The sequence below is a fragment of the Lysinibacillus sp. FJAT-14745 genome, from assembly GCF_001275675.1.
GTDB lineage: Bacteria > Bacillota > Bacilli > Bacillales_A > Planococcaceae > Lysinibacillus.
Genome location: NZ_LITM01000008.1, coordinates 154,064 through 201,997 on the forward strand (window position 1 = coordinate 154,064; position 47,934 = coordinate 201,997).

Below are 47,934 nucleotides of genomic sequence, written 5' to 3' on the forward strand. Positions count from 1 at the left end.
TTGCTGCTCAAGCACATCATTTCTTTCTTGTGTAAATATTTCCGTATGCGTGCCTGGTTTATTGGCCGCAAAGGATACAGCATTATCTGCAAAGCGAATCGCATCAGCAATTTTTATTTCATTGTTATATAAAGCAATTCCAGTTTTCAGTGTAATATAAATTTGCTTTCCACCCACAATAAAGGGCTGACGAATAATCTCTTTTATACGCCTTTTATAATAGAAGAAATCTTCATCGGATGTCGCATTTGCCATGATTAAACTAGAGCTTGTAAATCTAGCAATATATTCGTTATGATCATTCTTCTTTTCATTTAGACGTTTAGCAATTTGTCTTAAAAGCTCATCTCCCGCTTCACGACCATATAACTCGACAATCTGCTGGAATTCGCTTGGCTTTAAGATTTTGATATTGCCATTTTGACCGTATTCTTTTTCTACCTCGTTTAAAAAACCATGTCGATTAGGCAGCCCCGTTGTAATATCGATATAGGCTAAATCCCATATCTTTTTTTGTATTTTTGCATACGAATATGCCAATGCAACAAGAGCACCGATTTTTCGAAACAAACTTTCAAAAAACTTCTGATCACTACTATATTGCTCTAAAAATATCGCAAATAATCCAATTGCTCGCTGTTGTTGATTGTATATTGGCATAAACCATCCAAATAGCTTTTTACTAGAATTAGCAAACGTTTTATATTCTATTGGAATATAAATTTCATCCAAGCTCCTAACTAGAATGGATGTCTTTCCTTGCATAACTCTCTTAAAAAATTCATTGTTTTCACAACGCTCCGGTAAACCTTTTGTTTTTTCGTTCCCATTAAAAATCCGTAATTGATCTGCCTCCGTTTTGACAAGTACCATACTTGATATATTCGGCATAAAAAATTCATCAAGACTACTGCAAATAATGCTCATCTTTTTATCAAAGGAATTGTCCTTTTCAATCGCTTCGTACATAGCTTTTTCAAGGTGCATTAAAAATTCCTCGGTGTGGTAGTACGTAACATCCTTCACAAGTACTAGTACAAATATTGTTTCATTTTTATTATTTTGAAATGGGAGTGCTTGTATCTCTGCCCAAAAAGGAGGTTTATCGAAACAATTATGGTGCCATTTTGCTTGTACTATGACTCCGCTATGTATTTTTTGTTTAATCTTTTCAATAGTTGTCTGTTCTTCGTTTCCCATCAATGAAAAATAATCGTTATTTATTATTTTTGAACGTGTAGTATTTGTAAGCGTACAAAAAGAATCATTACATTCTACTACGCAATGATTATTTGTTGCATCAAAAATAACGTAGCTTTCTTTAGAGTTATCACCTAACCTACGAATTGTATTTAATAGCATTTCATTTTCTATGAACATTGTTTTAGTAACCATCCAACCCCTCCTCCCTTTATCGCTATCAAAACACTTGTAACTGCCATTTCACTTACGTTACATAAAACATTTAAGCTCTCTTACATTGTATATAAAATTTCAATAAATTGTCACTTTTATAAAAATAACAGGACATTATCTGTCTCTCTCTTATAATATATTCTTTTCTACTAATTTTATGTAAATAAATTCAAAAATAAGAGTATTTTATTTCTATATAAACAAAAAAATATCTTATCTTCAAAACTTGTAATTGATATTCGTTCCAACTGAGCGCTTTCCTGTTCAAATCCCCAAGTCGCCCATAGTTGATAAAAACTGAAATTGTTCCGATAAATCTTCAAAGTATTCATATAAAAATGCATTTACCACAATAACGCAGGTTGATTTTCATTCCTCTTTGGATAACAAGTATTTATGTGTGAAAGCGTAGCGAGAAAAATAAGTGGTTGATCCCAAAGGCTTCATTTCAGGATGTGATGCTTTTATTCTCGTTTCTCTACTACCAACGCTTCATGATCTCATCAGTGACGCTGATGCCCAGCCTTCACTGCGATCGCTTTTAACTAGTAAAAAAAGCTGTGGTTAAAGTGCAATCTATCACTTTAACCACAGCTTTACCTATTAAATTATGCGTATAATGGATGTTTGTCAGTTAAAGCTTTGACACGAGCTTTTGCTTCCGATTTAACTGCTTCATCTTCTGGGTTTTTAAGAACCGCAGCAATAATTGAACCAACTTCTTTCATGTCCTCTTCTTTGAAGCCACGAGATGTCACAGCTGGTGTACCAATGCGGATACCAGAAGTTACGAATGGAGATTCTGTATCATAAGGGATTGTATTTTTATTTGTTGTAATGCCTACTTTATCAAGTGCGTGCTCTGCTACTTTTCCTGTTAAGCCAAGAGATTTCACATTAAGAAGTAACAAGTGGTTATCCGTACCACCAGATACAATTTCAACACCTTCTGCAATTAATACTTCTGCTAAAGCTTTAGCATTAGCTTTAATTTGTTTTGCATACTCTTTGAATTCTGGCTGTAATGCTTCACCGAATGCTACAGCTTTTGCAGCGATTACGTGCATTAAAGGTCCACCTTGGATACCCGGGAATACAGATTTGTTAAGCTTTTGCTCCCATTCTTTCGAAGCTAGGATTAAACCACCACGTGGGCCACGTAATGTTTTATGTGTTGTAGATGTTACAAAATCAGCGTATGGCACTGGTGATTGGTGCTCACCAGTAGCTACAAGACCAGCGATATGTGCCATATCCACCATGAAATATGCTCCTACTTCATCAGCGATTTCACGGAATTTAGCAAAATCGATTTCACGTGGGTATGCAGATGCTCCTGCAACAATTAGTTTTGGCTTATGCTCTAACGCTTTTTGGCGCACATCTTCATAATCGATTACTTGAGTATCTTTTGTTACGCCATATTCAACGAAGTTATATAGAATACCTGAGAAGTTTACAGGAGATCCATGTGTTAAGTGACCGCCATGAGATAAATTCATCCCAAGTACTGTATCACCTGGTTCTAAAATTGTGTGGTATACAGCCATGTTTGCTTGTGCACCTGAGTGTGGTTGTACGTTTGCATATTCTGCCCCAAAGATTTCTTTCACACGATCACGTGCGATATCTTCCACAACATCTACGTGTTCACAACCGCCATAGTAGCGTTTACCTGGATAACCTTCAGCATATTTATTTGTTAGAACAGAACCTTGCGCTTCCATTACCGCTTCAGATACAAAGTTTTCTGATGCGATTAACTCAATATTTGCTTGTTGGCGTTTTTTTTCCGCAAGAATTCCGTCTAATACTGCTTTGTCTTGTACTGCTAATTTTTCGTATGCCATGTTTGAAAAAGCCTCCTAAGTATAATCGTTATTTGTATACCACTGATTTCAGAGGTAATTTTATTTATATACTGCACGCTCTCCGCCAATCAGCTTCGGACGTGTTGTTGCAATTGTTACAACTGCTTCTCCTACCATTCGCACAGAAGTACGAACTGGTACAGCTACTGCCTTTAAATGCATACCTATGAGTGTTTGACCAATGTCAATACCTGCATTTGCTTGCACAGCTTCCACAACAACTGGATTTGTAAATTGCGTAAACGCATAAGCGGACATCGAGCCACCTGCTGTACGAACTGGTACAACTGTTACGGGTTCATAACCAAATTGTTCTGCCGTTGTTGCTTCCATTGTAATAGCACGATTAATATGCTCGCATCCTTGGAACGCTAGATGTAGTTGATGTTTCTTTGCAAATGCCTGCAATGGCTCAAAAATCGCCTCTCCAATTTCAAGCGCGCCTGCTGTGCCAATTTTCTGACCAATCACTTCAGATGTCGAGCAGCCTACAACAAAAATCGTATTTGGTCGTAGGATTACCTGCTCTTCAAATTCACTGAGTAACTGAGTCAAATGTGTTCGTATTTGTTGTACAACCACTATGCTCAGCCCCTTTATTTCTAAATTATTTATGTCACACTAAACCATATGTCAGCAAACTTAATTGCTGTTCTTATTGCTCAAGCTCAGCGATTTTTTCAACGCGGCGCGTATGACGACCACCTTCAAAATCTGTTTCAAGCCATACTTTAGCAATTTCACGTGCAAGGCCTGGCCCAATAACACGCTCACCCATCGCTAAAACATTTGAATCGTTGTGGCAACGCGTTGCTTTCGCGCTGAATAAATCATGCACTAACGCACAACGAATCCCCTTAACTTTATTTGCAGCAATGGACATCCCAATGCCTGTACCACAAATTAAAATACCTTTATCAAATTCCCCGCTAGCAACACCTTCAGTAACTGGTTTTGCATAATCAGGATAGTCTACTGAATCCGCAGATTGTGGACCAAAATCTTCGTAGCTAATATGTAGCTCATCTAACAGTTGCATAATCTCACGACGTAAGTTATTGCCTCCGTGATCAGAAGAAATTGCTATTCTCACTGGGTTCCCTCTTTTCGAAATTATAGTCAACACTAGTGTACCACTTCTATCTCAAGAATAACATGATTTTTCTTGCATTTTTATGCTGATTTCTCCTAAAAGACGAACGATTCTTGTAAATTCATATAAAATCATTCACTTTTAAATTCTTTTTTCTGTGGATATTGTGAATATCATGTTGATAAATTCGGATAATGGTTATTTGTTGTAATATTCTATCTTCTGAAGTTTTTTTACCTTTTCAATTACAGTGGACATACTATATCAATATTTTTTATGTATTACCAATAGTTGGAACTATAGAGGGATTCTATGCAAAATGCGAATGTGGCGTAATGGAAGGAAGCCTTTTTAGTTTGAATGTTCTTTCCGTCGATATAGCTCTTCCTTCCGTCGTTGCTGCGGGCTATCCGTCACTCCAGCTCCTCTATCCGTCGCTTTGCCTGTTCTTTCCGTCGTTGCCGCTCTTCCTTCCGTCGCTTCGAATTCTATCCGTCACTCTGATCGTTCTTTCCGTCGCTTTGCCTATTCTTTCCGTCGTTGCCGCTTTTCTTTCAGTCGCTCTGCGGACTATCCGTCACTTTGACTCTTCTTTCCGTCACTCTGATCGCTCTTTCCATCGCTTTGCCCGTACCATCCATCGCTATCATCTCTGCAGACACGATAAACAAACATTCATACAACATATAAAAAAACTGTAGGAAACTCGAACCTCACCCGAGTTTATCTACAGTTTAAAATCATATTTATGCTTGTCTATCGAATTGTTGAATCATTTTATGCAGTTCTTCTGATTGTATCTTTAAGCCTTCTGCTAGTTTCTCTACTTGCTCAATGGCGTATGCTTGTTCTTCTGTTGCGCTGCGAACTTCCTGTGCACCTGCTGACGTTTCTTGAGCAATGGCTGCAACTTCTTGAGATTGACGAGCAGTTGTTTCAATATTATGCATTTGCTGTTCAATTAGTGAAGAAATTTCCACAATCGATGTTGCCATTTCGTGTACACTTGAAGACATTCCTTCTACCGCTGTCGTAGTTTCTGATACACGTGCAGCTTCTTTTGTCGCAAATGTCACCTGATGATTCATTTGTTTTACAACAATCTCAACGTTTTGTTGCATGGATTGAACAAGGGAAGTAATGCCTTGTACCGCTTTCGCACTTTCATCAGCTAAACTACGAACCTCTTCAGCTACGACAGCAAAACCTTTTCCATGTTCTCCAGCACGCGCTGCCTCAATCGAAGCATTTAAAGCTAGTAAATTTGTTTGTGCTGCAATATCACCAACTAAGCTAATGATACGCTCTACCTGTCCAGCGTTTTCCTCTAATAGACGAATGCTTTCTAATGCCTCATTATTGCCTGCCGCAATTTGTTGAATACTATTCACTAACGTTTCGATCGCATTTGTTGTTGTCGTTAAATTATGTAGAATCTCTTTGGATTGTGATGCAGATGCCTCTGCTCTACTATTGACTTCTGTTGCAAGAGCTCGTACATCTTCAATAGCTTCAGCTGTATCTTGTACTGCTGTAGCAGACGCCTCTGCTCCTGTAGAAATATGTTTTACGGTAGAGGCAATATTCTCTGCTTTTTTTGTTGCAACTGCAGCTTCATCAGATAGTTGAATGATCGATTGATTTGTTTGTTGAAAGTTAAGATCTATACTTTCAACCATTTGTCTTAAATTTAATACCATTTGTTGAAATGCCTCTGCTACAGAACGAATCTCATCACTTGTTTTCGGCATTTCTACATCCTGTCCAATTTTCCCTTGTGCTACACGGGAAGCTGAATTTTCGAGCTGCTGTAAAGGTTTAATTAAGATTACACTGAAAACTGCAGCCAAAATACCTGACCACACAATCCCTGACACATAAGTGAAAATTTCAAACAGTTTACGATTAGTCTCTGGGAAGAAGGTAGGTTGTAAATATTCGATGAAAATAAAACTGATACTGTACGTGATTAGTGCAAGTATACTGACAAATAATACTAGTTTAAGTCGTAAGCCAAACTGTTTTTTCATAGCGACCCTCAATTCTCTTCAAGTTTTTTTACTAGTCGTTCTATCAATTCCGTTAATTCTGCAAATGTTACTTCATAGATTTCTTTACTACCTCCGTAAGGATCTACAACATTTCCTACGCTACCTTCACTTGTATATTCTTTTAAAGTAAAAACTTTTTGTTCTGCATTTGGATAATGAGCGATAATTGTATCTTTATGAGCTGCTGTCATTGTTAAAATTAAATCAGCCCACTCCAATTCAATTATTGATAATTGTGTTGCTAAATGCTGATGCGTCATATTTGCTTCATATAATACTTGTTGTGCATGTGCAGACATTTCCGCATTCGGCATGGCATAAATGCCTGCTGAACGGACCTCTACATTGTCAATTTGTTTATGTTTTAAAATAACCTCTGCCATTGGACTGCGACAAGTATTTCCGGTGCAAACAAATAGTATTTTCATACTTATCACCCTCCTCTGTTTTCTTTATTGCCGGATAGCTAGTACACTCATAATGATAAAAAAAATCCCTGTAATTATTTGAAATTTATTGCCAAGTAAGACCTGACTTCTTCGTGCAATGACTAATGACCCATAAGAGCAAATAAGCGCACTTACACCTGCACTTATAATAAATACTGTTTTCTCTAAGTGTAGCATACCAAAAGAAACACTTACTGAAAAGGTATCTAGGCTTGCAGTCACAGCTAAAAGTATTGGTGAAATTGTAACCTTTTCATCTTTTCGCGAAAATAATAGTAAATGTAAGCCCATGCAAAATAATAAAATACTTGAAATCCATTGTCCCCACTCTAAGAAGAAATGCACTAAAAAGTGTCCTAATTCGAAACCTAATAACGGGAAAAGCATATGCAAAGCAGCTGTCCAAAGTGACAAAAAAAATCGATATCTAACATTTGGTATCAATACATATAAACCAATCACATCTATAGACGTTATTATACCTGCAAGAATTCCCTGCAAGAAAGCACTCCTTCACTCTCTAATATTTTATCATTTTATGCTCGAAATTACAGTATTATCATAATACAATTTCCTTACAAAGAGGTGTTAAAAGTCACTCTAACAATGAACAATCACCTTCTGTTATGGTAAAAACTCGCTACGCTTTCCGCAACAATAGCTCAAGTACAAAAATCTAAGTGGATTTTTTATCCCTGAATACAAAAATAGCATGCCAGAAGTTACTTCTAACATACTATTTTTATAGGTATTTTATTAACGAGTATACCATTTTCCTCCGGCCGCTTTCTCAAGTCGATTCATAATGGCAGCTCCTACCCCTTCAGTCGATGTAGTAGTCGCTAGGATAATAGTAGCTGATGTTTTATCGCAAGCTCTTAGGGCATGGTACAAAGTCGCACCCATTTCTTCTTTACTACCAGCTTCACCTACTGAGAAATAAAAGTCAGCCTTACTGTCCACAAAGCTAGCTGGTGCAAGTAACGCTACTTTATGCCCTTGCTTTTGTAATTGATGTACAGCCTCATGAACTTTCTCCACATCACAATCAATTAATAACACAGGGGCGTTAGGAGCATAGTGTGTATATTTCATACCAGGCGCTTTTGGAGTAGTCTCTAATTTCTGCTCTGTTTTTGAAGGTTGCAGTACTGGACCAATCTTAGCCTCTAACATTTCCTTTGTAATGCCACCTGGACGCAAAATTACTGGAGGTTCGTGTGTTACATCTAACACAGTGGATTCTAGTCCAATCCCAGTAGAACCTCCATCTAAAATATAAGGTATGTACCCTCCCAAATCATCATGAACATGTATGGCTTCTGTTGGACTTGGCTTCCCACTACGATTAGCACTCGGCGCAGCAAGTGGCTTTTTTAATTGTTGTAGTAAGGCGAGCGCAACTGGATGATCTGGCATACGAATGCCGACAGTCGTTAGACCAGCTGTCACACTATTTGCCAGCACATTCGGTTTTACAGGCATGACAAGTGTCAGTGGACCTGGCCAAAATAAATCCATGCATTTTTTGGCTACTTCTGAAATATGTTCTATATAGAGTTCAGCTTCCTCTTTCGTGCCAATGTGAACAATTAGCGGATTGTCTGAAGGACGACCTTTTGCTTCAAATATCTTTTTAACAGCGGTATCATTTGTTGCAACAGCTCCTAGGCCATAAACCGTTTCTGTTGGAAATGCCACGACTTCACCTGCATTTAAGATATCCACAGCCTGTGTATAATTTATCTGACTATTCACATTACTGTCCACAATCTTGCAAACGGTTTCCATAATTAAAACCTTCCTTCAATTTTTCGTTTTCACTGAATTATCCACATAATGTTTATAACTTATTAAAAATTGTGCATAAGTTATCTGAATTTGTGAACAATTCATTCAAAAAAACCTTTAATCCATTCCCATATAAAAAATGTAACGTGTTCCTTCTCTTCTTTCGGTTCTACATTTTGTTCTTCTTTATCGGGCTCACAAATTGATGGGAATACGCTACACCACCAGTTATCACCACGTGCATCACCGATTTTCACGACAATCGAATGATATAAATTTTGTGGATAAAGTACAGCATTCTGTCTCTTTGGTGGAAATAAGTTATCCCCAAGTACAACTTGTGTATGAAGTTGTGGATAATTTTCTTTTATTTCTGCTTCAATTTCTTGTTTTAATGAAAGTATTTTCTCGTTATCCACAGTTTTAGCTCCAGCACTAGCGACTACTTGCTTGAAATACGGCTTTAAATTTTGGACAAGCTGCTCCTTTTCAAGTTGATCCTTTGTCGTGTTGCTATTGGCAATAACGCGTATACGAAAATCATTTTCTTGTTCATGATTGCTAGCTTCTTTCGCAAAACCTACTAATAATGGAATATATAAAATACATAATTGTAAAGCAACCGCAATTAATACTAATCTTGCAAAAGCTAGTAAAATATTTCGTTTAGGTAATCTAATAATCTTGTATTCGTTTAACATAAAAATCCCTCCTTGCTCAACATTGTTGGCAAGAAGTAGATAGTTTATACATGAATTTCACAAAAAATCATTCGAGGCTTACCATTTATATCTTTTTCTATTGAAATTGTAGCCTGTGGAAAACTATTTTTAAAGAATTGAGCCACCTTCTCCCCTTGTGTATAACCGATTTCAAGACCAATGAGGGCTGGTTTATTCATAAGGGGTGGAAGTTGCTCAGCTAATTTTCTATATAAAATAAGCCCGTCTTCTTCTGCAAAAAGAGCACTATGTGGTTCATGTTCCAGCACAGTACTTGACATCTCTTTCGCTTCATCAAAAGCAATATACGGTGGATTCGATAAAACAATATCAAATTTCTCACCTGCCAGAGGCTTCGCTAAATCCCCGAGTCGAAAATCAATATCCGCCGCCAATCTTTGTGCATTTTTATGTGCTGTAGTTAAAGCAGCTTCGGATAAATCAGTGGCTACGACCGTTAGCTCTGGACATTCTAGCTTCATAGAAATAGCAATTGCACCACTACCAGTTCCGATATCTGCAAGCTTCAATTCTTGATGATTAAATATTTGGTTCATGCGATTGATTGTTCCAAGCACTAATTCCTCGGTCTCAGGTCTAGGAATTAGTACTGACTCATCGACAATAAATGAACGACCATAAAATTCTTCACTACCGACGCAATACTGTACAGGTCGTCCACTTGCATGCTCTTCGATGAGTTCTTTGAATTTTTCTTTTTGTTCAGCTGTTAATACGTCTTGAAGGCGTAACATAACTTCTGAATAGCTAGTACCAAGTATATGTTGCATGACAATACGTGCCGCCGTTTCCTCACGACCATTATCCACTAAAAAAGAAGAAGCCCATTGAAGGGCCTCCATTACATTATTATAGGTCATCATTTAATCGCTCTAACTTTGATGCTTGCTCCTCTAAAATGAGCGTATCAATGATTTCGTCTAGTCTACCTTCGACGATTTGATCTAGTTTTTGAATCGTTAAACCAATTCGGTGGTCTGTTACACGGTTTTGTGGATAATTGTATGTGCGAATACGCTCAGAGCGATCGCCTGAACCTACAGCTGATTTACGTGTGGCATCGATTTCCTTTTGTGCTTCTTGCAGATACATATCAGCAACACGAGCACGTAGAATTTTCATTGCCTTTTCACGGTTCTTAATTTGTGATCGTTCATCCTGCATCGATACAACAACACCTGTCGGTAAGTGAGTCATACGCACAGCTGACATCGTTGTATTTACCGATTGACCACCGGCACCAGAAGATGCAAATGTATCAACTCGGATATCTTTTTCATGGATTTCAACATCTACTTCTTCAACTTCAGGTAAGCAAGCTACTGTCGCTGTTGATGTATGAATACGCCCTTGAGATTCTGTTGCAGGTACACGTTGTACACGGTGCGCACCATTTTCAAATTTGAATTTTGAATATGCACCTTGACCGTTAATCATAAAAATAACTTCTTTATAGCCGCCCATTGCGTTTGGCGTCGCTTCCATTACGTCAATTTTCCAGCCTTGTGTCTCAGCATAGCGAGAGTACATACGGAACAAATCTCCTGCGAAAATATTCGCCTCGTCTCCACCAGCTGCTCCACGAATCTCCATAATAACGTTTTTATTATCATTAGGATCTTTCGGAATTAATAGAATGCGTAAACGTTCTTCCAACTCTTCTTGCTGATCTTTTAGTAAGTTGAATTCTTCTTTCACCATCTCGTGCATATCAGGATCTTTTTCACTATCTAGCATTTCACGTGTATCCGCTAATTGCTCTTTTACACTTTTATATTCACGATAAGCCTCTACAGTCTCTTGGATATCTGATTGCTCTTTAGAATATTCACGTAATTTTTTACTATCATTCACAATATCGGGATCACTTAAAAGCTCTGTTAATCTTTCGTAACGATCCTCCACTGCTTGTAATCGATCGAACATGGATTTCACCTCTATTTAGTTTTTTATAGATCATCACCAAAACGTGTGGTTGATTTCCGTTCCGGCTGGGCGCTTTCCTGGGGGCGTCCGATGAGCCGCTTGGGCCTACACGATGTAGGTCACGAAGGCGTTATCACAGGACGTGATGCCCTTAGCCTTCGTTCCTCTACTTGCTCGCTGCAGGGTCTCGGGCCAACACGATGTTGGTCACGAAGGCGTTATCACAGGATGTGATGGTTTTAGCCTTCGTTCCTCTATCGCTAATCCCCGAGGAGTCGCCCAGCCTCCACTCCAATCAACTTATTTACATAGTGGACGTTTTAACAAAAGTCATCCATAACTTTTGGTGATAAACCTTTTTTATGAAGTTTGCTCTTACTGAAAAAGAGAAACTCTAAATTAGAATTACGCTAAGCGCGTAAAGATTTTTTATGAACATTTTTTATTTCCACTACTTAGTATAAGGAAATTTTCGCATGTATGCTACTTTTTCTTAGCTCTATCAACTGAATCGATTAGCATTATAGCGGCGGATGTGCGTGACACTTTCGACAAACCGGATAGTAGGAATCATTCCCGCCAATTTGAATTTGATCACCTGTATAAACAGGCTTTCCACTTTCATCAACACGTAAATTCATTGTCGCTTTTTTTTGACAGAACCAGCAAATCGTTTTCATTTCCTCAATTTTATCTGCATATGTAAGCATGTACTGACTGCCTTCAAATAGCTCATTTTGGAAATCGTTTTTCAGACCGAAGCCCATGACCGGAATATCTAACTCATCTACGATATATGCTAACTGCAAAACATGCTCTTTTTTTAGAAATTGTACTTCATCAACAAGTACACAATATGGTTTTACAGCATTGTTTTTTACTAGCTCAAAAATATTTGTATCATCATTAACAGGAATGGCTTGTTGACGTAAGCCTACTCGACTTGAGATAAAGCCTACTTCATCTCGCGTATCTATGCCTGGTGTAAACATCATTACAGGTTTTTGTTGTTCTTCATAGTTATGCGCAACTTTTAGAATTTCTATGGATTTACCACTATTCATTGCACCGTGTTTAAAATATAGCTGTGCCATTTTGTCTTCTCCCTTTCTTCTTGTCGATCTGGATACCGAAAAGACTCGCATCAACGTATTTAACTTCTTTCAGCTACAGCAGTCTCCCACCTTTATAGATGGTGACGCAATTATGCCGAGGCATAATTGATTATACTGAAAAAAATACCTGCCAAGCACATGCTTGGCAGGTATTAAACTAACATTAGTTTTTAAGACCGTATTTTTTGTTGAAACGATCCACGCGACCATCAGTAGACGCGAATTTTTGACGGCCAGTATAGAATGGGTGACATTCGTTGCAGAACTCGACAACGATGTTTTCTTTTACTGAACCAGTTTTGAAAGAGTTACCGCAAGAGCAAGTTACTGTTGCTTCTTTGTAATCTGGATGAATTCCTTGTTTCATATTCGTTTTCTCCTCTCGCCCTGAACCATCTGGAACAGAGTATTATCGAACTGTACCTTACATAGCCCGAATATGTCGGCTACATATGTACACGTTGCATACTTTGCAATAATATCATATCAAATATACATTTGACAATAGTTTTTAGTGTATCGATTAACTATTTTTATTTAATTTTAAGGCGCATCACTATAACGAAAGATTCTACCAGTATTTAAAAATCACCATCAACTTTTTATAGTCAATGGTGATTCATGTTTATAGTAAGCCCTTACCTTTAGTAGCTTTTTTCATATCTTCGTTTAATTTTTCAAAGAATTCTTCATTTGATTTTGTTGTACGTAATTTTTTCATGAAGCGCTCCGCAAAATCAGGCGCGTCCGAGAATGTTTTACGAATTGCCCATAGCTTTTCAAGTTGCTCAGGCTCAAGCAGAAGCTCTTCCTTACGTGTACCTGAACGACGGATATCAAGCGCAGGGAAAATACGACGCTCTGCTAATTGGCGATCAAGATGAAGCTCTAAATTACCTGTTCCTTTAAATTCCTCATAAATGACCTCATCCATACGAGATCCTGTATCCACTAAAGCTGTCGCTAAAATTGTTAAGCTACCGCCTTCTTCAATATTACGTGCAGAACCGAAGAATCGTTTTGGTCTATGGAAGGCAGCAGGATCAATACCACCTGAAAGCGTACGACCGCTCGGAGGAATAACTAAGTTATACGCACGTGCTAAACGTGTAATAGAGTCCATTAAAATAATAACATCACGCTTATGCTCAACTAAGCGGCGTGCACGTTCTAATACAATTTCTGCAACTTTCACATGATTTTCTGGAACCTCATCGAAAGTCGAGCTCACTACATCTGCATTCACAGAACGTTCAATATCAGTTACTTCCTCAGGGCGTTCGTCAATAAGTAAGACAATTAACTCTGCATCTGGATAATTTGTTGTAATAGCATTCGCGATTTCTTTTAATAATGAAGTTTTCCCTGCCTTTGGTGGTGCAACGATTAATCCACGTTGTCCAAAGCCTACAGGTGCCACTAAATCCATAATACGAGTCGATAAATTACGTTGAGTTGTTTCAAGCTTAATTTGTCGGTCAGGATATAAAGGCGTTAATGCAGGAAAATGCACACGTTCCTTTGCTACCTCTGGGTCTTCGCCGTTAACAGCATCCACCTGTAGTAGTCCATAATAGCGTTCGTTTTCTTTAGGTGGACGTACTTTACCAGATACCTTGTCCCCATTTCGTAGGTCAAAGCGACGAATCTGAGAAGCAGAAATATAAATATCTTCTTTACTTGGAGAATAGTTAATTGGTCGAAGGAAACCAAAGCCCTCTTGCGATACAATTTCCAGTACTCCTTCCATAAAGAAGTAGCCCTCTTGCTCCGAACGTGTTTTCAAAATAGCAAATATTAATTCTTTTTTCGTTAGCTTGCTATAATATGAAATTTTATATTGGCGTGCAAGGGCGTAAAGCTCTTTTAACGTCATGTTTTCTAATTGAGCGATTGTCAATGCAGACATATGCACAACTCCAGTCTTTTTCAAAATATAATTGCCATTTTTAGGGATATCAAAGAAGTTTTTCACGATAGGCTCTGTAATCTTTTCGTACCTGTCGGCGTTTTCATTTGTAAGTCAGAAATGAAGCAGTTTGAAGCAAAGCGATAGGTACTTTAATTAACTATGCAAAACATAGCCTTATAAAACTATGGGATGGTTGAAAATTTAGAAGAAGGTACCTAGCGCAAAAAGATGCACTAGGTATATTTTAGAAGAAATTTTTATTAATAGCTAGGTTTTTTATCAAGAGCGTGACGACCTTCTACAAAACGCACAGTTCCAGATTTAGCTCGCATAACAACTGAATGCGTTAATGCATAGGCTCCTTTATATTGAACGCCTTTTAAAAGCTCACAATCTGTTACTGCAGTCGCTGCAAAAATAGCATCGTCACCTTTAACTAGGTCATCTAAATGAAGAACTTTATCTACGTCTACACCCATTTTTTTGCAACGTTCTAACTGTTCCTCGTCTTCTGGCACTAGCTTCGCTTGGAAGTCTCCACCTAGACATTTTAATGCAACAGCTGAAATAACACCCTCTGGAGCACCACCTGTACCAAACATAATATCAATGCCAGTTTCATCAAAAGCAGTATTGATAGCTGCTCCAACGTCGCCGTCTTGAATAAATTTAATACGTGCCCCAGCTTCTCGGATTTCATCAACAATTGCTTGGTGACGTGGTCGATCTAAAAGTGTAGCTACTACGTCTGAAATATCTTTATTTTTAGCTTTTGCTACCTGTAATAAATTATACGTAACAGAAGCGTTAATATCTACCTTACCTGCTGCTTCTGGACCTACTGCAATTTTCTCCATGTACATATCAGGTGCGTTTAACAGATTACCTTTATCTGCAATAGCAAGTACTGTCATTGCACCATTTGTACCCTTCGCTACAATATTTGTACCTTCTAATGGGTCAACTGCGATATCTACTTGAGGACCTCCATTACGCAGGCCAAGCTCTTCACCAATATAAAGCATTGGTGCTTCATCCATTTCGCCTTCACCAATCACTACTGTAGCATGCATTGGAATTGTATCGAACATCACACGCATCGCTGTCGTCGCTGCATCATCTGCCTCAATTTTTAAACCGCGACCCATCCATTTCCCGGATGCGATTGCTGCTGCCTCAGTTACTCGTACTACTTCCATCGATAAACTACGTTCCATTGTTTTATTTGCCTCCCGTTATCGGCATATTTCTTCGCCGAAACATTCAAATTACCTCTATTGTAACATAGTTAGTTCAAAATATTTAGCTCTCATTATTCCTTTGTCTCTGCTACGCGAGCCATTATTGTTTCACGTCGAATATCAGCGCCTAAATCACGTAATTTCTCAATAAGTGAGCTATAACCACGCTCAATATGATAGATATCATGAATTTCTGTTTCACCTTCAGCTAAAAGGCCTGCTAATACTAATGCGGCACCAGCACGAAGATCTGTAGCTGTTACAGTTGAACCATGTAATCTACTAGGACCTGTAATCATAGCTGTATTTCCTTCAACGCGTGCATTGGCATTCATACGACGAAGTTCATCAATATGCTTAAATCGAGCTGTATAGATTGTATCTGTTACCTTTGAGGAACCAAACGCTTGAGACATTAACACAGAAAGTGGTTGTTGAATATCCGTTGGGAACCCAGGATACACTAATGTTTTAACATCAACGGCTTGCAATGTGGAGAGGTCCGTTTTTGGCACAAAAATACTTTCTTCACCGATTTCAATTTTTACGCCCATTTCACGAAGCTTTGCAGTAATCGCCTCTAAATGCAATGGAATAACATTATCGATTGTAATGCCTTCACCTAAAGCGGCAGCCATAATCATAAACGTAGCAGCTTCAATGCGATCTGGAATAATCGTATGCTCCGTACCATGAAGCTCCTCTACGCCTTCAATACGGATAACACTTGTACCCGCACCTTTAATATTAGCTCCCATGTTAGTGAGTAGAGTCGCTACATCAATAATTTCCGGTTCTTTTGCTGCATTTTCAATAACCGTACGTCCCTTCGCGAGGACAGCAGCTAACATAATATTAATTGTTGCGCCAACACTGGCAACGTCTAAATATATTTTTGCGCCAATTAATTCATCAGCACGTAAATAAATTGCTCCATGCTCATTAGTGATTTTCGCACCTAATGCCTCAAAGCCTTTTATATGTTGGTCAATAGGACGTGGCCCTAAGAAGCAGCCTCCTGGTAAACCAATCACAGCTTTTTTAAAGCGACCTAGCATTGCTCCCATTAAGTAATAAGAGGCACGAAGCTTTTTCACGTTGCCGTTTGGTAATGGCAATGCAATCATATCTGTTGGATCAATTGTCATTACGCCATCCTCAAATGAAACTTCTCCACCGATTTCCTCTAATAAAGCCTTTAACGTCCAAGCATCAGAAATTTCTGGTATCCCTCCAATTATCACTGGAGAGTTCGCCAAAATTGATGCTGGAATTAAGGCAACTGCACTATTTTTTGCACCACTAACTTTTATTGTACCCTGTAGACGATTTTCGCCTGTAATTTTATAAACATCCATTTTGCGTTCTCCCTCATGATTGGAAAGTAATTTTTTCTACAATTGGCTCACTATATAATCTTATTATTCGCCTTTTCTCTTATTCCAATCCGCTAAAAATCCTTCAATTCCTTTTTCCGTTAATGGATGATGGAAAAGTTGCTTTAATACTTTAAAGGGAGTAGTTGCAATATGTGCACCAGCAAGTGCTGCAGCTGTTACATGCTGTGGATGACGAATAGATGCAGCGATAATTTGCGTATCGATATTATGAATTGTAAAAATATCTGCAATCGTTTCAATTAGTTCTACACCGTTTTGACCCATATCATCTAGACGACCGATAAATGGTGATACATATGTAGCACCCGCACGAGCAGCCATTAACGCTTGGTTTGCACTGAAGATTAATGTTACGTTCGTTTTAATACCTTTGTCTGCAAAGAAGCGACATGCCTCTAAGCCAGCTGGCGTCATAGGTAGTTTAACTGTAATATTTGGAGCAATTGCAGCCAATTCTAAACCTTCTTTAATCATACCTTCCGCATCTAGAGCGATTACTTCCCCACTCACCGAGCCATCTACAAGCTCTGTGATTTCACGAAGTCGATCGTGGAAAGAAACATTCTCTTCTTTAGCAACTAACGATGGGTTTGTTGTAACACCTGATAAAATACCCCATGCGTGTGCTTCTTTAATCTCTTCGAAATTTGCTGTATCAATGAAAAATTTCATAATATACCCTCCTGATCACTGTTTTGATTCATCACTATAACGTGGGTTGATTTCCGTGGAATACGTTGTAACAAATGTCATCCCCCAACCCCAACATTTGATGATGAGTCTTATAATTGAATATTTGCCAAAATTTTTTTATTTCAAAAACAAGAGAAGGTCGATAAAAGCATCAACACTTCTCTTATTATGTGTATTCATCTGTACTTTTGTAACATATAGATACAAAAAATTATGCTTTTTGTGCACTACCAAATTCACGGATTTTCCCAATAACTGTTGTTTTAATCGCTTCACGTGCTGGAGCAAGGAATTTACGAGGATCATAAACAACTTTATCATTATCAAGAACTTCACGGATTACTTTTGTAGCAGCAATTTGATTTTCAGTATTAACATTAATTTTTGCTGTGCCTAATGAAATTGAACGTTGAATATCTTTTGTTGGAATACCTGTACCACCATGTAATACTAATGGAAGATCTGCTAATTTTGAGATTTCTTCCATTTCTTTAAAGCCTAAGTTTGGTTCTCCTTTGTAAGGACCATGTACAGAGCCAAGTGCTGGTGCTAAGCAGTCGATATCTGTTAGTTCAACCATTTTACGGCATTCCTCTGGATCAGCGTACATAATACCACCGATTACGCCATCCTCGTCGCCGCCTACTGTTCCAAGCTCAGCTTCAACAGAAACACCTTTCGAATGAGCGTACTCAACTACTTTTGAAGTAGTCGCAACATTTTCCTCGAATGGATGATGAGATGCATCAATCATAACGGAAGTAAAGCCTGCATCAATTGCTTCTTTACATTTCTCAAAGCTTGAACCATGGTCAAGATGAATAGCTACAGGTACTGTAGTGCCATAAGACTCCATTAAACCTTTTACCATGTGTACAACGGAGATGAATCCGCCCATATATTTACCTGCACCTTCAGAAACGCCTAGAATAACTGGAGATTTTTCTTCTTCTGCTGCTTGTAAAATTGCCTGAGTCCACTCAAGATTGTTGATGTTGAACTGACCAACCGCATAACCTTCTGCTTTTGCTTTAATTAACATCTCTTTCATAGATACTAATGCCATACTAAAAATCCTCCTCTTAGGACTATTCTTTTTACATAGATATGCTATTTAATCATAGCAAAAATAACAGCCCCTGAAAAGCAGGGGCTGTTATTTTCTACGCGAAAGCGAAGTGCAACGTAGCGACAGCGTTTTTTCTTTTCTGCACGAAAGCGGAGTGCAACGGAGCGGCAGTGCCAACCGTAGTGTAGTGCAACGCAACGAAGGTTACAGCCCCTGAAAAGCAGGGGCTGTTATTTTCTACGCGAAAGCGGAGTGTAACGAAGCGACAGCGTCTTGTTTTCTGCACGAAAGCGCAGTGCAACGGAGCGGCAGTGCCAACCGTAGTGTAGTGCAACGCAACGAAGGTTTCAGCCCCTGAAAAGCAGGGGCTGTTATTTTCTACGCGAAAGCAAAGTGCAACGTAGCGACAGCGTTTTTTCTTTTCTGCACGAAAGCGGAGTGCAACGGAGCGGCAGTGCCAACCGTAGTGTAGTGCAACGCAACGAAGGTTTCAGTGGTTGGGACAAAACTGGTCAAAACCTTAAAAAGCGCGAGAAATCAATTTAGAAACGTTGATTTCTTGCGCTTTTTCGATGTTAAATTTTTTAAATTTTTTAATTTTACGTAAAAAAATATGTTTATGTCATAAGTGACGTAAATTATCAGTGCGGTCAGATAGTGTTGTATGAAGGTAGATGTCGATATTTTTCGAAAGTTGGGTGATAAATTAAAAAAGTTGGTAGATAAATCGATAAAGTTGGTAGATAAATCAATAAAGTTGGTCGATAAACAATCAAAAGTTCTCGATAAATCTCAAAACTGCGCCCAGTCGGAACAGAAATCAACCCCACGTTATAGTGATGAGCCATTTATCGTGGAAGCAAAATGATAGTGAAACGATAGACAACTTCTACAAATCGTCTAACAACCATGAAAAACAGGCGGTGTTGACCACTGCCTGTTCATCTAAACTTTTAATGTTTTATTAACTTCATCACGTACTTCAAAAATATCAAAAGGCTTAGTAAAATATCGAATTGCTCCTAAATCTAATGCCTCCTGTACAACATCCAACTCCCCATATGCAGTCATCATGAATACCGGCAGTTGTGGCCACTTCTCTTTTAAGCGCTTTAAAATTTCTATGCCATCCATCCCTGGAATTTTCATGTCTAATAGGACACAATCCATTCCCTCCTCAGCATACTTCAGTGCTTCCATACCATTTGCAGCTAAATATGTACCATAACCTTCTTTTTTCAACACTTCATTTAAAAGCAAACGAATTCCTGGTTGATCATCGACAATTAGTAATCGTTTCACATTTCATTCCGCCCTTTTCGAGTTATTATTCTTGCACAAAACTTCCTATATTATGTATTATTCTCCTTTAACCTCTTAATACCTTCTAGTATTATAAAAATTATCTGCTTTTGCTTTATGCTCTTTTCAAATCTATAATATTGATTGAGGTGGGACCATGTCAAAAATTCTAACAACACAATTGAGTGGATTATTACAAAGAATAACACAAAATGAAGAAGAAGCTATTGAGGAAACAGCGCGATTACTTGCACAAGCGGGTATTGGTGAAGGTAATGTCTATTTCGCATGCTTTGGTGAAATGCAAGTTATCGAATTAAATGCATGTCAAGCAGCGGAACGTTTTACTAAGTTAGTCCCTTGGACAAAAGATACAGTTATCACGGAAGCGGATCGTGTATGCATTTTTACACGTAGTGCACATGATGAGGATGCATTATCCTTAGCACAGCAATTAAACAATCAGTTTATTCCATTTGCAGCGGTTGCTAGTGAAGTTGCTAATTCCGAAAACCCACTAGCAGATTTAGCGTATACGTATATTTCAACACGTATACGAGGTGGTTTATTACCGAACGATTTAGGAAAGCGCATAGTTGTGCCACATGCTATTGCTGCCCTTTTTGTTTATGAAGCAGTAAAAATTGCGTATGATGAAATGCTTGGCCTTGATGACGAAGAGTTATAAAAATTCCATCAATTTCACCTTGGCGTCATTGATGCTGTCGCGCAAATAAATGCGTTCGGAGGCTTTATCTTCATTCATTAGGCATACATTCGCTACTAAAACAATTGCTGAATGAAGATAAAAAAGAGTTGTCTCAACACTTGAGACAACTCTTTTTTTTCATTATTTGAACGTTGCTCCGATAAAATCACGGAACAATGGCTGTGGACGATTTGGACGTGATACAAGCTCAGGGTGGAATTGGCATGCTACGAAGAAATTCTTTTCTGGCAACTCGATAATTTCCACTAATTTACCGTCAGGACTTGTACCTGAGAAGACAAGACCTGCAGCTTCCATCGCTTCACGATATTCATTGTTAAATTCATAACGATGGCGGTGGCGCTCATAAACAAGCTCTTGACCATAGGCTTTGCTTGCCTTTGAACCATCTTTTAACTTACATGGATATAAACCTAAACGTAATGTACCACCGATGTCTACACTGTCGTTTTGATCTGGTAGGAAGTCGATAATCGGATATTCCGTTTGTGGATCAAGCTCTGTAGAATGCGCTCCTTGTAAACCAAGTACGTTACGAGCAAATTCTACTGTTGCAAGTTGCATACCTAAGCAAATACCTAAGAATGGTACATCATTTTCACGAGCGTATTGTGTCGCTAGAATTTTACCTTCAACTCCACGATCACCGAAGCCACCTGGAACTAAAATTGCGTCAGCACCTTTTAATAGCGTAGCAACATTGTCAGCATCTACATGTTCTGCATTAATCCAGTCAATCTCAATATCAGAATTAAATGCATAGCCTGCATGCTTTAATGCCTCTACAACAGAAATGTAAGCATCTTGTAGTTCTACATATTTACCTACTAATGCTACTTTTCGTTTATTTGGTAAGCTTTTCACTTTCGCTACAAGCTCACGCCATTCTTCCATATCCGCCTCTGGTGCTTCAATGCCAAAATGGTCAAGCACGATATCATCAATATCTTGTGCATGAAGGTTTAGAGGCACTTCATATAAATGTTCTGCATCGCGAGATTCAATAATTTCGTGTGGTTGAACATCACAGAATAAAGCTAATTTTTCTTTCATATCCTGAGGCACTTCTTGCTCTGTACGTACAACGATAATATTTGGTTGAATACCTAAAGAACGTAATTCTTTTACAGAATGTTGAGTTGGTTTTGTTTTCAGCTCACCCGCAGCTTTAATATAAGGAATAAGCGTACAATGCACATACATCACATTATTATGACCTAAATTCGTTTTCATTTGGCGAATTGCTTCAAGGAATGGCAATGACTCAATATCCCCAACTGTTCCGCCTACTTCTGTAATAACTACATCTGCATTTGTTTCGCGACCAGCTCGTTGAATACGTTCTTTGATCTCATTTGTAATGTGAGGAATTACTTGCACTGTTCCACCATTGTAATCACCACGGCGTTCTTTTTGTAATACAGACTGATAAACACGACCTGATGTTACTGTGGAATGTTTTCCTAGGTTAATATCAATGAAACGTTCGTAGTGACCTAAGTCTAAGTCAGCTTCTGCGCCATCATCTGTTACGAAAACCTCACCATGTTGATAAGGACTCATTGTACCTGGGTCAATATTGATATATGGGTCAAATTTTTGAATCGTTACTTCTAATCCACGATTTTTTAATAAACGACCTAGAGATGCTGCTACAATCCCTTTTCCAAGTGATGACACAACCCCACCTGTTACAAAAATATACTTCGTCATGAAAAAATTCCTCCTTATGTTGTTCTAGAAATTGCTAGTAAGAAAAGTGCATTCACGCCACATGTTGATTCTAAGCATTGGTGCAAATGTCTCTACAGGATAAGAAAATTAATATTTCTTATCCCTAAAATAAGAAAAGCCGAGAATGCCTACAAAATTGTAGTCGATTCGAAGCTGTAATCGTTTCTATCTCTTTTCTACTTTCCTTTTAAAAGCTCTAACATATACGCAGTCACCGATTATTATACATCATGAATAATTTAGAGCATTACTATTCATTCTGTAGCTATAAACATGGGAGAACTTGACTGAATAAAGTTAAAAAATAAAAAAACGCCCCTCCTGCATAGGTTTGCAGGGGGAGCGTATTATATACACGGTCTTTCTCCTTTAATTAAGGAGCCCAAGTAAAAGATTAAACGTAACCGCGATAGAAGTCAAGATTTTTTACTACAAGGATAAAAGAAAGAAAATTTCAAAGAGTAATTATCTTAAATTTCTTCCTCTTCTTCTTCAAGTTCTTCATCATCATCGATAAAGTCTTCGTCGATTTCCTCATCGATGTCTTCTATATCATCATCTTCAAAGTCGATATCTTCTTTATCATCTTCTTCTTCTTCATCTAGATCATCTTCTTCAACGAATTCTTCATAATCTTCATCAAAGTCAATGTCTTCCTCTTCTATATCTTCCTCTAAATCATCTTCATCCTCAACGGCTGCTTTAGATTTTTTCTTATGAGTTTTAACAGAAGGAGCTGTTTCTTCTTCAATCTGTTCAACTTTATACCATTCACGTAAGCCCCAGCCAGTTTCCTGATTAAATAAGAAGCGGCCATCTACATTTATATCTGTGTAAAATTGTAGTAGGCGAGCTTTCATTTCTTCATCACTATAGCCCACAAACTCTTGAATAATTGTTAATAAGTCATTAAAAGACACTGAGGCACGTTTTTCATTTAAAATTGCATAAGCTAAGTTAATTAACGATTCTTCCGTTAATTGTTCTTTTGTCATTTCACGAAAATTCATTCGTGCACTTCCTTTCCTTCATCACAATGGACGTTTTAAAATTCATATAGCTTTATTTTCGGAGCGCAGCAAAAAAGGCCGCACAAAAGTAACTTTCCATATCATAAGCATAATACCCATTATATACAAAGTTTTATCCTCTTTGCTAGCTTCAATTACTGTTTTTTATATCACGCATTTTTTTTATCCCTAAGTAAAACAAATAGACAGATAATAAGAGTAAAGGAACAGCGCCAAATTGCTTATCATACAGGAAAATAACGCCTACCACCAAAGCTAAAATAATGATGTAGTTAATAGCTGATTTCATCATTCTACTGCGCCTCCCCTTTTTTTACTTTTCTATTATAACGGAAATAAAAAGAAGTGCCTAATCCTAAGACTAGACACTTAAAACTTCACAAACATTTTGCATAAAATAGAATAAATGTTATAAAATAAGAAAATTTACATGTTTACGAATTACATATTACGACGATATTGTCCGCCAACCTCATATAAAGCATTTGTGATCTGCCCTAAGCTAGCGACTTTTACGGTTTCCATAAGCTCCGCGAAAATATTACCGTTGTTTACAGCTACTTGTTGTAAACGAGCAAGGGCCGCTTCGTTCTCACCTTCATGTTGCTTCCAGAAGGCATGTAAATTATGAATTTGCGTCTCTTTTTCTTCCGTCGATGCACGCGCAATTTCCATATTGTTAATGTCATCTTCTGAAGGTGGATTCGGATTTAAGTATGTGTTCACACCAATGATTGGTAACTCACCTGAATGCTTTAGCATCTCGTAGTGCATGGATTCCTCTTGAATCTTACCACGTTGATATTGTGTTTCCATTGCACCTAGCACGCCACCACGATCATTGATACGATCAAACTCTTCTAGTACCGCTTCTTCGACAAGGTCTGTTAACTCTTCTACGATAAACGCCCCTTGTAATGGGTTTTCGTTTTTCGCTAAGCCATGTTCCTTCGTAATAATCATTTGAATGGCCATTGCACGACGTACAGATTCTTCCGTAGGCGTTGTAATTGCCTCATCATATGCATTTGTATGCAATGAATTACAGTTATCCTGTAATGCCATTAACGCCTGTAACGTTGTGCGGATGTCATTAAAATCAATCTCCTGTGCATGCAAACTGCGTCCAGATGTTTGGATATGATATTTTAATTTTTGTGCTCGTTCATTGGCGCCGTACTTATCACGCATGACAACTGCCCAAATACGACGGGCTACACGTCCAATAACTGTGTATTCTGGATCTAGTCCGTTAGAGAAGAAGAATGATAGATTTGGCGCAAAGTCATCAATATTCATTCCTCGGCTTAAATAATATTCCACATACGTAAAGCCATTTGCTAATGTGAAGGCCAATTGTGATATTGGGTTCGCACCAGCTTCAGCGATATGGTAACCAGAAATAGATACTGAGTAATAATTACGAACTTTTTGATCGATAAAGTATTGTTGAATATCTCCCATCATTCGCAACGCAAACTCTGTTGAGAAAATACATGTATTTTGCCCTTGGTCTTCTTTTAAAATATCTGCTTGCACGGTTCCACGTACAACCTGTAAAGTTTTCTCTCGTGTCTCCGTGAATTCTTCAACTGTCAAAGGTCGACCAAGTTCTTCCTCACGTAGTTTCACTTGCTGATCAATAGCCGTATTCATGAACATCGCCAAAATAACCGGTGCTGGACCGTTAATTGTCATTGATACTGAAGTTGATGGTGCACATAAATCAAAGCCTGCATAAAGCTTTTTCATATCCTCTAGTGTACAAATAGATACACCTGACTCTCCAACTTTCCCATAAATATCTGGTCGGTAATCTGGATCCTCACCGTATAACGTTACCGAATCAAATGCTGTTGATAAACGTTTTGCATCATCATCTTTCGATAAATAATGGAATCGTTTATTTGTACGCTCAGGCGTTCCCTCGCCAGCAAATTGTCGCTTCGGATCTTCACCTTCACGCTTAAATTGGAATACCCCTGCTGTATACGGGAATTCACCAGGTACATTTTCTTTATAAACCCAGCGTAAAATTTCACCATAATCTACGAATTTCGGCAAAGCCACTTTAGGGATTTTTGTACCAGAAAGGCTTGTTGTCTTTAAAATTGTTCGAATTTCTTTATCACGAACTTTCGTGACAAATTCGTCTCCAGCATACGCTTCTTTTAATGCCTGCCAATTATCTAATATTCGTTTAGATTCAGCCGTTAATTCATCTCTAACACCTTCCGCTAAAGAAGTAAGAGATGCGACGAGTGCATCATTTGGCGCTTTTTCATTAATCGTTGCAATAGCTCCCTCTAATTGGAATAGACGGCGAGCAAATTCCACCTGTTGCTCTGATTTTTTATGATAGCCACGCACAGTATCAGTAAGTTCTCGTAAATAATAACGGCGATCGTTCGGAATGATCACATCTTGTTTTTGAGTTTTCGCAAATTGCTCATAGCCGGTTTCCCAATTATTCCCTGTCTTCATATTAATGATATTTACTAATGCAGCAAATAAAGCATTCGTTCCTTTATCATTAAATTGACTGGCAATCGTACCATACACAGGCATATTATCAAGTGATTCATCCCAAAGCTCTCGTGAACGTTGATATTGCTTTTGTACTTGACGTAGCGCATCCTCAGAGCCTTTACGTTCAAATTTATTGATGGCGATAACATCCGCAAAATCAATCATGTCAATTTTTTCAAGCTGTGTTGGAGCACCAAACTCACTTGTCATCACGTACATGGATAGATCAGTGTATTTTGTAATTTCCGCATCACCCTGACCAATACCACTTGTTTCTACAATAATTAAATCATAGCCCGCTACACGCACTACATCTAGTACGTCTCCAATTGAAGCAGTAAGCTCTGTACGAGATCCACGGGTTGCTAAACTACGCATATATACTCGATTATTGAAAATCGCATTCATACGAATTCGGTCACCAAGTAAAGCCCCACCTGTTTTTTGCTTTGTCGGATCGACAGAAAGAATAGCTACGCGTTTATCCGGAAACTCCTTCAGGAAACGACGAATTAATTCATCCGTTAAGGAAGATTTACCAGCACCACCTGTCCCTGTAATACCTAATACAGGTGTCACCTTTGAGCGTTTACGAGCTTCCTCTAGCATCTTTTTCGTTTCTTCATCATCATTCGACTCAGCAGCAGTTATTAAATTCGCTAAAATTTCTGGTGTTTCTGTCGTTAGTGCTTCAAGCTTTTCTTGATAGCTACCTATAGCTGTTGGGAAATCAGTTCCTTTAATTTTCTCATTAATCATCCCTTGTAATCCTAAGACACGACCATCCTCTGGCGAGAAAATCCCTGCAATCCCGTAAGCATGTAGCTCTTTAATTTCACGCGGTAAAATAACACCACCGCCACCACCATAAATTTTAATATGTGGTGCCCCTTTTTCACGCAGCAAATCATACATATATTTAAAGTATTCCATATGCCCGCCTTGATAAGAAGATACCGCAATGCCTTGAGCATCCTCTTGAATCGCAGCATTTACGACTTCTTCTACAGAGCGGTTATGCCCTAAATGGATTACCTCTACACCGCTTGATTGTAAAATACGTCGCATAATGTTAACCGAAGCATCATGTCCATCAAAAAGACTCGATGCTGTTACAAAACGTACGTGATTTTTTGGACGATATACTTCTACCTTTGTCATATGAAATCCCCACTTTCTCCCCTTAATCAATTACACCTTTGTGTTATAAAACATAATTCATAAAAAAAGTCGGTAATTGCAATGTCGCTTTATGCAATTACCGACAACCCCTTTACGGAACTTATTAGAACCCCTTTATGCCTGAAATAAACAATGTGATTTGCATTTCAATAAATTCGTCAATAGAGTGCTGACGGTGAAGCGCCCACTTACGGAATGCCCAGCTTTGTCCAGAAACGACTAAGTTATTTGCTGCCAAATGAATTTGTTTATCGGTCATCGTTATTTCACCTGATTGCACACAGCGTTTAAGTAATCGCTCAAACGTACCAACCATTTCAAACTCTTTACTAAATACATACCGCTGTGCTTCTTTTGACAATGATTTAGTTTCCTGATACATGATTGTCAGCTCATCAACCATACTATCAATTTGCAAGAAATACTCTCGAATCATTTCCTTTAACTCTTCTATAGTTCCTGCCTTAATCTCATAACTTGAAAGTCGCTCCATCGCATGGTGATAAATACTATCACATACAAGGTAAAGGACGTCTTCCTTCGTACGAATATATTCATATAATGTTCCGATACTAAAGCCTGCAGCTTTTGCGATTTCTCTCGTCGTAGCACGATGAAAACCTTTTTCTCTAAATAATTTAATGGCTCCCTCTATCATTTGTTCTCGACGAATGGCGATGAGATTTTCATCTTTAACTGTTGACTGTACTTGGGGTCTTTTATCTCTTTCTGTCATACGTTATTTTGTCAACATTCGAGAGATAACAAGTCGTTGAATCTCTTGTGTACCTTCGTAAATTTGTGTAATTTTTGCATCACGCATGAAGCGCTCAACTGGATAATCTTTCGTATATCCATATCCACCAAAGACTTGAACCGCCTCAGTCGTTACATTCATCGCAGTATCGCCAGCCATTAATTTTGCCATTGCCGATGCCTTACCATAAGGTAGGCCATTTGATTCCAACCAAGCCGCTTGGTATGTAAGCAGTCGAGATGCTTCAATTTGAGTTGCCATATCTGCTAGTTTAAAGGATACACCTTGGTTAGCAGTAATCGGCTTACCAAATTGCACACGCTCTTTACCATATTCAACCGCTGCATCCAACGCGCCTTGTGCAATCCCTACAGCTTGTGCCGCAATACCATTACGTCCTCCATCAAGTGTTGTCATCGCAATTTTGAAGCCTTCTCCCTCAGCTCCAAGCATGTTTTCTTTCGGAACGCGACAGTTATCAAAAATAATTTCAGTTGTAGGAGATGAACGAATTCCTAGTTTTTTCTCCTTCTTCCCTACCGAGAAACCTTCAAAGCCAGCTTCAACGATAAAAGCAGTTGTGCCATGTTTAGCTTCTGGATCTGTTACTGCAAATACAACATATGTATCTGCTACTCCACCATTGGTAATGAAAATTTTCGAGCCGTTTAAAATATAATCATCGCCATCACGTTTTGCATATGTTCTCATGCCACCAGCATCAGAGCCTGATCCTGGCTCTGTTAAGCCATATGCACCGATATGTTTACCTTCTGCCATTGGACGAAGATATTTTTGTTTTTGTTCTTCATTACCGAATTTATAAATCGGCCAACCTGCAAGCGAAGTATGTGCTGATAAAGTAACCCCTGTTGACGCACATACACGTGATAATTCTTCTACAGCAATGACATACGCAAGATAATCAAAGCCTGCACCGCCGTATTCTTCTGGCCATGGAATACCTGTTAAGCCTAGCTCTGCCATTTTATCGAAAATTGCACGATCAAACTCTTCGTTCTCGTCACGTTCAGCTGCTGTTGGTGCTACTTCATTAATAGCAAAATCACGAATCATTTCGCGTAATTGCTCATGCTCTTCTGATAATTGAAAGTTCATTGTCCATTTCCCCTTTTTCGTTAGACTCCGTTAGTGCTATATTGTTGATTTCATTTTTTGATAATGTTTCTGCAATATTACTTCGAGAAACTGAGCAAATCTTTTGGTTACCTGATCAGTTTTCCGGGTTACCCGAGCGTTTTATTTTAGCAATCGACATCATCCTTGAAAAATCAACATTGCAACATAACATCAGACTTTATTTAAGTAAATGTTTACTAATGACTAGCTTTTGAATTTCACTTGTACCCTCGTATATTTCTGTCACCTTTGCATCTCGGAAATAACGCTCTACGGGATAGTCTTTTGTATAGCCATAGCCACCAAAAATTTGTACAGCATCGATCGCTGTTTGCACTGCTGTACGAGAGGCATACAGTTTCGCCATCGATGCCTCGGCTCCGCATGGCAACCCTTTTGTGCGTAAATCAGCTGCACGATAGACTAGTAATTTGGCTGATTCTACGGCAGTCGCCATATCAGCAAGCTTGAAGCCAACCCCTTGTTGCGCTGCAATCGGCTTTCCAAATTGAACTCGTTCTTTGGCATATGCAGTAGCTGCCTCTAGCGCCGCTTCAGCAATGCCTAAAGATTGTGCAGCAATGCCAATACGTCCAACATCTAAGTTGGCCATCGCAATTTTAAAGCCTTCCCCTTCCTCCCCAAGAAGGTTTGCAGCTGGAATGCGGCAGTTATCGAATGTTAGTTGAACTGTACGTGAACCGTGTAAGCCCATTTTATGTTCATCTTTACCTATGATTAAGCCTGGTGTTCCTTTTTCAACAATAAATGCTGAAATACCGCGTGTTTTTTCAGCAGGATTCGTTGAGGCAAAGACAATATAAACATCTGCTTCTCCACCGTTTGTAATAAACACCTTGGAGCCGTTGATGATGTAGTCATCTCCATCTCGCACTGCTTTGGATTGTAAAGAGCCAGCATCAGAACCCGCGCTAGGCTCTGTTAAACAAAATGCCCCTAAATATTCACCTGCAGCAAGCTTTGGAACATAACGTTTCTTCTGTTCATCGTTACCGAAATAAATAATAGGATTTGTTCCAACCGAAGTATGCACAGATAAAATAACGCCCATTACTGCACTTACCTTCGATAGTTCATTGATAGCAATTATGTACGATGTAAAATCCATCGCTGAGCCGCCTAATTCCTCAGGCGTCGTGATCCCCATTAAACCTAATTCTCCCATTTGTGCAAGGAGTTCGCGTGGAAACTCTCCTGCCTCCATACGTTCTACCCACGGTTCAATTTTATCTTGAGCAAAATTACGAACCATATCACGCATCATTATTTGTTCATCTGTAAATTGTAAATGCATCTATAATGTCACCCCTGTATGTTGTCCCGTAGCATTACATTTTCGTTTGAATCGTCCCATCCCCATAGGATTATTCATAAACGTAAAAGCCTCTTCCAGATTTTTTACCTAGCCAGCCTGCTGCCACATATTTACGAAGCAATGGACAAGGTCTATATTTACTATCTCCTAAGCCCTCATGTAAGATCTCCATGATGGATAGACATGTATCAAGACCAATAAAGTCTGCTAATGTCAACGGACCCATCGGATGATTCATGCCGAGCTTCATCACATCATCAATAGCTTCTTTCGATGCTACACCCTCATACAATGCGTAGATCGCTTCATTAATCATTGGTAATAAAATACGATTCGAAATAAAGCCTGGGAAGTCATTTACTTCCACTGGCGTTTTCGCTAATTTTACTGTCATGTCTTCAACCGATTTGTAGACTTCATCACTTGTAGCTAACCCTCTAATAATTTCAACAAGCTTCATGACAGGTACAGGATTCATAAAGTGCATACCAATCACTTGCTCTGGACGATTTGTTACAGCAGCAATTTCAGTAATTGGTAAAGATGATGTATTCGTAGCTAAAATGGCATGTGCCGGTGCAATCTGATCAATTTGCTTAAAGATGGATTGCTTTATTTCCATATTTTCCACAGCTGCCTCGATGATAATATCTACGTCACTAGCATCCTGTAAATCTAGTGACATACTAATACGACCTAAAATAGCCGCCTTCTCATCTTCAGTTTTACGACCCTTTTCGACATCACGTGTCAGGTTTTTCGTCATGACTCCTAAACCACGTTCGAAAAATTCTTGCTTCATGTCGTTCAGTTTGACATCATAACCAGCTTGTGCACAAACTTGTGCAATGCCGGAGCCCATTTGTCCAGCACCAATAACCATCACTTTTTGAATTCCCATCATTCGTGTCCCCCTGTTTTCGGTACTTCAATCATAATCGCATCGCCTTGCCCTCCACCTGAGCAGATTGCAGCAATTCCGATACCGCCGCCACGACGTTTTAATTCATGTGCAAGTGTTAAAATAATACGTGCTCCAGACGCTCCGATTGGATGACCTAGTGCAACTGCACCACCGTTAACATTGACCTTTTCAGCATCTAAATCCGCCAGCTGCTTGCTGACAAGAGCTACTGCTGCAAAGGCTTCATTGATTTCGATCAAATCAATATCAGCTAATGATTTCCCTGTCTTTTTCAGTAATTTATTAATGACAAGTCCTGGTGTTTGCGGGAAGTTCTCTGGCTCAATAGCAATCTCTTCATGGCCGATAATAACCGCAAGTGGCTCTCTGCCTTCACGCGTTGCACGTTCCTCACTCATTACTACTAGGGCACATGCACCATCGTTAACGCCAGGAGCATTACCTGCTGTAATCGTTCCGTCCTTGTCAAAGGCTGGCTTGAGTTTTGCAAGTACCTCCATTGACGTACCGGCTCTTGGTGCCTCGTCTGTATCGACATGAAGCGGTTCTCCCTTACGTTGTGGAATTTCCACAGGCACGATTTCTTCAGCAAAGTAACCTTTCTCAATTGCTGCAAGTGCGCGTTCATGACTGCGAACTGACCAAGCATCCTGCTCCTCACGGCTTAACGAATATTCTTTGGCCGTTGTATTACCGTAACTTCCCATATGCGGCCTTGCCTTATCAAAGGCACATGTTAAGCCATCATATAGCATGCCATCCACCATTGTTGAGTCGCCCATGCGTAAGCCTGTTCGACCATTTTGTAGATAATACGGTGCATTGGACATAGACTCCATACCACCAGCGATAATCACTTCTTCGTCCCCTAATCGAATTAGCTGATTAGCTAGTGTTACAGCACGCATACCTGATGCACAAACTTTGTTAATCGTTTCTGTTTTCACCGCTATTGGTAAATTAGCTTTGATCGCAGCCTGCCTTGAAGGAATTTGGCCCTGTCCCCCTTGTAAAACTGAGCCTAAAATTACTTCATCCACTTCATCAGGCGAAAAATTCGCTTTTTCAAGTGCCCCTTTTATGGCAATTGCGCCTAAATCACTTGCGCTTAATGCTGATAGTGAACCTCCAAACTTACCAAATGCAGTTCTTGCTCCTGCTAAAATTACAGCTCTATTCAAGTAAAACACCCCTTTTGTTTTACGTTCCAGAAGAAGTATCAGAGCATTTCTGTTGACTGAACGCTCGCTCGACCTCTTGCTATGAAAAATGGGAGTTAGTAATGTAACTCCCATCTCCATTTAATCTTATTCTACAAAACAATTATTTATTGTGCAATTTATATTTTTCAGATAACTAAAATATTTCTGCAATAACCATCATTTTTCTGCGTTAATTTCTACATTCTTGTCTTGTTCGACACTGTCCACTGCAGCTACTACTTCTTCAACCATTACATCCGCTGCTTCTTCAACAGAATCCTCGACAGCTTTCACTTTTTCACCAAATACAGAACGCTCTAATAGTTCTGCAACATCGAATGTACTGATTGTATCTTCAACCTCTTTTGCCTTTGTACCATCTTCAAGCATTGTTAAGCAGTAAGGACATCCAGAAGAAATAACTGATGCGTCCGTTGCTAAAGCTTGCTCTGTTCTTGCTACGTTAATTCGGTTGCCGACATGCTCTTCCATCCACATTAAGCCGCCACCCGCACCACAGCACATTGCTGACTCACGATTACGCTCCATTTCCACAAGCTTCACACCTGGGATGCCACGTAATATTTCGCGTGGTGCATCATAAACATCGTTATAACGACCTAAATAACAAGAATCGTGGAACACAATCGTTTCATGAACTTCATAATTTAACGCTAGACGATTTTCTTCAATCAACTGATTCAATAGTTCAGTATGGTGGTAGACCTCGCCCTTCCAGCCAAAGTCTTGGTATTCATTTTTAAAGATATTGTAAGCGTGCGGGTCGATCGTAACGATTTTCTTGACGTCGTTTTTCTCAAATTCATCGATATTTGCTGTTGCCAGCTCTTGGAATAAGAATTCATTTCCTAAACGACGAGGAGTGTCCCCTGAGTTTTTCTCTTTATTTCCTAAAATCGCAAACTTCACACCTGCCTCGTTTAATAAACGACAGAATGCTAATGCAATTTTTTGCGAGCGGTTATCAAATGCACCCATTGAACCTACCCAGAATAAATATTCCATTTCCTCACCTGATTTTTTCAGCTCTTTCACTGTTGGAACATGAATGGTTGGATCTAGGTCACGCCAATTTTCTTTTTCTTTACGGTTTAAGCCCCAAGGATTGCCTTGACGCTCGATATTTGTCATCGCGCGTTGTGCATCAGGGTTTACTTTTCCTTCAGTCATTGTTAAGTAACGACGTAAATCAATAATTTTATCGACATGCTCGTTCATAACAGGACATTGATCCTCACAGTTACGACAAGTCGTACATGCCCAAATCTCTTCTTCTGTAATGACATCGCCGATTAAAGAAGGGCTGTAGATATCTTCAATGACTGCGCCCTCAGCACCAGCTGCCATTGCTAACTGATTCCCCTTTGTATTAGCAAAGAATTGATAAGGTACCCAAGGCTTTTGCTTTGTCACAACAGCACCTGTAAACGTTAAATGATCTCGCAGCTTCACGATTAAATCCATCGGTGATAACATTTTCCCTGTTCCTGATGCTGGACACATATTTGTACAGCGTCCACACTCTACACAAGAATATAAATCTAGCATTTGTTTTTGTGTAAAATCTTCAATACGTCCAACACCAATTGCCGGAATATCATCTTCATCTTCAGCATTTTCTAATGCTTCAAAGTCGATTGGTGTTAGCGTACCTGTACGATCTAGACGGTTCATGTACACATTAATCGGGCTTACAATCAAGTGGAAGTGCTTCGATTGTGGTACATACACTAAGAATGTTAAAAGAATTAATAAGTGCGCCCACCACATTACATAGAAAACAACAGCAGCTGCTGATGCTGGTAAGAAACTAAAAATAGCAGCAATGCCAGAAGCAACTGGCTCTGTATAACTTAGTCCTTCACCATGCCAAATGATTCCCATACCATTTGCAAGTAATGTAGATACCATTAACCCGCCAATGAAAATTAAGACAAGACCATTTTTCCAGCCTCGTTTTAGACGTACTAGCTTTTCTACATAACGACGGTAAAATGCCCACACAACCGCCACTAAAATCATTAATACCACAAGCTCTTGGAAGAATGTAAACATACTGTAGAAAATGCCAAGTGGCAAATGTGATCCAGGTGCTAACCCCTTCCAAATTAAATCAATAGCCCCTAACTGCACCATCAAAAATCCATAGAAGAACATGACGTGAATTAAACCACTCTTCGGATCTTTTAATAGCTTGTTTTGGCCAAGTACATTAACCATAAGATATCGAACTCGTTCTTTAACACTTTCATCAAACTCAACCTTTTTCCCCAATTGCACAAACTTATAGCGTGTTTTTAACAGATAGAAGAATAATCCTACTGCATAAAGCACAACCACGACTGTTAGAACAATGTTTGCAATTACTAATGGACTCATGGTTGGTCCCCCCTTTAGTTTGTCGTAAGTTTCTCTCTTTGTGATAAATTTGCTAGCTCATACGTAAATGTACGTCATTCCATCATTATATTCCTATTCTAATAAATGAGTGAGCATTCAGTCAACATAAAACGGAAATATTTCTGATAATTTTATATTCTTACATTTTATAAGAAAAAAAGCCACCCTGAATTTTTCAAAGTGACCATTTTTTACATTATTTTAAATACAAATATAACTTCTCACCATAACGTGGGTTGATTTCCGTTCTAACTGAAATTGTTCCGATAAAACGAGAAAACATTCCGATAAAAGCTAAAATTGTTCCGATAAAACGAGATTTTGTTCCGATAAATCTTCAAAATATTACTATAAAAATGAATTCATCACTCATCTGTGGCGCCAAACGCATAATAACAGACTATTTTTTAAAGACATTGCCGCTTCGAATATACTCAACATCTGCAACATTCAATCTAAAATTAATAACACGTGCTGCTGCAAATAAATAATCAGATAGACGATTTAAATATTTTTGTACAATCGTCGGTACGTCTTCGATTTCCTTCATAAGCGTTACCATTTGACGCTCTGCTCGACGTGCTACTGTGCGACCTATGTGTAAAGTTGCAGCTGCTGGTGCACCACCTGGTAAAATAAAGCGCTGTAGTGGTGGCGCTTCATCTGACAATGCATCAATACGAGATTCCAACACTTCAATTGGCTGCTCTGTTAGCTTATAATGGCGTTCCTTCATGACGTTAGCAAGGTCGCCGCCTGCATCGAAAAGCTCATGCTGAATCGTTTCTAAATCAATTAGAATATCCTTGAATAGCTCACGATCTAGTTCACTAACAGCCTTACCAATAAAAGAATTTAATTCATCGATGGCCCCGTATGTTTCAACGCGTAAGCTATCTTTGTCTACACGCCCCCCGATAAGACTTGTTTTCCCCGTATCGCCTGTTTTTGTATAAAGCTTCATTTCTCTCATCTCCTAGAATTATTTTTATAATTCTCAATAGCCTGCACAGTTGTTTCAAAAACACCTTTACCAATAATCTTACCTACATCAGTAATTGGACCACCGTACAGCATTTCTTCCCCTCTTTGTGTCGCTGCAATCAATAAACTATCTGTAGCTGTACCTGTCGCAATCGTACCACTAAGCTCATCACGAATATTTTCCGATTGCAATGCCTTTGTTTTCGCCTCAGTAGCTGTCATCATTGCTTGGAAAAACGCTTCTTCTGATAAACAACCATTAACGATGACCCACGTATTTATAGTACCAATATATGGTTCATCTTGTCTTTCATGTGCACGAGACACATCAACAGCATTACCAACTCCAGCTGTAACAGCAACAAGGACGCTACCAAAGGAAGCTTTAAATTCATTAATAGCTACAAGATTTGTTGGGACAGCCGTTAACATGACGACGGTGCTTGTAGATGAAAAATGCTCCTTTAGTAAAAATTCAGCGACCTCTCTCTTTACATCATTAATGACATAATCTATTGGTACGGAGCGATTTAACAGACAATCATACCAGCCGATACCCGGATTATGGACAGCTGAGGACACTGTTTTTAAAGGAAACTCTGATTGAAGCTGAATGTAATGATCTGTAACAGTAAAATTTTCTTTTGTAATGACAGCACGTTGCTGATGTTCAACTGAGGCTGGCATCATGGTAATTTGAGGCTTTGGAATTTCTGGATGTGCATAAGTTGCAACTCGGGCATGGTAAACGTCTTCAATTTGTGAAGCGATTAATACTTCATGTGGCGCCCCCAATGCCCGCATCCGTCCTTCCTCCATTAGTAATAATTCATCACAATAGAGAGAAGCTAAATTCATATCATGCAGCACCATAATAACGGTTAAACCACTTTCAATTGCTTCCTTTCGCACCATATCTAAAATTTGACGTTGATGAGCAATATCTAGATGGTTCGTTGGTTCATCCAACAGTAATATTTCCGCTGTTTGTGCAAGAGCTTGGGCTACAAAAACTCTTTGCTGTTCACCGCCCGACAAAAATTCCATCGGTGTCTGTTCATAGCGTTGCACACCAGTTTGTATCATTGCATGTTGAACTGCTTGTTCATCACGATCAGTCCAGCTTGAAAAGAAGCCTGTTTGATGTGGATACCGTCCAAGTGATACTGCCTCCCGTACACTGTTTGAAAAGGCATTGGCATGTAATTGCGGAAGCACCGCCATTTTTTTTGCTAATGCACGAGCATTGTAAGAACTACTATTTTTACCATCTACTAATATAGTGCCTGCAGTTGCTGGAAGTATGCCACTTATTACTTTTAACAGCGTGGATTTCCCGCTTCCATTTGGTCCTAATATCCCTAGTATTTTTCCTTTGTCAACGGAAAAACTAATATCACGGACGATCGGTACATCTCCATAGCCACCTGAAAGATGTTCAACAACAATCATGCCCGTACCCCCTTGCCTCTACGTTGCTTATAAAAAATATAGGAAAAAACGGGCGCCCCAATAAATGCAGTAATGACACCAATCGGTAGCTCTCTTGGCATAATAATTGTTCGTGCTATTAAATCACAAATAATCAGCAAAGTTGCCCCATTTAAAAATGATAATGGCAATAAATGACGATGATCGGAACCCCAAACCATTCTCGTCATATGAGGAACAACTAAACCAACAAAGCCAATCGTTCCAGAAACCGCTACCGCAGCTCCTGTCAACATGGATCCACCCACTAAAATAATATATTTACTACGCTTAACATTGACACCTAAATGCTTCGCGCGTTCTTCACCATATAACAGAACATTTAACTCGCGTCTTTGTGTCCAAAGCATAATGGAGCCGATTATGACAAACGGGATAATCATCTGAACGTATGGCCAACCACGCATTGATACTGAACCGAGCAGCCATCCGACAACTTGGCGTAGCTCCTCACCAGACAATGCAATCATTAATGAAATCAGGGAACCTAAAAATGAACTAAATATAACCCCTGTTAAAATAAGAGTTTCCATTTTTAGCGAACGGTCTACTATTCTAGCAAAGCCCATAACAGCTACCATCGTTAATATGGCACCAATCATACTAAAGATGGGCAATGTAAAATGGCCGACTACAGGTATTGATATACTAAAGAAAATCGTCATAACTGCACCAACTGATGCACCAGAGGAAACACCTAACGTATACGGGTCAGCCAAAGGGTTCTTTAATAAGCCTTGAAAAGCTGCCCCTGCAATAGCAAGTGATGCCCCTACAAGCCCTGCCAGCAGTACTCGAGGTAAACGAATCTTCCATAAAATATTGGCAGGTGTTTCATCAGCCGCCTTATTCCACACTACTTCTAGCGGAATATGAACTGAGCCTATCGCCACACCACACCAGATGCTAATGATTAGAAGCGTAATTGCTGTTACATAGGCTACAATTGTTTTACTCATTTAAACGCCTCTGGGTAGACCGCCTTCGCTAATTCCTCAAAACCATCTGCTAATCGAGGACCTTGACGACTTGTCGTACTTTCATCCACTTGTACAATAGCTTTATTTTTTACGGCAGTTATTGTCTCAAAGCCTGGACGTTGTGGAATTTTCGTTAAAATATCTGGTACATAATTATAGGCTACTACAATGACATCTGGATTTTTCGCGATAATTTGTTCAGCATCTATTTGATACCAGTCATTTGTATCTGCTGCCACATTTTCGGCATGAATCATTTCTAGCATCTCATTCATAAATGTACCTTTACCAGCTGTATAAATCTGTGGCACATCAGACGACTCTACAAAGACTTTCTTTGGCTCAACACCGTCAAGTTTTGTTTCAACTTCTTTAACCTTCGCCTTCATATTTGCAACAATTTTTTTAGCCTCTTCTAGTTTTCCTGTTGCACGACCAAGCTGTTCAATCGTTGTGTAAGTTTCATTAAAGTTTTTTGCATCCGCTACAACAAATACTTTCACACCTGCAGCTTCAAGCTGTTCAATTGCTCCTTTTGAATTCCCCATACCCGATGCATGTGCAAAAACGATATCTGGCGATAAAGCAATAATTTTTTCAATATTATAATCCATGCCGCCAACCTTTTCTTTTTTACTAGCTTCCGCTGGATAATTGTCATTATCTGTCACGCCAACTATTTCATTATTTAAGCCAAGGCCAAACAATATTTCAGTGTTACTCGGAATGAGAGAGACAATTTTTTCAGGAGGTGCTTCTAGCGTAATATCCTTGCCTGTAGCATCTTTTATCGTCATTGGGAATGTTGCTTGATCTACTTTTGCAGTCTCTTGTTGCTCAGAAGATGACGGCTTATCATTTGTTGCCTCTTTTGTATTACATGCAGCAAGCAGGCCAATAGCTAAAAATGCTGATAATCCTATTTTCCAAATTTTCTTCATGTGAATCCCCCTTAGTCTATTTGTGCGTATAGTTTTTATTGTTTTTCTGAATTATCGATACATTTTAGTTTTTTAACGCTCGAGGTTGTGGGTTATCGCCTAACTTTGTGGATATATCACCTAACTTTGGGTTATCGCTCAACTTTGCGGATTTATCAACCAACTTTGGGTTATCGCTCAACTTTGTGAGTTTATCTACCAACTTTGCGGATTTATCTACCAACTTTTTGAGTTTGCCTACCAACTTTGTGGATTTATCGCCCAACTTTGGGTTATCACTCAACTTTGCGGATTTATCAACCAACTTTTTGAGTTTATCTACCAACATTGTAGGTTTATCGCCCACTTTTTCAAATTTATCGACATTCATCATCCAAAACAAATACCCCTCATCATAAAACAATGAGGGGGTCAAATTTGCACAAAAAACATATACAAAATCCACCATCCTATCCTCGTAGGCTACAACGTGTTTTCTATAAAGGCAGGTCTCCTGGCTCGTGCTCCATACGCTTTTTCAAGCCTTCCCGAAAGTTTCAGTGGCGTAGATTGAAAAAACTCACACATACAGTGGCGGGACCGCATCGGAATTACACCGATTTCCCTTTTCTCTTTACTTAAGTAAAGAACCTTTATAATATTCAGTTGATTGTATTATACATGAAAACGAAAGAAGCCGCCTCCATTCGAGACGACTCCTAAACAAATCAATTCTGTCCGACATACTGAAAGAAGTTAGACTATATCTGAAAAATACTGTACCGTTTTCATTGGTGCACCCATTTCTCGTAATGCCCATGTATGCTCTAAATAAATATCTGCTAGCTTCTCATATTTGCCGCCGAATCTTTGTGCCCATTCGACTGCTACCACACTTTCATATAAATGCGCCATTTTCTCTGCGACCTTTTTTGCCTCAAACGTTTTCGTTGCATCGTCTAAACCGGCAAATGTTTGCAAAGTTGAATCTAGTTTTGCTAATTGATCCATAACAATTTCGACTAATGGACTGGTAGCTAGTTTCTCTAGACGTTCTTCCATGACACGAACAAACATTTCGTGCGCATGAAACTTATCAACTAAACGAATGAGCTCTAAAGCTAAAATATTCGCAGTCCCCTCCCACACAGTAAGCACCTGTGCATCTCGTAATAACCGAGGTGTAACAAAATCTTCAATATAGCCGTTTCCGCCATGTAATTCAATGGCTTCACTAGCATAATGTACAGCTTGCTCTGCCGTTTCTTTTTTCATGATAGCAATATACAAACGATTCAAAACGATGTCCTCTTTATTCCCCTGCCCACTAGTTACTTTATCGTACAGCTGAATAAGATCAAAAACCGTGGCAACTTCTACATGAAGCTTGGCAGCGAATTTCCCTAATGTATCCTGAATCATAGGATATTGCGTTAAAGGCTTTCCAAAGGCATGACGATTTGTCACATAATGCTTCGCCTCTAAATAGCCGCGGCGCATAATGCCGATAGAAGCAACCGCATTGCAAATTCTTGATAAATTAAGCGCCTCCAGCATATAGTAAATTCCTTTATTTGGGTCACCTACAACATATGCTAGCGCACCATCAAATTCCACCTCACCAGAAGGTACTGCTCTTACACCAAGTTTATCCTTTAAACGCCGAATGCGCAGGTTATTAACTGTACCATCCTCATTTCGCCATGGAACTGCAAACAATGTTAAGCCCTTTGAACCTACCTGAGCCCCTTCCATGCGTGCCAATACCATGGTTACACCGCACATTCCTGCGTTCGATGCAAAATATTTCTCCCCATATAAACGATACTGATTGCCGTCCTTTCTTGCTTCCACAACATTCGCACCAACATCAGAGCCACCTTGACGCTCCGTTAAAAATGTAGCTCCCTCATATAGTTCCGTATCTCCTGTTGCACAAACATGTGGTAAAAAGCGCTCCTTCACCTCATCACTCGCATAATGATCAAGTAAATAAGCCGTTGCCATTGTTAAAGTAACAGGACAGTAAAAGCCTGGCTCAGCATGTGATAGTATATAGCCTTGAGCAAAGCTATAGACATAATTGCCCTTTCTACCTAATTGCGGAATATCCTTATGCACATAGCCAACAATGCCAGTATTGTACGTCTCTTCAATTGTTCTTTTATAACCATCATTGACCCAAATCTCTGACACTTCTTCACCATAGGCACTATACCTTTGTAATCGAGGCTCACCCTCTCTATCCGTATGCTTTGCTCTCACATCAATATCTCCAGCACAAAGCTCACCGAAATCTGTTAGCTCGCGTGTGGCATAGTCTGCAAACTCTTTATCTAGCATCATTTCTAAAACTTTATGAAGTGTATCATTATCTTTAAAAAAGTTTGTTGTTTTCATTTCTTCCTGCTGTAAAACCTTCATGCTATCTCACCTCTTGTCCCTTCAAGGATTGTTTTAGTATTTTGCCCGATGCATTTCGTGGTAGCGCTTCCACACGTTCAAAGATGCGTGGAATTTTATATTTAGCAAGATGCTCCTCCAAATAAGCTTTAAGTTCGTCCTCGTCAATGTCTGTTTTAGCGGCATAAACAGCCTTCACCGTTTCTCCCCACTCTGAATGCGGTACACCAATTACAGCAACTTCAAATATCCCCTTATAGCTCAACATACTATCTTCAATTTCTTTCGGGTAAATATTCACACCGCCTGAAAAAATAACATCCTTTTTACGATCCACAATCCAAATATAGCCGTCCTCATCTAGGCGAGCTAAGTCACCTGTTTTCAGCCAGCCATCTATAAATGCAGCCTTTGTTGCAACATCATCCTTGTAATAACCCAGCATGTTACCCTCACCAAGTAAGACAATTTCTCCTACTTCACCAACACTGACATCTTCTCCATTATCGTTAATAATCCGCAGCTCCGCTCCAAGTGGTGCACGCCGACCAACACTCCCCGCCTTCGTTGCATGCTCTTCACCAAACAATATTGAACCGTTTGGACCAGCCTCAGTTAAGCCATAAACACAAGTTAAATTTTCTGTTTTGAAAGCTTTTTGTAAATGGCGAACTTCGTTTTGTGATAACGGCGCTCCACCATAAGCCCACCATTTCATCGATGATAAATCAGTTGTTTGCAATCTTGGCAGTTGGGCAGTTAACAAATAAGCGACAGGAGCGCCAAAGAAATGCGTTGTTCTTTCCTGCTCAATTGAATCTATCAATAAATCAGGTGTAAATGTTGGCGTTAGTACATTTGTCGAGCCTACAAGTACTCCTGCCATTAAAAATAAATGTAATGGAGCTGAATGCGTCAACGGCATCATAAGAAGGATCCGGCTTTCAGGCTTTACTTCCATTTCTATTGCAATCATTTGCGCTACAGTTAAAATATTGCGATAGCTAAACATTACACCCTTTGGTTTTCCCGTTGTACCCGAGGTATATAAAATCGTTGAGACATCATCTTCATTCAGCTGGCAATCAATTGTTTCAATGCTTGCATGTTGAATAAGTGTTTCATAGTTTAGCCAACCAGCCTTCTCTTGACCTGTTTTGATTTTTAAAGGAACAACCGTGATTTTTTCAACAGCTGCAAAAATTGCCTCATGTACTAGAATAGCTTTAGCATCAGCATGTTGGGCTACATACTCAACCTCTTGCAGCGTAAATTTCGCATTTACTGGAACGACAATAGCTCCAATACGCTGACTAGCAAAATAGCTAACAACAAACTCTACTACATTTGGCATAAAAATGATTACTTTATCGCCTTGCCGCACACCCTGCTCTAATAAAGCATGACTAAAACGTGTCACTTGCTCATCTAAATCACGATAAGTCACTCGTTCCCCCTGACAAACAACAGCTTCACTCATAGGGTACTTTCGCGCATTACGTGCTAACAAATTCGAACTATTCATCGTGCATCTCTCCCTTTAAAGTCGCTATTTTATCTATAAAAACGCCTTGTAATTGCTGTAACTCACTCTTCATTTGTGCAAGCTCTGCTATTTTGCTATCAATCTCTTGAATTTTTTGCTCCCCATATTCGACCGTACGCTCCAACTGCTGAATGCCCGTGCGATCATAATCAAACAGCAATACCATCTCCTTAATCTCCTCAAGTGAAAAACCGTAACGCTTTCCTCGGAAAATAAGCTTCAGCTTCGCTAATTCTTTTTTTGAAAAGGTTCGCTGATTAGTAGATGATCGATCAGGATTAAGCAGCCCAAGCTCCTCATAATAGCGAATTGTCCGTGTTGAAACATTAAACCGCTTAGCCACTTCTTGAATCGTCTTCAACATCATCTCCCCTTCCCGTTTTCCATCAGTATATCATTGACGCTAACGTAAACTTCAACAAGATATCTGAATTTTTAAGAAAATTATTGATTTAAGCAGCTGAATAGGATTATTCCGGGATGTCTTTCATTTGTTTTGCGGGACTTTCTGTCAGTTTGCGAGGGCTTTTTGTCGCATCGAGGGTTCTTTCCGTCGCTTTGACTGTTCTTTCCGTCGTTCCGGCGATGCGTTCCGTCGCTTTGATGATTCTTTCCGTCGCTCTAATGGGGCGTTCCGTCGCTTCGACGATTCTTTCCGTCGTTCTGGCTGCTCCTTCCGTCGCTTTGATGATCCTATCCACCACTTCGACTGTTCTATCCATGACTTTGGCTGTTCTATCCATGACTTCGGCTTCTCTATCCACGACTTTGCCTTCTCTATCCACGATTTCGGCTTCTCTATCCACGATTTTGGCTGTTCTATCCGTCGCTTCGGATTCTTTCCGTCACTCTGGTGGTTCCTTCCATCGCTTCGACTGTTCTTTCCGTCGCCCTGGCTGCTCCTTCCGTCGCTCTGGAGGTTCCTTCCGTCGCTTCGACTGATCCTTCCGTCGCCCTGGCTGCTCCTTCCGTCCCTTCGATGATTCTATCCACGATTTTGGCTGTTCTATCCGTCGCTTCGGATTCCTTCCGTCTCTCTGGAGGTTCCTTCCGTCGCTTCGACTGTTCTTTCCGCCGTCCTAGCTACTCCTTCCGTCGCCCCGGATTCCTTCCGTCGCTTCCGAGGTTCTTTCCGTCGACCTGGTGACTCTTTCCATCGCTCTGCTGATTCTTCCCGTCGCTTCTAAAACATACAAAAACCCCCGGCATATTGTTGTGCCGGGGGTTAGAAAGACTATTATTACATTTTTTCCGGTGCAGATACGCCGATTAAGCGTAATGCGTTGGCAATTGTTGTACGTACAGCAGTAATAAGCGCTAAGCGAGCCTCTGTTAACTCTTTATTTGAAGCATCTAACACTTTTTCAGCGTTATAGAAGCTGTGGAATGCAGCCGCTGTTTCTTGAATATAGTTGGCGATACGGTGTGGTGTACGGTGCTTCGCAGCATCTGCTACCACTTTCGGGAAGTCGCCCACTTTTTTCAGTAAATCAATTTCTTTTTCTGCAGTTAACAGAGTTAAATGATCTGTTGTTGCAGCAAAGCCTTGCTCATTTGCTGAGCGTAAAATTGACGAAATACGTGCATGCGCATATTGTGCATAATACACTGGGTTTTCGTTTGATTGAGATACGGCAAGGTCAAGGTCAAAGTCCATGTGAGAATCGCCTGCAGTTTTCACGAAGAAATAACGTACTGCATCTAGGCCAACTTCTTCTACAAGCTCACGCATTGTAACAGCGTTCCCTGTACGTTTAGACATTTTGAATTTCTCACCGTTTTTATAAAGCTGAACCATTTGGATGATTTCTACTTCAAGTGTATCACGGTCGTGGCCAAGTGCTTGAATAGCAGCCTTCATACGTGGGATATAGCCATGGTGGTCAGCTCCCCAAATATTAATTAATTTATCGAAGCCACGTACAATTTTATCCTCATGGTATGCGATATCTGGAGTTAGATATGTGAAAGAGCCATCATTTTTAATTAACACGCGGTCTTTATCATCGCCATATGTTGTCGAACGGAACCAAGTAGCACCGTCTTCTTCAAATACATGACCATTCGCTTTTAGTTTATCTAACGCTACTTCGATTTTGCCGTTTTCATATAGAGAAGTTTCTGAATACCACACATCAAAGTTTACACGGAAGTTTGCAAGGTCTGTTTTTAACTTGTCTAATTCTAACGCTAAACCATGTTGACGGAAGAATGCAAAACGTTCTTCTTCAGTTTTAGATAAAATTGCATCGCCATGCTCACTAGCTAGTTTACCAGCGATCTCAATAATATCTGAACCGTGGTAGCCATCTTCTGGCATCTCAGCATCCATTCCTAAAGCTTGCTTATAACGCGCTTCAAGTGAATAAGCTAAGTTATTAATTTGATTACCCGCATCGTTAATGTAGTACTCACGTGATACTTCATAACCTGCCATATCTAATACGTTACATAGTGAATCCCCTACAGAAGCTCCACGCGCATGACCTAAATGAAGATCACCTGTTGGATTTGCAGATACGAATTCAATTTGAACTTTTTCTCCCGCACCAGCATTTGAACGACCATAATCAGCACCTTGCTCAAGCACTGCTTTTACTACACCTGATAAGAAATCTTTACGTACAGTAATATTCATGAAGCCAGGGCCAGCAATATCGATTTTTTCAATATCTGTACCTGCTGTGTCAAGATTTTCTAAAATAGCTTCCGCAATCGCACGAGGTGGTTTTTTTGCTAATTTCGTTAATTGCATAGCAATATTTGTTGCATAGTCTCCGTTTGCTTTATCCTTCGGTGTTTCAAGGTGAATATTTAATTCTGTGCCAGCCTCGACTAAGCCAGCTTTTTCAACAGCCTGCGCAATCGCTGCTTTAATGGCTTGTTGTACTTGTTCTACTGCGTTCATCATTGTACCTCCGTAAATGTAATATCTAATTTATAATTGCCAACGGATTGCCCACCCATTAGTAAATCGTACTGTACATGGAAATCTCCGCTTACTGCCTGTTTTGTATACGTCATTTTTTTCGTGTGGATGACGAGTGGCATTGAACCGAACTCACTTTCATAATGACCTATTTGTTGTTCAATTATGTTAAGTGGTAGTCGCATTTTTACTGCTCCAGTACGCATAATTAATGCCTGTTCATTGCCTAGCTTCATAGTTGTGCGGATGGTTTTATCCTCCTGCACCTCTTCATATTTCAAATAGATGCTTCCTGCTTTTTCAAGTAGCTGCCCTGTCAGCAACATTTCATAACTTTCGGACTCCCCATCAATTGGGCAAATCGTAGAAATGAGCTTAATGTTCACCTGCGATCTTACTTCGTTCGCCATTATGGACGCTCCCTTTTATTGTTTTTACTATAACCTTTTTATTATAGGATGAATACTCATATTTTTTCAAGATAGAAGTAAGTATTCTAGCCGATGTAGCAGTAATTTGTTCATTATTTAATGATTGACACAAATTGGCTGTAAATCTACAGTTATATTAAGGAGTTTGAATATTCGATTATTTTAACGAAATGAGGGTTGCTGTATGTTAACACTTGAACAAATTCATGCTGCTAAACGAAGAATTTCACCTTATATATATGAAACGCCTATTATTCGATTAAATGGGCTCAATCAACTTTTAGGATGTCACGTCTATATAAAAGCCGAGAATATGCAAAAAACAAACTCCTTTAAACTTCGAGGGGCTCTCAATAAAATGCTTTCCATGCCTTTAGAACAATTACAAAAAGGCGTAGTCGCTGCATCCTCAGGTAATCATGGCAAAGGTGTTGCCTATGCAGGCAAGCTATTAAATAGTAAAGCGACAATTGTTCTTCCAGATTCAGCTCCTACTGTTAAGGTTGAAGGAATACGTGCCTTAGGTGCAGAAGTTGTACAGTGTAAGCTGGCAGAAAGACATGTTCTTACAGAAAAACTCAGTCGCGATAATGGCTATTGCAACATACATCCTTATGATGATTACGATATTATGGCAGGACAAGGAACAGCAGGTTTAGAAATAGTAGCACAGCTTCCTGAAGTCGAAACTATTGTTGTTCCTATTGGCGGTGGTGGATTAATTAGTGGCATTGCAACTGCTGTCAAATCCATTGCACCTCATATCAAAATAATTGGTGTGGAGCCTGCTGTTGTTTCGCGTTATACAAAAAGCTTAGAAGCTGGTGAAAGATTGCTGTTAGCGGAACAAAAATCTTTGGCAGATGCCCTACTCACTTTACAGCCTGGGGAACGGAATTTTCCAATTGTTCAACAGCTTATCGATGAGGTTGTAAGTGTAGATGAAGCATTGATTCAACGCGGGATGAAAACCTTACTTTCAGAGGGTAAAATTATCGCAGAACCCTCCTCTTCTATCGGCATTGGCGCTGCCCTGCAAGGAACTTTACCTATTCGTACAAACGAAAAAGTGTGCTTCCTTATTTCAGGAGGTAATGTTGGATTAGAGCTTTAGAATCGAGTAGGAGGGAGTGACTAACTCCCGACCTCTCCAACCACCGTACGTACGGATCCGTATACGGCGGTTCAATT

At 39.4% G+C, this 47,934-nt stretch carries 42 protein-coding genes and 1 riboswitch (1 of these 43 running past the window's edge); of the genes, 2 read left to right on the plus strand and 40 right to left on the minus strand.

Features of this window, described 5'->3' with window-relative positions; all coding sequences use genetic code 11:
* The 19 genes from AMS59_RS14465 to AMS59_RS14560 all read right to left on the minus strand — a co-directional run.
* Positions 1-1,395, minus strand: the 5' portion of a protein-coding gene (locus tag AMS59_RS14465) for an EAL domain-containing protein (protein ID WP_053484447.1). Its footprint begins 756 nt before the window's first position; only the first 1,395 of its 2,151 coding nucleotides appear in the window; its start codon is at positions 1,393-1,395; the stop codon falls past the left edge of the window.
* A gap of 629 nt (positions 1,396-2,024) precedes the next feature.
* On the minus strand, positions 2,025-3,266 hold the full coding sequence (gene glyA / locus AMS59_RS14470; protein ID WP_053484448.1) for a serine hydroxymethyltransferase: 1,242 nt from the start codon (positions 3,264-3,266) through the stop codon (positions 2,025-2,027).
* Positions 3,267-3,326: 60 nt separating this feature from the next.
* Positions 3,327-3,869 carry a TIGR01440 family protein gene (locus tag AMS59_RS14475; RefSeq protein WP_053484449.1) on the minus strand — a complete coding sequence of 181 codons (543 nt, stop codon included), beginning with the start codon at positions 3,867-3,869 and terminating at the stop codon, positions 3,327-3,329.
* Positions 3,870-3,942: 73 nt separating this feature from the next.
* Entirely contained in the window at positions 3,943-4,380 is a 438-nt protein-coding gene (gene rpiB / locus AMS59_RS14480) for a ribose 5-phosphate isomerase B (RefSeq protein ID WP_053484450.1), read from the minus strand.
* A gap of 746 nt (positions 4,381-5,126) precedes the next feature.
* The gene (locus AMS59_RS14485; RefSeq protein WP_053484451.1) at positions 5,127-6,410 is read right to left on the minus strand and encodes a methyl-accepting chemotaxis protein; all 1,284 of its coding nucleotides are present in this window, start codon (positions 6,408-6,410) and stop codon (positions 5,127-5,129) included.
* 8 nt (positions 6,411-6,418) lie between these two features.
* Positions 6,419-6,859 carry a low molecular weight protein arginine phosphatase gene (locus AMS59_RS14490; protein WP_053484452.1) on the minus strand — a complete coding sequence of 147 codons (441 nt, stop codon included), beginning with the start codon at positions 6,857-6,859 and terminating at the stop codon, positions 6,419-6,421.
* Between the two features lie 24 nt (positions 6,860-6,883).
* Positions 6,884-7,381 (minus strand): manganese efflux pump, encoded by a 498-nt coding sequence (locus AMS59_RS14495; RefSeq protein WP_053484453.1) that lies wholly within the window; start codon positions 7,379-7,381, stop codon positions 6,884-6,886.
* Positions 7,382-7,636: 255 nt separating this feature from the next.
* Positions 7,637-8,671 (minus strand): L-threonylcarbamoyladenylate synthase, encoded by a 1,035-nt coding sequence (locus AMS59_RS14500; protein WP_053484454.1) that lies wholly within the window; start codon positions 8,669-8,671, stop codon positions 7,637-7,639.
* Between the two features lie 101 nt (positions 8,672-8,772).
* A complete protein-coding gene (locus AMS59_RS14505; RefSeq protein ID WP_053484455.1) occupies positions 8,773-9,372 on the minus strand; it encodes a stage II sporulation protein R in 600 nt (199 codons plus the stop codon).
* 44 nt (positions 9,373-9,416) lie between these two features.
* Positions 9,417-10,277, minus strand: coding sequence for a peptide chain release factor N(5)-glutamine methyltransferase (gene prmC, locus AMS59_RS14510; RefSeq protein WP_053484456.1), 861 nt, complete (start codon positions 10,275-10,277; stop codon positions 9,417-9,419).
* Positions 10,264-11,340 (minus strand): peptide chain release factor 1, encoded by a 1,077-nt coding sequence (prfA, locus tag AMS59_RS14515; protein WP_053484457.1) that lies wholly within the window; start codon positions 11,338-11,340, stop codon positions 10,264-10,266. The genes prmC and prfA overlap by 14 nt, the downstream gene beginning before the upstream one ends.
* Before the next feature lie 521 nt (positions 11,341-11,861).
* On the minus strand, positions 11,862-12,434 hold the full coding sequence (locus tag AMS59_RS14520) for a thymidine kinase (RefSeq protein ID WP_053484458.1): 573 nt from the start codon (positions 12,432-12,434) through the stop codon (positions 11,862-11,864).
* 184 nt (positions 12,435-12,618) lie between these two features.
* Positions 12,619-12,822 (minus strand): 50S ribosomal protein L31, encoded by a 204-nt coding sequence (gene rpmE, locus AMS59_RS14525; protein WP_053484459.1) that lies wholly within the window; start codon positions 12,820-12,822, stop codon positions 12,619-12,621.
* A 258-nt stretch (positions 12,823-13,080) separates the two neighbouring features.
* The gene (gene rho / locus AMS59_RS14530) at positions 13,081-14,364 is read right to left on the minus strand and encodes a transcription termination factor Rho (RefSeq protein ID WP_053484460.1); all 1,284 of its coding nucleotides are present in this window, start codon (positions 14,362-14,364) and stop codon (positions 13,081-13,083) included.
* Between the two features lie 263 nt (positions 14,365-14,627).
* Positions 14,628-15,584: a class II fructose-bisphosphatase gene (gene glpX, locus AMS59_RS14535; protein WP_053484461.1), complete on the minus strand. Its 957-nt coding sequence runs from the start codon at positions 15,582-15,584 to the stop codon at positions 14,628-14,630.
* A gap of 95 nt (positions 15,585-15,679) precedes the next feature.
* Entirely contained in the window at positions 15,680-16,966 is a 1,287-nt protein-coding gene (locus tag AMS59_RS14540) for a UDP-N-acetylglucosamine 1-carboxyvinyltransferase (RefSeq protein ID WP_053484462.1), read from the minus strand.
* A gap of 63 nt (positions 16,967-17,029) precedes the next feature.
* Positions 17,030-17,680: a fructose-6-phosphate aldolase gene (gene fsa / locus AMS59_RS14545; RefSeq protein WP_053484463.1), complete on the minus strand. Its 651-nt coding sequence runs from the start codon at positions 17,678-17,680 to the stop codon at positions 17,030-17,032.
* A gap of 232 nt (positions 17,681-17,912) precedes the next feature.
* The gene (locus AMS59_RS14550; protein ID WP_053484464.1) at positions 17,913-18,767 is read right to left on the minus strand and encodes a class II fructose-bisphosphate aldolase; all 855 of its coding nucleotides are present in this window, start codon (positions 18,765-18,767) and stop codon (positions 17,913-17,915) included.
* Between the two features lie 948 nt (positions 18,768-19,715).
* A complete protein-coding gene (locus tag AMS59_RS14560; protein ID WP_053484466.1) occupies positions 19,716-20,072 on the minus strand; it encodes a response regulator in 357 nt (118 codons plus the stop codon).
* A gap of 157 nt (positions 20,073-20,229) precedes the next feature.
* Here AMS59_RS14560 and AMS59_RS14565 point away from each other — a divergent pair, with 157 nt between their 5' ends.
* Positions 20,230-20,760 (plus strand): DUF2529 family protein, encoded by a 531-nt coding sequence (locus AMS59_RS14565; RefSeq protein ID WP_053484467.1) that lies wholly within the window; start codon positions 20,230-20,232, stop codon positions 20,758-20,760.
* Positions 20,761-20,922: 162 nt separating this feature from the next.
* Here the strand turns inward: AMS59_RS14565 and AMS59_RS14570 are convergent, their stop codons facing one another.
* The 21 genes from AMS59_RS14570 to AMS59_RS14665 form a co-directional block, all read right to left on the minus strand.
* Positions 20,923-22,515 carry a CTP synthase gene (locus AMS59_RS14570; protein WP_053484468.1) on the minus strand — a complete coding sequence of 531 codons (1,593 nt, stop codon included), beginning with the start codon at positions 22,513-22,515 and terminating at the stop codon, positions 20,923-20,925.
* Positions 22,516-23,006: 491 nt separating this feature from the next.
* The gene (rpoE, locus tag AMS59_RS14575) at positions 23,007-23,546 is read right to left on the minus strand and encodes a DNA-directed RNA polymerase subunit delta (protein ID WP_053484469.1); all 540 of its coding nucleotides are present in this window, start codon (positions 23,544-23,546) and stop codon (positions 23,007-23,009) included.
* 151 nt (positions 23,547-23,697) lie between these two features.
* Positions 23,698-23,859, minus strand: a complete 162-nt coding sequence (locus tag AMS59_RS25300; RefSeq protein ID WP_156304672.1) for a hypothetical protein — start codon at positions 23,857-23,859, stop codon at positions 23,698-23,700.
* A 149-nt stretch (positions 23,860-24,008) separates the two neighbouring features.
* Positions 24,009-27,257 (minus strand): fused isobutyryl-CoA mutase/GTPase IcmF, encoded by a 3,249-nt coding sequence (gene icmF, locus AMS59_RS14580; protein ID WP_053484470.1) that lies wholly within the window; start codon positions 27,255-27,257, stop codon positions 24,009-24,011.
* A 124-nt stretch (positions 27,258-27,381) separates the two neighbouring features.
* On the minus strand, positions 27,382-28,014 hold the full coding sequence (locus AMS59_RS14585; RefSeq protein WP_053484471.1) for a TetR/AcrR family transcriptional regulator: 633 nt from the start codon (positions 28,012-28,014) through the stop codon (positions 27,382-27,384).
* A 3-nt stretch (positions 28,015-28,017) separates the two neighbouring features.
* Positions 28,018-29,154 (minus strand): acyl-CoA dehydrogenase, encoded by a 1,137-nt coding sequence (locus AMS59_RS14590; RefSeq protein ID WP_053484472.1) that lies wholly within the window; start codon positions 29,152-29,154, stop codon positions 28,018-28,020.
* Positions 29,155-29,353: 199 nt separating this feature from the next.
* Entirely contained in the window at positions 29,354-30,490 is a 1,137-nt protein-coding gene (locus AMS59_RS14595; protein ID WP_053484473.1) for an acyl-CoA dehydrogenase, read from the minus strand.
* Between the two features lie 70 nt (positions 30,491-30,560).
* Complete coding sequence (locus tag AMS59_RS14600; protein ID WP_053484474.1) at positions 30,561-31,412, minus strand: 3-hydroxybutyryl-CoA dehydrogenase; 852 nt, start codon at positions 31,410-31,412, stop codon at positions 30,561-30,563.
* The gene (locus AMS59_RS14605; RefSeq protein ID WP_053484475.1) at positions 31,412-32,617 is read right to left on the minus strand and encodes an acetyl-CoA C-acetyltransferase; all 1,206 of its coding nucleotides are present in this window, start codon (positions 32,615-32,617) and stop codon (positions 31,412-31,414) included. The genes AMS59_RS14600 and AMS59_RS14605 overlap by 1 nt, the downstream gene beginning before the upstream one ends.
* 198 nt (positions 32,618-32,815) lie before the next feature.
* Positions 32,816-35,038, minus strand: coding sequence for a heterodisulfide reductase-related iron-sulfur binding cluster (locus AMS59_RS14610; RefSeq protein ID WP_053484476.1), 2,223 nt, complete (start codon positions 35,036-35,038; stop codon positions 32,816-32,818).
* Positions 35,039-35,459: 421 nt separating this feature from the next.
* Positions 35,460-36,023, minus strand: a complete 564-nt coding sequence (locus AMS59_RS14615; protein ID WP_053484477.1) for a cob(I)yrinic acid a,c-diamide adenosyltransferase — start codon at positions 36,021-36,023, stop codon at positions 35,460-35,462.
* Positions 36,024-36,028: 5 nt separating this feature from the next.
* Positions 36,029-37,495 carry an adenosylcobinamide amidohydrolase gene (locus AMS59_RS14620; RefSeq protein WP_053484478.1) on the minus strand — a complete coding sequence of 489 codons (1,467 nt, stop codon included), beginning with the start codon at positions 37,493-37,495 and terminating at the stop codon, positions 36,029-36,031.
* Positions 37,492-38,493 (minus strand): iron ABC transporter permease, encoded by a 1,002-nt coding sequence (locus tag AMS59_RS14625; protein ID WP_053484479.1) that lies wholly within the window; start codon positions 38,491-38,493, stop codon positions 37,492-37,494. The genes AMS59_RS14620 and AMS59_RS14625 overlap by 4 nt, the downstream gene beginning before the upstream one ends.
* The gene (locus AMS59_RS14630; protein WP_053484480.1) at positions 38,490-39,455 is read right to left on the minus strand and encodes an ABC transporter substrate-binding protein; all 966 of its coding nucleotides are present in this window, start codon (positions 39,453-39,455) and stop codon (positions 38,490-38,492) included. The genes AMS59_RS14625 and AMS59_RS14630 overlap by 4 nt, the downstream gene beginning before the upstream one ends.
* A 64-nt stretch (positions 39,456-39,519) precedes the next feature.
* Positions 39,520-39,828 (minus strand): hypothetical protein, encoded by a 309-nt coding sequence (locus tag AMS59_RS25305; protein WP_234007800.1) that lies wholly within the window; start codon positions 39,826-39,828, stop codon positions 39,520-39,522.
* 92 nt (positions 39,829-39,920) lie between these two features.
* Positions 39,921-40,104: riboswitch (cobalamin riboswitch) on the minus strand.
* Positions 40,105-40,190: 86 nt separating this feature from the next.
* A complete protein-coding gene (locus tag AMS59_RS14640) occupies positions 40,191-41,858 on the minus strand; it encodes an acyl-CoA dehydrogenase family protein (protein WP_053484482.1) in 1,668 nt (555 codons plus the stop codon).
* A 1-nt stretch (position 41,859) separates the two neighbouring features.
* Positions 41,860-43,362 carry a class I adenylate-forming enzyme family protein gene (locus AMS59_RS14645; protein ID WP_053484483.1) on the minus strand — a complete coding sequence of 501 codons (1,503 nt, stop codon included), beginning with the start codon at positions 43,360-43,362 and terminating at the stop codon, positions 41,860-41,862.
* Positions 43,355-43,744, minus strand: a complete 390-nt coding sequence (locus AMS59_RS14650; RefSeq protein WP_053484484.1) for a MerR family transcriptional regulator — start codon at positions 43,742-43,744, stop codon at positions 43,355-43,357. Before AMS59_RS14650 ends, AMS59_RS14645 begins: the two co-directional genes overlap by 8 nt.
* Before the next feature lie 109 nt (positions 43,745-43,853).
* A complete protein-coding gene (locus tag AMS59_RS26370; protein ID WP_053484485.1) occupies positions 43,854-44,147 on the minus strand; it encodes a hypothetical protein in 294 nt (97 codons plus the stop codon).
* Between the two features lie 476 nt (positions 44,148-44,623).
* Positions 44,624-46,291 carry an arginine--tRNA ligase gene (argS, locus tag AMS59_RS14660; protein WP_053484486.1) on the minus strand — a complete coding sequence of 556 codons (1,668 nt, stop codon included), beginning with the start codon at positions 46,289-46,291 and terminating at the stop codon, positions 44,624-44,626.
* Positions 46,291-46,722, minus strand: a complete 432-nt coding sequence (locus AMS59_RS14665) for a DUF1934 domain-containing protein (protein WP_053484487.1) — start codon at positions 46,720-46,722, stop codon at positions 46,291-46,293. Before AMS59_RS14665 ends, argS begins: the two co-directional genes overlap by 1 nt.
* A 205-nt stretch (positions 46,723-46,927) precedes the next feature.
* On the opposite strand from AMS59_RS14665, the gene AMS59_RS14670 reads away from it, so the two are divergent.
* Positions 46,928-47,857: a threonine/serine dehydratase gene (locus tag AMS59_RS14670; protein WP_053484488.1), complete on the plus strand. Its 930-nt coding sequence runs from the start codon at positions 46,928-46,930 to the stop codon at positions 47,855-47,857.
* Positions 47,858-47,934: the final 77 nt, after the last annotated feature.

Bases quoted from the DNA above. Each gene is read 5' to 3' on its own strand.
- AMS59_RS14565 (WP_053484467.1), top strand. From the start codon at position 20,230: ATGTCAAAAATTCTAACAACACAATTGAGTGGATTATTACAAAGAATA.
- AMS59_RS14640 (WP_053484482.1), bottom strand. From the start codon at position 41,858: ATGAAGGTTTTACAGCAGGAAGAAATGAAAACAACAAACTTTTTTAAA.
- AMS59_RS14540 (WP_053484462.1), bottom strand. From the start codon at position 16,966: ATGGATGTTTATAAAATTACAGGCGAAAATCGTCTACAGGGTACAATA.
- icmF (WP_053484470.1), bottom strand. From the start codon at position 27,257: ATGACAAAGGTAGAAGTATATCGTCCAAAAAATCACGTACGTTTTGTA.
- AMS59_RS14500 (WP_053484454.1), bottom strand. From the start codon at position 8,671: ATGGAAACCGTTTGCAAGATTGTGGACAGTAATGTGAATAGTCAGATA.
- AMS59_RS14485 (WP_053484451.1), bottom strand. From the start codon at position 6,410: ATGAAAAAACAGTTTGGCTTACGACTTAAACTAGTATTATTTGTCAGT.
- AMS59_RS14645 (WP_053484483.1), bottom strand. From the start codon at position 43,362: ATGAATAGTTCGAATTTGTTAGCACGTAATGCGCGAAAGTACCCTATG.
- AMS59_RS14550 (WP_053484464.1), bottom strand. From the start codon at position 18,767: ATGGCATTAGTATCTATGAAAGAGATGTTAATTAAAGCAAAAGCAGAA.
- AMS59_RS14520 (WP_053484458.1), bottom strand. From the start codon at position 12,434: ATGGCACAGCTATATTTTAAACACGGTGCAATGAATAGTGGTAAATCC.
- rho (WP_053484460.1), bottom strand. From the start codon at position 14,364: ATGTCTGCATTGACAATCGCTCAATTAGAAAACATGACGTTAAAAGAG.
- AMS59_RS14490 (WP_053484452.1), bottom strand. From the start codon at position 6,859: ATGAAAATACTATTTGTTTGCACCGGAAATACTTGTCGCAGTCCAATG.
- glyA (WP_053484448.1), bottom strand. From the start codon at position 3,266: ATGGCATACGAAAAATTAGCAGTACAAGACAAAGCAGTATTAGACGGA.
- AMS59_RS25305 (WP_234007800.1), bottom strand. From the start codon at position 39,828: ATGATGAATGTCGATAAATTTGAAAAAGTGGGCGATAAACCTACAATG.
- AMS59_RS14630 (WP_053484480.1), bottom strand. From the start codon at position 39,455: ATGAAGAAAATTTGGAAAATAGGATTATCAGCATTTTTAGCTATTGGC.
- AMS59_RS14620 (WP_053484478.1), bottom strand. From the start codon at position 37,495: ATGATTGTTGTTGAACATCTTTCAGGTGGCTATGGAGATGTACCGATC.
- rpmE (WP_053484459.1), bottom strand. From the start codon at position 12,822: ATGAAACAAGGAATTCATCCAGATTACAAAGAAGCAACAGTAACTTGC.
- AMS59_RS14600 (WP_053484474.1), bottom strand. From the start codon at position 31,412: ATGGGAATTCAAAAAGTGATGGTTATTGGTGCTGGACAAATGGGCTCC.
- rpoE (WP_053484469.1), bottom strand. From the start codon at position 23,546: ATGAATTTTCGTGAAATGACAAAAGAACAATTAACGGAAGAATCGTTA.
- AMS59_RS14590 (WP_053484472.1), bottom strand. From the start codon at position 29,154: ATGAACTTTCAATTATCAGAAGAGCATGAGCAATTACGCGAAATGATT.
- AMS59_RS14585 (WP_053484471.1), bottom strand. From the start codon at position 28,014: ATGACAGAAAGAGATAAAAGACCCCAAGTACAGTCAACAGTTAAAGAT.
- AMS59_RS14595 (WP_053484473.1), bottom strand. From the start codon at position 30,490: ATGCATTTACAATTTACAGATGAACAAATAATGATGCGTGATATGGTT.
- AMS59_RS14615 (WP_053484477.1), bottom strand. From the start codon at position 36,023: ATGAAGCTTTATACAAAAACAGGCGATACGGGGAAAACAAGTCTTATC.
- fsa (WP_053484463.1), bottom strand. From the start codon at position 17,680: ATGAAATTTTTCATTGATACAGCAAATTTCGAAGAGATTAAAGAAGCA.
- AMS59_RS14505 (WP_053484455.1), bottom strand. From the start codon at position 9,372: ATGTTAAACGAATACAAGATTATTAGATTACCTAAACGAAATATTTTA.
- AMS59_RS14625 (WP_053484479.1), bottom strand. From the start codon at position 38,493: ATGAGTAAAACAATTGTAGCCTATGTAACAGCAATTACGCTTCTAATC.
- glpX (WP_053484461.1), bottom strand. From the start codon at position 15,584: ATGGAACGTAGTTTATCGATGGAAGTAGTACGAGTAACTGAGGCAGCA.
- AMS59_RS14665 (WP_053484487.1), bottom strand. From the start codon at position 46,722: ATGGCGAACGAAGTAAGATCGCAGGTGAACATTAAGCTCATTTCTACG.
- prmC (WP_053484456.1), bottom strand. From the start codon at position 10,277: ATGATGACCTATAATAATGTAATGGAGGCCCTTCAATGGGCTTCTTCT.
- AMS59_RS14610 (WP_053484476.1), bottom strand. From the start codon at position 35,038: ATGAGTCCATTAGTAATTGCAAACATTGTTCTAACAGTCGTGGTTGTG.
- AMS59_RS14570 (WP_053484468.1), bottom strand. From the start codon at position 22,515: ATGACGAAGTATATTTTTGTAACAGGTGGGGTTGTGTCATCACTTGGA.
- AMS59_RS14670 (WP_053484488.1), top strand. From the start codon at position 46,928: ATGTTAACACTTGAACAAATTCATGCTGCTAAACGAAGAATTTCACCT.
- AMS59_RS25300 (WP_156304672.1), bottom strand. From the start codon at position 23,859: ATGATGAAATCAGCTATTAACTACATCATTATTTTAGCTTTGGTGGTA.
- prfA (WP_053484457.1), bottom strand. From the start codon at position 11,340: ATGTTCGATCGATTACAAGCAGTGGAGGATCGTTACGAAAGATTAACA.
- argS (WP_053484486.1), bottom strand. From the start codon at position 46,291: ATGAACGCAGTAGAACAAGTACAACAAGCCATTAAAGCAGCGATTGCG.